Genomic DNA, 53,452 nt, shown 5'->3' with positions numbered 1-53,452 from the left:
CTCTTGCTAAAAAATGGAACTGGATGAATATTTTACTTTGATAATATTGTAAAGTATTAAAGTTTTAGTTTTTTTTTAAGAGGATAGTAGGGAAAGGAAGTAAAGACAACTTATGAAAAAAGTAATTGCAGGTTTAGCAGCAGCTTCTGTAGCTGGCGTTGCAGTTCCAGGAATGGATTCTGCTCATGCACAAGTTTCAAATGAAGCGCTAAAAGAAATTAATGGACAAACTCAAACTCAAACTCAAACTCAAACGACTGTAACTGAAACAAAAACTGTAGAAACAACTTCTGAATTAAAATACACAGTAACTGCTGATGTATTAAATGTTCGTTCAGGTGCTGGTACAGGACATAACGTTATTTCTAAAGTAAAATCAGGCCAAGTGCTACAAGTAGTTGGACAAGAAAATGGTTGGTTCAAAGTAAACGTAAATGGTCAAACAGGTTATGTAAGTGGTGACTTCGTAACGACTGGTGGCAAAACAGGAACGACTGTTCAACAAGGAACAGGTACTTACACAGTAAACGTTTCTTCACTTAACGTACGTACAGGCCCAAGTACATCTCATACAGTATTAGGTTCTGTAAACAAAGGTAAAACAGTACAAGTTGTAGGTGAAGTACAAGATTGGTTTAAAATCAACTTCAATGGTGGAACTGGATACGTAAGCAAAGACTTCGTAACAAAAGGTGGTTCTGCTGTATCTAACGAAACACAACAACCAACTACAAACAACAATACTACAACAGTTCAAACTGGTGGTTCTTATGTTGTTAACACTGGTGCTTTAAAAGTACGTACAGGCCCAGCTACATACAACGCTGTAATCGGTGGAGTAACAAATGGTAAAGTATTAAACGTTACTGGTGCTGAAAATGGTTGGTACAAAATTAACCATAACGGCCGCACAGGTTATGTAAGTGCAGACTTCGTTAAGTTTGTAAAAGGCGGAGTAAACAACGTTACAAATAACGTTCAACAACCAACAACAGGTGGAGATACATCTTCAATCGCTGGATTGGCTAGATCTTTAGATCGTTCGAAATATGTATTCGGTGGTGAAACTCCTAAAGGAGGTTTCGATTGCAGTGGATTCATTTACTACGTATTAAATCAAACTGGTCATAAAGGTAGCCGTTTAGATGTTGCTGGATACTGGAGTTCGAAAACAAAAACAAGCAATCCACAACCAGGTGATTTAGTATACTTCTCTAATACTTATAAAAAAGGTCTTTCTCACATGGGTATTTATTTAGGAAATGGTCAGTTCATTAGTGCGGAGAATGAAACAGTTGGTGTAAGAATTAGTTCAATTAATAACTCTTACTGGGCTAAACATCTAACTGGTTACACAAAAGCATACTAAGAAAAAGTAGTTTTATATACTTTTCGTATAGAGAAAAGGCTTTCCAAGGAAACTTGGGAAGCCTTTTTATAGTTGAATAAATTGGAAGTTTAATAGTTTTTATTTTAACTTTCCATTTAAAAATCGATCATATAAGTCATGGAAATAGTTAGGACGAAATAAGTTCGCTGCATGTCCCGCTAAAGGTATTTCCTTATATAGAACGTTAGGCAAAATAGATTTCAAATCAAATAGACAAGATTTATAGAGATGATCATGCTCTCCCATTACCCATAGTATAGGGTGAGGAAGTGATTTTAATTTAGATTTTAAATCGAATTCTAACCGATGACGTAATGACTGGGCAATTATGGATGAATGTAATTGTAATCCGAAACGGTAGTAAATATTTCTTGAAATGACTGCGAATGGATTTGCTTTTAGTATACCGCTTGGAAAAATAGTATTTGCGTATTGAGAGAGCCATTTAGAGTATTCATCTCCTCGCTTCTCCCAAAAATTTTGAAATACATTATATAAACGAGAAGGGTTATTGTAATGTCCTCCAATATGACAAATACTTAATACTTTTTCTGGATGCATTTGTGCAAAAATTGTAGAGATGTAACAGCCGTAACTTAGCGCACAAATATGTGCTTTTTTAATACCTTCTTGTTCATATAAGTTTAATAATTGATCTACGAGGCGCTGTAATGAAAAGTCGATTGCTTCTCCTTTATCATCACCGTGACCTAATAAGTCATAAGTTATAATGCTGTAGGAGGCAGAAAATCGTTTTTGCTCCTTTTTGAAGGCGCGACGATTGCCAACTAATCCATGAATAAAAATAATTGTTTCCTTTTCAGAATGTATATTTGTTTGCAAAAAGGATACTCCTTTCACTAACTGGAGATTTATATCGTGTTGTAAATTATTTATCTATAATTTACATAGAATAATATTAAGTACCAGGTAATAATATCAGATATTTATATCTGTTGTAAAGATGAGTTTTTATGTATATTTTGTAAAAATAGAAAAAGTGTGTTTACATTCAGTTTACATTTGTATCGTATTCTAATTTTAGAAAGAATAGTTTTGTTTAACACGAGGAGATGAACAGGAATGGAAGTTAGAAATGAAATGAAGAAAAAAGGGAGTTGGAGGCAGTTTTTACGCCTTATTCAAGATACAAATCCTCCGAAAGGAATTTTAGTTTTTGCGTTGTTAATGAGTTTGCTTTCTACGGGAGCGAGTTTATTTATTCCTATGCTGACAAAAGGATTAGTAGATAATTTTTCGCTTTCTTCAATTAGTGCAGGACAAATTGTTGGGTTAGTTGCTTTCTTTGTAATGCAGACTATTGCGGCAGGGTTGTCTATATATTTACTAAATTATATTGGGCAGAAGATTGTAGCGGGACTAAGAGAACGTTTGTGGAAAAAGGTACTTATCTTGCCGGTATCTTATTACGATCAAAATAGAACAGGTGATACGATTAGCCGTATGACGAATGATACAGGTGTTGTGAAAACGTTAATTTCTGAGCATTTGTCAAACTTATTAACAGGTGGTATTTCAATTGTTGGATCGTTAATTGTATTATTTGTTTTAGATTGGAAAATGACTGCGTTACTTTTAACGGTTATTCCGTTGTCTGTGTTAATTTTAGTTCCACTTGGACGAAAAATGTATAAGATTTCAAAAGCGCTTCAAGATGAAACTGCATCTTTTACAAGTGTGTTAACGCAAGTGTTATCAGAAATTCGTTTAGTGAAATCTTCAAATACAGAAAAGAGAGAATATGAAACGGGTAATACAGGTATACAAAAGTTATTACAATTTGGTTTGAAAGAAGGAAAAGTGCAAGCATTAATTTCGCCAGTTATGTCGTTTGTTTTAATGGCACTACTTGTTATTATCGTAGGGTATGGCGGGATGCGAGTTTCTAGCGGTGCATTAACAACCGGTGAACTTGTAGCGTTTATTTTGTATTTAGTTCAAATTGTAATGCCAATGAGTCAATTATCTATGTTCTTTACACAATTCCAAAAGGCAATTGGTGCAACGGAAAGAATTAGTACGATTTTAGAATATGAAGTAGAAGATCATGAAACTGGTGTGAAAGTGACAAATGCTAAGCAACCGATCGTTCTTGAAAATGTACATTTTGAGTATAACGAAGAAGAGCAAGTTTTGAAAAATATTGATTTCACAATTGAATCTGGAAAAGTGACAGCGATTGTAGGACCAAGTGGTAGTGGGAAAACAACGTTATTCTCATTACTGGAACGTTTTTATGAGCCAACTAGTGGCGCCATTAAATTAGGGGAAGAATCAATTACGAGTTATTCATTACAGTCATGGCGACGTCAAATCGGTTACGTATCACAAGATAGTCCGTTAATTGATGGAACAATTCGTGATAATATTTGTTATGGCGTCGAGGGCGAAGTAACGGATGAAGAAATTGAAAAAGTAGCAGCGATGGCATATGTTGATGCATTTATTCATGACTTACCAAACGGTTATGCAACAGAAGTTGGAGAACGCGGTGTGAAGCTTTCTGGGGGACAAAGACAGCGAATTGCCATTGCCCGAGCGTTACTTCGAAATCCGCAAATTCTTATGCTAGATGAGGCGACTTCAAGCTTAGATAGTAAATCTGAGTCTGTCGTTCAAAAAGCGTTAAATAACTTAATGAAAGGCAGAACAACGTTAGTGATTGCGCATAGACTTTCTACTGTTGTAGATGCAGATAAAATTGTCTTTATTGAAAAAGGGAATCTTACAGGTAGTGGTACGCATGATGAATTATTACAGACGCATGATATGTATCGTGAGTTTGCAACGCAACAATTGAAAATTAAAGAGGGTGCATTATAAAATGAATCATCAGCGGGAAGTTTACTCCACTGATGATTCATTTTTAAAAAATATATTAGATGCTAAGTAGAAAGGAAATGGTTCCTTTGATACCTAAAATTTTAATAGTAGATGACGATCCACACATTAGAGAACTCGTTTCGGTATTTTTAGAACGAGAAGGTTTTCAAACATATGAGGCAATTGATGGAGTAGATGCACTTCAGAAAATGGATGACGTAAAAGTCGATATGGTTATTCTTGATATCATGATGCCAAATATGGATGGATTTGATGTATGTTTTGAATTAAGAAAATACTATGATATCCCGGTTCTGATGCTAACTGCCAAAGGGGAAACATCACAAAAAGTAAAAGGATTTCACCTTGGGACAGATGATTATCTTGTAAAACCATTTGACCCTATAGAATTAGTAGTGAGAGTAAAGGCATTATTGAAACGTTACCAAATTACAGTTTCCCAATCGATTCAAGTTGGAAATGTATTATTAAATCGTAAAACATTCGAAGTTACATCTGGAGAACAAACGGTTACATTACCGTTAAAAGAATTTGAGCTGCTCTTTACTTTAGGGTCTAAATCGGGAAGAACTTGTTCGAGAGAGCAATTAATTGAAGAAATATGGGGATATGATTTTGAAGGGAATGAACGTACACTAGACGTTCATATTAATCGGTTACGTGAGAAGTTTCAAGAAGAGCAGTCGAAATTTAGTATTAAAACAATAAGAGGATTAGGGTATCGCTTAGAGGTAAGTAAATGAGAAAAAGAAAACGAATGAGTAAGTTGAAGATGCTGAAAGTATTTGGAGCGGTATTAGCGCTCTTTTCTTTTCTTACCATAATTTGGTCTATCGCATTTTATGTAGCAACTAGTATATTGAATGCTTTTGACGTAAACGTATCGCCGTTTGTTGCTTTTCTAATTAGTGATATGGTCGGTTTTGTCTTTATTATTCTTATTTGGACATTGATTGGAATATTAATGAGACCAAAACGAGAGGCGATGATTTGGACTATTATTGAACCGATACAAAAAATTGCAAAAGGAGACTTCTCCGTAAAAATAAAAAATGAAGAAAAATATGATGGTGAAATTGGCGTGCTCGTAAAAAGTATAAATGATATGACAGATGAACTGAATGCGATGGAGAAAATGAGACAAGAGTTTGTATCGAATGTTTCTCATGAAATACAGTCACCATTAACTTCTATAAAAGGATTTGCTAGAGCACTACAAGACGATAATCTTTCTGAGGAAAAAAGAAAGCATTATCTTACCATTATTGAAACTGAAACAACGAGATTATCTAAACTAAGTCAAAATTTACTAAAGCTAACTCTTTTAGAATCAGAAGAATATATACCAGAAAGAGTGAGCTATCGATTAGATCAACAATTAAAGCAAATTGTGTTAAATAGTGAACCACTCTGGGCTGAAAAAGAAATTGAGTTAGAACTAGATTTAGAAAAAGTACATGTTATTGCTGACCAAGAAAGTATGAGTCAAGTGTGGATTAATTTAATTCATAATAGTATTAAATTTACTCCAAGCGGTGGTACGATTACTATGCAGTTAAAGGAACATGAGACAGTAGTGGAAGTGCGTATCCGTGATTCAGGAATTGGTATATCAGAAGAACAGAAACAACATATTTTTGAGCGTTTTTATAAAGCGGATTCTTCACGAAATCGTGCCTATGGAGGAAGTGGCTTAGGTTTAGCTATTGTAAAGAAAGTACTCGACCTTCATCATGGGGAAATAAAAGTTGAGAGTGAAGAAGGGAATGGAACAGAATTTATTGTGCGTATTCCTAATTATGAAGAAAAATAGTGTAGTGATAAAGAACCATTTTTTATTTCATACGCAGACACTCTCTTATGAGGAGGGTGTCTTTATTTTGCATGAATAATGATAAATACGTGTAATGAATGCATAGTAATTTTCTATAGTTACCTACAAGTAACCTACGCACATGAAAGTGCATCATTGCCTTTTTACATAAACATAGATACAATTTTAATATAATACATAACTGAGATGATTAAGGAGTGTTATACTTGGCAGAATTATTACAAGGTAAAAATGCTTTAATTACAGGAGCAGGTAGAGGGATTGGTCGCGCTGTAGCAATCGCATTAGCGAAAGAAGGCGTAAATGTAGGCTTATTAGCTCGTTCAGAAGAAAACTTAAAAGCTGTAGCGAAAGAAGTAGAAGCAGAAGGTGTAAAAGCTGTTATTGCAACTGCTGATGTTTCTTCATATGAAGAAGTGACGACTGCGATTGAAACGTTAAAAAATGGTTTAGGATCTATCGATATTTTAATTAATAACGCTGGTATTTCTAAATTCGGTAAGTTTTTAGAACTAGACGTTGCTGATTGGGAAAAAATCATTCAAGTAAACTTAATGGGTGTATACTATGCAACTCGTGCAGCTTTACCGAGCATGATTGAACAACAATCTGGTGATATCATTAACATTTCATCTACAGCAGGACAAAAAGGTGCACCTGTAACAAGTGCATATAGTGCTTCTAAATTTGGTGTCCTTGGCTTAACAGAATCGTTAGCGATGGAAGTTCGCAAACATAACATTCGTGTAACAGCTTTAACTCCAAGTACAGTAGCAACTGATATGGCTGTAGATTTAGGATTAACTGATGGAAACCCTGATAAAGTAATGCAAGCAGAAGATATTGCAGAATTTATCGTAGCGCAGCTGAAATTAAATAAACGTACATTTATTAAATCTGCTGGGCTTTGGTCTACTAATCCATAGGAATTAAATTTAACTTTAAAAGAAGGGATATCTATTCTGTAAGGGGTAGATGTCCTTTCTTTATTTTTTGTATTCGAGACAGAATTTTCGGTATAATTAAAAGTGAATGGTAGAAAGCATTGGGAAATTGAAAGGGATGGTAGTTGTAAAAGAGTGATGTAAGGAGGAAAAAGGGATGAAAAAGAAGTTTCAAAAATTATAACATGTATCGTGTATAACGAGATTAGCTCGTGGACCTCCAATATACATAACACTATATTATATATTAAAAAATTGGAGGATATAAGTAGATGAGAACTGAAAAAGAAATGTTAGACGTAATTATAAATATAGCAAAAGAGGATGAAAGAATTCGAGCAGTTATCATGAATGGATCGCGTGTAAATCCAAATGTGAAAAGAGATTGTTTTCAAGACTATGATATTATGTATGTTGTAAATGATATACAATCTTTTACGTCTAATCATAATTGGGTTCATAGATTTGGAGAAATAATGATAGTACAAATGCCAGAAGAAATGTCGTTAGTTCAACCAGATGAAGATGGGAAGTTTCCATATTTAATGCAGTTCATGGATGGGAATCGGATTGATTTAACGCTAGTTCCAGTTGAGTTAATAAAAAAGTTCGTTGGACAAGATAGTTTAAGTAAACTGCTTCTTGATAAAGATAATTGTATGGAAGGATTCCCGCCAGCAAGCGATAAGGATTACTTAATAAAAAAGCCTACAGAAAAAGAGTTTTTGGATTGCTGTAATGAATTTTGGTGGTGTAGTACAAATGTGGCAAAAGGGTTATGGAGAGAGGAACTTTCTTATGCAAAAGGAATGCTTGAAGGACCAGTGCGAGATATGTTCATCGTAATGCTAGAATGGCATATTGGTATGAAAACAGACTTTACAGTTAATACAGGGAAGTTTGGAAAGCATTTCGAGCAATATATTGAAGAAGATATGTGGGAGCAATTTAAAAGGACATTTTCTAATGCTGAATATGAAAACATATGGGAGTCATTCTTTGTCATGAGTGATTTATTTAGGGAAGTGGCGAACGAAATCGCTAACACGTATGAATATCAATATCCGCAAGAAGATGATGATAAAGTGACGAACTATTTAAAACATGTGAAAACTTTGCCAAAAGATAGTACATCAATTTATTAATAATATAAAGCAGTAAGACTGTCCTAATTAAGGACAGTCTTATTTTTGTTTATGAATAACAATTTCTCTAACAAAGTGCAGATGAATCACATATGAAAATTTAGGGAGGTTTTTTATCATGTATTATTTTTATTCGCCACAAATGTTTACTCCATATCAATGGGGACTAGAACGAGATGTTTCGTATGCTTATATGCCATATAACTCACTTTATTATGGAGAATATATAAGCGCATTGCCATACGCATATATCCCTCAAAGCTATGAAGTACAAATGAAAGCAGATGATCGTGGATCGTGGACACCATTTTCATGGGTTGAAAAATATGCGTACGCATTTTCAGGACCGTATAATAAAGCGGAAGTAGCTCTTACATTTGATGATGGACCAGATTCAGAATTCACGCCAAAAATATTAGATAAGTTAAAACAACATAATGTAAAAGCTACTTTTTTCTTACTTGGTGAAAACGCAGAAAAATTTCCGAACGTAGTAAAGCGTATTGCAAATGAAGGGCATGTAATTGGTAATCATACGTATAGTCATCCGAACTTAGCGAAAGTAAATGAGGATGAGTACCGTAATCAAATTATAAAAACGGAAGAAATATTAAATCGTTTAGCTGGTTATGCACCGAAGTTTATACGTCCGCCATACGGTGAAATACTTGAAAATCAATTAAAATGGTCCACAGAGCAAAATTTTATGATTGTACAGTGGAGTGTTGATACGGTTGATTGGAAAGGTGTGAGTGCTGATACGATTACAAATAATGTGTTAGGGAATTCATTTCCTGGAAGTGTCATCCTCCAACATTCAACACCAGGTGGGCATTTACAAGGATCTGTAGATGCACTAGACAAAATCATTCCGCAGTTAAAAACGAAAAGGGCACGTTTTGTAACACTTCCAAGTATGTTCCAGACATCAAAAGAAAGAAAGTGAATGTGTTATGAATTGGGAAAATAAGGTTTATGTCGTATAATGAAAGTGTAAGTTAGGGGGGATATAATTGATTTATGCACTAGTAAACATAGGAATAAGCATATTGATTGGTATTATTTTTGTACTTGCGGCAATTATTCTTCAAAAGAATCCACCGACCGATATTAATGCGGCATATGGTTATCGTACGAAACGATCTATGAAAAATAAGGAATTATGGGGTGCGGGTAACAGGTATAGTGCAGAAGTGATGAAGCAAAATGGATTCATCATGATGTTAATTGGAAGTGTTATTAGTATACTGTTTAGATACTCCCATACAACGTTAGCTATAATGATCTTTATGCTAGTACTAATCATTCGCTTATTCATACGAGTAGAGAAAAGATTGAAGGCACTTGAGCAATAATGAAAAATAGGACTCCACGCAATATAATGCTAGGAGTCCTATTTTATTTATAAACTATTATTTTCTAGTAAGTCTTTTCCTTGTTCAACAACAAATTCATAGTATGCAAGATCATATGGATAAATATCATCAAAAGTTATCGTTATCGGTTTATTGCTCAAAACAGAAGTAGCTGTAAAAGATGAAATTTCACCATTTAATAGTTGTAGAAAAGAAGTTGCATGTACTTTCATCACATCGTCTACTTCTTCACCTGGTGCGAATGGAAGTGGATTGATGACATTGTGAAAATACATATGACAAAATTCACGATCAGTAAGATTTGAAATTTCATAATCTATTTTAAAGATTCCTTTGTATACTAAATCAGTAGTTTGAAAGGAAAGCCCCAATTCTTCTTCGATTTCACGAAGACCACCAATTTGTACATCTTCATCATGCATAATATGTCCAGCTGAAGTAATATCCCATATAAGTGGAGCTTCTTTTTTATTTTTAGAGCGTAATTGGAAATATAAGAATATATCTTTAGCATCTTTTTCTACAAACCAACAATGAAATGTTTCGTGCCAATCACCGTCACGATGCACTTCATCGCGTAATTTCTTCCCAAGTGTATTTCTTTCAGAATCAAATATTGTTAACCACTCTGTCATTTTAATTCCCCTTTCTGCAAATTTTATTATACAATATTCGTATTGAATTTTGGGAAAATAAAGAAAAAGGGGCGATTATAAGTGGAGATAGAGCGTATGGAAATAAAATCGATTATTTCAACAGAGGAAGAGTTACGGAAAATATTGGGGAAACCAAGTGAGCGAGCATTGAAAAAAGTTATTTCATCATTAGACCACCATTGTGTAGATTTCCTTTCTAAATCTCCTTTTCTAGTATTATCTACTGCAAATAAGTTGGGGGAGTGTGACGCCTCGCCGAGAGGAGACGCACCTGGATTTGTATACGTACTCAATAATAATAAAATTATCATTCCAGAAAGGCCAGGAAATCGTCGTATAGACTCCATTTTGAATATTATTTCAAATCCACGTGTAGGACTAATCTTTTTTATTCCAGGTCTTGGGGAGACACTTAGAATAAATGGCCGAGCGTATATTACAAACGATGAAGAAATTTTGAAAGAAATGCAGGCGAATGGACGTAATCCGTTGCTTGGAATTGTTGTTGAAATAGAAGAGTGTTACATTCATTGTGCAAAAGCGTTTATTCGTTCGAAGATATGGGATCCAGAATCTTGGTTAAATAAAAAAGAGTTACCTTCAGCAGCAAAAATGTTGTTAGAGCATGCGAAAGTGAATGCTTCAGAAGAAGATGTTGCACGTTCTTTAGAAGAAAGTTATACAAAAAGATTGTATTAAAAATTTTATTGATATAATTTTGTAAGGTGAGTATGTACGGGTTTTAGAATGGGGATTTATCCCGCATTAACGGGCAGTAACACCCCTACCTCAAAATTCAGCGAAAGCAAAGAAGTTAGGTGGGGATCAACTGCCCGTAAAAGCCCGATTGGTGAAGGCTAATAATCAGTGGGGATGAACAAAATCCTCACTGATTAAAGTTTCACTTTATATATGAACCGTTGATTTATAAACTGGAGAAATGACAAAATAGGTAAATTGAGTGGCAGTTGCATAATGCTATTGTGAAATATAATAAAAAATTATTTTGAAAATAGTTAGTAAAAATAGGCTTGCTTTTTAAAAATTTGATAACTATAATAAGTTAACAAATAGACATGAACGAAAAAGTAATGATAAGGACACGAAATCATTTTTACGGTTTACAGAGAGGGAAGCCAAGGGTGTGAGCTTCCTAACACGAGAAATGATTTTACCACCTTTGAACTTCAATAGTGAACGAGTAATCTAGTAATTATTGGCGGTATCAGCCGTTATCTGAACTTGAGCAATCTAGGAGGAAATACGTCTAGATTGGAACAAGGGTGGAACCACGAAAACACATTCGTCCCTTTCCTAGGGATGGGTGTGTTTTTTTACTTTGAAAGGAGGTGCGGTAATATGAAACGATTTATAAGTACGGAAATAACCACCACCTGCATGACAAAAAAGCAGAGTAAGGTGATTTATAGATGTAACAATTAAACTTTTAGGAGGAGATTAGAAGATGAATAACGTTATAAATGTTGGGGTATTAGGTTTAGGTACGGTCGGAAGTGGTGTTGTTCATATTTTGAAAGAACATTATAAAAAAATCGCACTTGATACAGGATACGAAGTGAAAGTGAAAACAGTCGTTGTACGTGATTTGGAAAAAGAACGCGATGTTTGTATTGATGGAATTGCAGTAACAAGTCATGCAGATGAAGTTCTAAATGATTCAAATATTGATATTGTAGTAGAGGTAATGGGCGGAATTGAAGAAGCAAAACAGCATATTGTTAAGGCTTTACGAAATAAAAAACATGTCGTAACAGCAAATAAAGATTTAATGGCTGTATATGGTGCAGAGCTTCTTCAACTGGCGAACGATAATGATTGTGATTTATGTTACGAAGCGAGTGTAGCGGGCGGTATTCCAGTGTTAAGAGGACTAACTGATGGGTTAGCATCAGATCAAATTGAAAAAATAATGGGAATTGTAAATGGTACAACAAATTATATGTTAACAAAAATGAGTCAAAATGGATGGTCTTATGAAGAGGCTTTACAGGAAGCACAAAAATTAGGCTTTGCAGAATCGGATCCGACAGCAGATGTAGATGGACTAGATGCGGCGAGAAAAGTAGCAATTCTTGCAAACTTAGGTTTTTCGATGAATGTTTCATTAGATGATGTGCAAGTAAGAGGGATTCGAAAGGTCGAAAAAGAAGATTTACAAATGGCTGAAAAGTTAGGATTTACTATGAAGTTAATTGGTAAAGCTGAAAAACAAGGACCAGCCATTCATTTAAGTGTAGAACCGACGCTTTTACCGAGCCAGCATCCATTATCAAATGTGAATAATGAATTTAATGCGGTGTATGTCCATGGCCAAGCGGTAGGAGAAGTGATGTTTTATGGACCCGGAGCTGGGAAGTTACCGACTGGTTCTGCTGTAGTAAGTGATATTATTTCAATCGTTAAAAATATGAATCAAGTTCCGAAAAATAAAAGTGCGTTAAAAGAACCAGTTCCTTATGAATTACAAGGTGATGAAGAAGTAGTTTCGAAATATTTCTTACGCATTTCATTACAAGATGAGCCTGGGATGTTACAAAAAATAACAGAATGTTTCGTTAATTATTCTGTAAGTTTAAAAGAGGTTATTCAATTACCTTTAAACCGTGAACTGGCAGAAGTCGTTGTTGTGACACATCGAACTTCCAAGTATCAATTTGAACGAGTTTTAGAAGCGATAGAAGCTGTCGCAAGTGAAATAAACAGTTACTACATTATTGAGGAGGAAAAACAATATGTATAAAGGACTATTAAAACAATATGCGTCTTATTTACCGGTGAATGAAAATACACCTGATGTCAGCTTAATGGAAGGAAACACACCACTTATTCCATTATTAAATATATCAAAACAATTAGGGATTCAGCTATATGGTAAGTACGAAGGAGCGAATCCGACAGGTTCTTTTAAAGATCGTGGTATGGTCATGGCAGTTGCTAAGGCGAAAGAAGAAGGTTCAGAAGCAATCATTTGTGCATCAACAGGTAATACATCAGCGTCAGCTGCAGCATATGCGGCACGTCTTGGGATGAAATGCATTATCGTAATACCAGAAGGAAAGATTGCACATGGAAAATTAGCGCAAGCGGTCGCTTATGGAGCTGAAATTATTTCAATAGAAGGGAATTTCGATGATGCGCTTAAGGCTGTAAGAAATATTGCTGCAGAAGAGCCGATTACGTTAGTAAACTCAGTAAATCCTTATCGAATTGAAGGGCAAAAAACAGCAGCGTTTGAAATTTGTGACCAATTGCAAAATGCACCAGATGTTCTAGCTATCCCTGTTGGGAATGCAGGGAATATTACAGCGTATTGGAAAGGCTTCTGTGAATATGAGAAAGAAAAAGGTTATAAAAAGCCAAGAATTCATGGCTTTGAAGCGGAAGGAGCAGCTGCAATTGTAAAAGGGCATGTAATTGAAGAGCCTGAAACAATTGCAACAGCGATTCGCATCGGTAACCCAGCAAGTTGGTCGTATGCAGTAGAGGCTGCCGAGCAGTCTCGTGGTGAAATAGATATGGTATCAGATGAAGAAATTTTACATGCGTATAGGTTATTAGCAAAAACTGAAGGAGTTTTCGCTGAACCAGGATCAAATGCTTCATTAGCCGGCGTAATTAAACATGTTCAATCTGGGAAAATCAAAAAGGGAGAAACAGTTGTTGCGGTATTAACTGGAAATGGTTTGAAGGATCCTGATATCGCTATTTCTTCAAATCAACTAGACATCGCAAGTGTGTCAAATGATATAGAACAAATTAAAGATCATATTAAAGGGGTGATTATGTCGTGATACCATTTAGCGTTCGTGTCCCTGCTAGTACGGCGAATGTTGGTCCTGGATTTGATTCAGTTGGAATAGCTTTGTCATTGTATTTAGGTGTGGTGGTTAAAGAAAAAGCTGATAAATGGCAAGTAATCCATTCCTTTGAAGAATCAATTCCGACAGACGATAAAAATTTAATCGTTAGCACGGCATGTAAAGTATGTCCTTCTATATCACCCCATATAATAGAAGTTACTAGTAATATCCCATTAACGAGAGGGCTAGGAAGTAGTGCATCAGCGATTGTAGCTGGGATAGAGCTTGCGAATCAACTAGGCAATTTGAACTTAACTGCTGATCAAAAAGTTCAAATTGCTACAAATTTTGAAGGACATCCTGATAATGTTGCTGCTTCTATATTAGGTGGAACTGTAATTGGAGCACTTGATGGAAAGGATGTTTCCGTCGTAAGAATTGAGAGCAAGGAATTGGGTGTAATTTCTCTCATTCCGAATGCAGAATTAAATACAGATGAAAGTCGATCTGTATTACCAAAGATGTTTCCGTTTCATGAGGCAGTTAAAGCTAGTGCGATAAGTAACGTATTAGTAGCTGCATTATGTCAAAAGCGGTGGGAAGTTGTAGGTGAAATGATGGAGAGAGACCATTTTCACGAACCATATCGTTTAGAACTCGTACCATTATTACCATCTATTCGTAAATGCGCAAAAGAATTTGGTGCGTACGGCACAGCACTTAGTGGTGCGGGGCCATCTATTTTTATATTAACGCCATATGAGAAGCGTCAAGAAATCGCTGAGCAATTAGCGAGAGTATTTACAGATATGAAAGTATGTGAGCTTGAAATCGACCATAAAGGTATTATTGTAAATAAGGAAGAGCATATTGGATCGTAAAGAAAGCTGGCATGGCTAGCTTTCTTTACGTTGCAAACCTATTTTAAATTAGGTTTTTTCGGAAAAATATAAAACAAATGTTGATTTTGAATAATGTAAGTAAAGAGTGCATTCATTTTGGAGGTGATTAAATGAATAAAGAGTCACCAGAAGAAAAAAGAGAGCGTATGAGACAAAGTGAATTAAAAAGTAATCCTACGGGTTCTTTACGTGACGGACTCAATAGAGCGGAAACGGGTAGTCCAGTTGATATAGCAGGCGGTATGAATTGGAAAGGTACAGGAATAATCATTTTAGTACTACTTTTAGGATACATTGTATACACTTATTTTTTCAGTTGAAGAATGCTTGTTAAAATTTTGATTTGTTTAGTTTCATAATTGTTGAGAAAAAATGTAGTTACTGTATTACATATCTTCTAAGCGAATTATAGTTGTTCATATCAACTTTTAATACTCCAAACAGAGCTAGCAAAATGCTAGCTCTATTATTTTTTGCCACATTCCTGTAACAAAGCATCTGTATATTCATTGGTGGAGGTGCAGAGGATGAAAAAAATGATAGCGATATGTCTTCTTACAACTATGTCGTTTTCGACTTTAGTCGGTTGTGACGTAAAAGGTAGTAATGCTGTACAAGAGTCTAAAATAAAGAAAGCGACGTATAAAGATTTTACTTATGATGTAAATCCAGAAACATTCACATTAACTGTAGAACATGAGGGGGCAAAGGAACAGGCATCACAACCCCTACCGAAAATGAAGGTATCGAATGTAAAAAAAGAAAAGGATCGTACATCGTGGGAATATCCAGATCAAAAAGTAAAAATAAAATTAGAAAAGAAAAAAGACCACTTAAACATTGAAGTGGAATCGACTGGTGCAGAAAGCTTTACATGGCCGAAAGTAGAAGCTGAAAATTATACACTTCCGTTATGGGAGGGTAAGCAAATTCCGAGCAATGATGAGAATTGGAAGAAGTTTTTAAAGGATGATGCATATTCATTTGCTGAATCATTTTCTATGAAGTTTTTCGCATTAAATGGTTCGAAATATTCAATTGTATATATTGCAACGAATATGTTTAATAATGAATTGAAATTTCATTCGGATCCGAAAATAGGATTTGATTTTACACATGAATTTCCGAGCATAAATAAAAATAAAACATATGGATTTCAATTATATGTGACAAATAATGATGCGGTAAGCATTGCTAAACTGTATAAGGATGATATTGTTCGAAAAGGTGAATTTAAAACATTACAAGAAAAGGCTAGAAAAAATAAAGAAATCGAAAAGTTATATGGAGCGGCGCATTTTTATTTTTGGAATCAAAATGGTTTATTAGAAAATAATATAAATTGGCCAAAACTAAGGGAGCAAATAAATAGCCCGCTGTTTAGTCATATAAAAGAACTTATTCAAAAGAATAGTTCCGAGCCTGGGGAACTGAATGTATTGGATCAAGTAAGTAAACAAGATTTCATTGATAAGTATCAAAAAAATGTTATTTTACGTTATATAAACGAAGTATTATCGATGAAGGAATTTTATAAAGAGGATATTTTTCAAAACGTTAATCAGGAAGCTAGTGTGCTATTAAAGAAAGGTGTAGGTCACTTAACGAATACAGAATTGTATAGCTTAAATAAGCATTTATTAAAGTCGCTACTTGGTGATGCGGTTGAAGAGGTAAGTAAATGGGGTAATGCAGATGGAACGGATATATTAAAGGAAATGAAAGAGGCAGGAATAGAAAAAGCGTGGATTGGTCTGCCGAACTGGGAACAAGGATTTATGCAACCTAATTTCGTGACAAAAGCTAAGGAAATGGGGTATTTAGTTGGTCCGTATGATTCGTATCATTCCATTCACGAAAAAAGTGATAAAAATTGGAACACAGCATCCTTTAATGACCCGTCATTATACGAAGAGGCTACTGTAACGAAGAAAAACGGAGAAAAGGTGCAAGGCTTTTTAGGAAGAGGTCGCAAGTTAAATCCGACTTTATCGCTGCCTAGTGTAAAGGAACGCATGAATGATATATTACAAAATGGTCCTAAATATAATTCATGGTTTATTGATTGTGATGCGACAGGTGAAATTTACGATGACTATTCAGCGAAACATATAACGACGCAAGAGCAAGATTTAAAAGCACGTTTAAAACGAATGGACTACATTGCGCAAGAAAAGGGTATGGTCGTTGGTTCTGAAGGCGGAAATGATTTTGCTAGTAGTACGATTGCATTTGCACACGGAATTGAAACACCTGTTATTAAATGGGACGATGAAGATATGCGGAAAAATAAAACAAGTCCGTATTATGTCGGTGGATATTGGTCACCAAATCAAAATGTGCCTGAAAAATATGCAAAACAAGTACCATTGAAAGAAGAATATAAACAAGTATATTTAAACCCAGTATATTCGGTACCATTATATAAATTAGTATACAATGATTCCGTTATTACAACGCATCATTGGGAATGGGGAAGTTTAAAGGTAAAAGATGAAGTTGGAAATCGAATGCTGTCTGAATTATTGTATAATGTTCCTCCGTTGTACCATTTAGATGAAGTAGAGTGGAATAAGCATAAAAAAGAAATTACAGAGCATCTAAAAGTTTGGAATGAAGTTCATGAAAAAGCAGTAAAAGAAGAGATGACGAATTTTGCGTATTTGTCAGAAGATAAGCTAGTACAATCTGTTTCTTATGGAAAAGATATTAAAATCATTGTGAACTTCTCAAATGAAGACATGGAAGTAGAAAAAACGAAAATAAAAGCAAAGTCGGCTTACATTGATAATCAGGGGAAGAAAAGTGTGTATACGCCGTTTGAGAAATAATAAAGTTAAATATACTGTATTCATAGAGATTTTATAATTAGCTGGATTCTTTATTCATATCGTTTGTTAGGAAAAAGACATTCTAATTTAAAATGAAAGAGTTAATAAATTTGTAAATCCGTATGTTGCGAAGTGTTAAATTTTTGAAATTGGTAAATAGTGACTTGCCAAAAATAAGTACGAGAGTATAATGTGAAATGGAATACGTATTGGGTTTAAGTAGTAACCTTACAAAATTGTAAGGTTAGTGAAAGGAAATTCAATATGAAGATAAATAGACTTACATTATACTTGGTAAAGAGAAAGAGAGGCGAATGGGTATGAGCTCTGAATTAGAACAAAATACGAGAAGTAATAAAAAGCGTTCTAAAAGAAAGTCAATAAAATGGTTCATATTAATTCCATTTTTCCTACTTATTTTTGGAGGAGTAGGATATGGTTCGTTTATATATAATAAAGCAAAAGCTGTTGTAAATGATGCGTATGCAAAAATTGATAAGTCATCAAAGCGTGATAAAGAAGTTGAACCTTTAAAGGATAATATTTCAATATTAATCATGGGTGTAGATGGAAGTGAAATGAGAAAAAGCCAATATGGCGAAGCAGTTCGAACAGATGCACTTTTATTAGCAACAATTAATAAAGATGATAAGTCTGTTAAGCTAGTAAGTATTCCACGTGATTCACGTGTTTACATTCCAACTAGAAAAAAATTAGATAAAATTACTCATGCTCACGTATTTGGTGGCGTAGAAAGCACACGTGATACGGTGGAAAGATTTTTAAATGTCCCTGTTGATTATTATGTGAAGTTTAACTTTGAATCATTCGTACAAATTGTCGATTCAATTGGTGGTATTGATATTGATGTACCAGTTACTTTCACTGAACAAGATAGTAAAGACCAAGCTGGTATGATCCATTTAGAAAAAGGTTACCAACATTTAAATGGAGAACAAGCACTTGCACTTGCAAGAACGCGTAAAATTGATAGTGACGCAATGCGTGGACAGAGACAGCAACTTGTAATAGAAGCAATTGCTAAAAAAGCGATGTCTGTTCAATCAATTAGCAAAATGGGCTCTTTACTGGATGCGGTTGATAAAAATATGAAAACGAACTTAACATTTGACGATATGCTGGCCATTACAAAAAATATGGCAGGATCTAATTTGGAAATGGAAAAAATGCAAATAGAAGGTACAGATAAACGTATCGGTGGTATTTATTATTACATTCCAAATGAAAAAAATGTAAAAGACATTTCCAAAAAATTAAATGATCATTTAGGTGTAACGCCAAAATCAGTCCGAAACGAATAATAAAAAAAGATTGGCTTTTGCCAATCTTTTTTTATGGGAATGTATTTGTAACTTTTCTGTAACGATTTTTTAGTTTAGAAAAATTATACTCATATGTATGAGTATAATGGATAGGTAAAAAAGTAAAAGGACATATTCAAAATTTGTGGTAAGGAAAGATATCATATGCAGAAATGGTTAAGCATGATGGGAATTATCTTTATATTGACTGGATGTAAAATGTCTGAGGCTCCAACAAGTCTAATGGAAGCTCCTACAAATGAAAAATGGATTAATGAATTAAAGGAACAAATTGATAAAGATTTACCTGTTAATTATCGCTTACTTACTCCAATGTCTAACAAAGATAAACAGATGATTTGGTCAATGAATTTTAAACAAGATAATAAGAAAGAAGCCATCTTATTTTATAAATTGCCGAATGAAGATCATAGCGTATATTTAGCCGTATATGAAGAAATCGGAAATGGCTGGAGAATAAAGTCCACACATAAATTTGATGGAGGAGATGTAGATATCGTTGAAGTCGGTGATTTTACAGGGAACGGGAAGAGAGAGTTGTTAATCGGAATCTCTGTAAATCGTGAATCGTTAGAACATGTTATGTATGTTTTTTCGGAAGAAAATGAAGAGATGAAGGAAATATATAATCGAAGTTATACGAAGTTATTCATAGAGGATCTAAATGAAAATGGACTGAAAGATATAAGCCTTGTTACATTTGAAAAAGATGAGAAGCTGACAGTTGAGTTCATGGAACAATTTAAGACTTTATCTGAAGTGTCATACGATCCATTTATAAATAGTATTCAAAGAATACAAATGGGTCGTATATCTAAATCACTAAAGGCGGTAGTAATTGATGCAGGAGTTGGCGCTCATTCAGGTATAACTTATGTAGCAAAATTTGATCAGGATCATTATGAAGTATTACCTATAGATGGGAAAGAAGATTTATTTAATGAATATGTTGTAGAAAGTAAAGATGTTAATGAAGACGGCATTATTGAATTTGTTCGTACTGTACGTCCAAAAGGTTGGGAGGATAAATCACATGGCGATAGTCCGCTTTTTGAACGTTACATACAGTGGAGTGAATCTGGAATTAAACCAATTGAAGAACGATATATAGATATAGAAAAAGGATATTATGTGAAAATTCCTAAAGAGTTAATAGGGAAAATTACAATACCAGATCAGCAAAAAGAATCAAATTCTCAAAAGTTTTTGGATACAAGAACAAATGAAATATGGCTTGAAGTTCATATTTTTAAGCGGAAAGAATGGTTCAATATAAAAGGCTACAGCGCAGCAATTAAAACAGCTTCTCACGTATATGCAGTACCGAAGCAATCGAAATTTGAAAAAGTGAAAGAATATATAAAACCGCTAGCGGATTATCAACAAGAGTAGGAGGTGGGAATTATGTCAACAATTTTAGTTTTAGAAGATGAATTAACAATCCGTAGCTTTATTGTTTTAAATTTAAAACGTGCTGGATTTTATGTAATAGAAGCTACTACTGGAGAAGAAGCGTTACAGATTTTGAGTGAACAAACTGTTGATATAGCACTGCTGGATGTTATGTTACCGGGAATTGATGGTTTAGAAGTTTGTAAGGCTATCAGGAAAGAAAATGAAAAAATGGGTATTATTATGTTAACCGCACGTGTACAAGATGAAGATAAGGTGCAAGGACTAGGAATAGGGGCAGATGATTATATTGCAAAACCGTTTAGTCCAGTAGTATTAACTGCACGTATACAGTCTTTATTAAGAAGAATAGAAGTACATGAAGAAAAAACGAATATTGTTACGTCAGGTCCATTTTCGTTAAATATTATAGAAGAAAGATTGTATAAAGATGGACAATTAGTCGATTTAACACCTACAGAGTATATGATATTACAGTATTTAATGAATCAGGCTTCAAAGCCAGTTTCGCGTGATGAAATTTTAAATATGATTTGGGGAACCAATTACGTAGGTGAAACGAAAGTAGTAGATGTAAATATGAGACGGTTACGTCAAAAAATAGAATGTAATCCATCAGAACCTGAATTTATTCTTACGGTGTGGGGAAAAGGATATGTGTGGAAGGAAAGTATAAGATGAAACGGAAAGTGACTCTATATTTTATGACGGTCATTACACTTATGCTTGTATTATTTGAAGTTGTATTTTCAGTTTCAATTTATCGATACTATTATAATGGTATTGTGCAATATATAGAGTCTCATGCGAAAACGAGTACACGTTTTTTTTCAGAATACAATTCACTATACTTTATTCGATTACAAGAATATAGTGGTGACATAATTAGTAGCTTTCAATTAGAAGGAACAGAATTACAGTTAATTGATCGTCACGGCTCGGTTATACAATCTTCAAGTGGTGAAAAGGTAGAAGGTAAAGTGAATATTCCACAATCATTATTAGAAGGTGAAATGTATAATCAAGTTACTACGAAAGGTAATAAAAAACAACTAGAGGTGCTAAGCCCACTTATACATCAAGGACAAACTATTGGTGTTTTAAAATACACGACTGTTTTAACAAATGTAAATAAAAAGATTATTGAAATTATTACGTTTACTATTTCTGTAGGTATTGTTATTTCAGGAGTTGCCTTCTTAATTAGTAGACGTTTGGCAAATTCATTTGTTGAGCCAATTGAATCCATTATTCAAGCCTCTTCACAAATTGCAGAAGGCACATTAAAGCAAAAAATTAAAGAAGATTATCCTGGAGAATTAGGTGACTTGGCACATAGTTTAAATTATATGGCCTATAAAATAGATAAGGCTGAGCAGATGAAAAATGAATTCATTGCTTCTATTTCGCACGAAATACGAACGCCTTTAACAGGAATTAAAGGTTGGAGTGAGACGTTAAAAACAGTAGATCATTTAACAGAAGAAGAAATAAAGCAAGGTATGGGCATTATTTCAGGTGAGACAGATAGGTTGATTCATTTAGTAGAAGAATTGCTAGATTTTTCAAGATTACAATCAAATCATTTTAATTTATATAAACAAAAGGTGCAATTGTACGATATACTAGAGGAGACGATTTGGCAATTAACTCCTAAATCGGAAGAGAAGGAAATTCAATTTATTACTACTATAGACCGAATTGAATTGATGGGAGATCGAAATAGGCTAAAGCAAGTTTTCTTGAATATTGTTCAAAATGCAATTAAGTATTCACATGAAAAAAGCACAATACACATTGAAGCGACTAAAATAGAAGGACAAGCAGTGATTAAGGTAAGAGACGAAGGGATTGGAATTGCTAAAGAACATTTACCATATATTGAGCAATCATTTTACCAAATTAATAATCATGCTGCAGGTGCAGGTATTGGTTTAGCTATCGTTAAAAAAATGGTAGAGCTTCATGGCGGTGCGCTTAGTGTTACAAGCAAAGAAGGAATAGGAACAACAATTTTGATAAAACTCCCATTATAATACAAATAAAATCTATTTATATGGTGAAATAAAAATAAATAGATGTATAATTATATTGGGCGATTTATATATAAGATTAATAGGGAGAGGAATTCGATAGAATGGAAAAAGCTTTAAAAATTAAACAAATAGTAGTCGTTTTAATAGCGATTGCCGCAGTAGCTATTGGGTATTACATGTTTCAATCAATTACTTCACCAGCAAAAGCTGTTGCGAAACAAGAAAATGTAGTGCAGCTTGCAAGTGAACAGCCGAAAGTTGAAATGAATAAAACGGCACCAAGTCGTTTTAATGGAAAAGAAAGAAAAGTTGCTTATCTTACATTTGACGATGGGCCAGGGAAATATACGGCTGAATTATTAAATACGCTAAAACAACATGATGCGAAGGCGACGTTCTTTTTAATTGGAGCGAATGTAAAAGAATTTCCTGATTTAGTGAAACGTGAAAATGCTGAGGGTCATTATGTAGGCATGCATAGTATGACACATAATTTCGCAAAGTTATATAAAAATGGCGAGTATGTAAATGAGATGAAAGAAGATCAAGGTTTAATCGCTAATATTATTGGGAAATCACCTAAATTAACACGTCCTCCATATGGTTCGATGCCTGGATTAAATGAAGGTCTTCGAAATAAAGTGGTAGAAGGCGGATTTAAAGTATGGGATTGGACAATTGATTCATTAGATTGGAAATACAATAAAATGCCAGTTGATGCAGCTGCAGCACAAATTGCTCAAAATGTATTAACAAACGCAACAAAACCACAAGAAGTAATTTTAATGCATGATATTCACCCGCAATCAGTTGCTGCTGTGCCAGCAATTTTAAAAGGGCTAAAAGAAAAAGGTTATGAGTTCGAAGCTTATCATGAAGAAAGTCACTTCCCAGTGAACTTCTGGCATGATAACCGTATGTAATGGAGGAATGAACGTTGAAGTATGGAAAAGTAGCAGTAGTTGGAGCATTATCAGTAGGACTTTTAACAGGTTGTTTCGGTGAAAAGCCAGAAGAAAATCTATATACAGCTTTTGAAACAGCAGCAACACAAGAAAAATCTTTAGTGGATGAAGCAAAAAAATTAGAGCAGTTAGAGAAACAAGGGCAAGAATTATATGCTCAAATTTTGCAAGAAGGTAAAGATCATAATGAAGCAGTTGTGAAGAAAATAGAGCAAGCTACTGCAAATGTAGATGATCGTGAAAAAGTATTGAAAAGTGAGAAAGAAATGCTAGAAAAAGCACAGAAGGAAACGAAATCTGTTCAAAGTAATATAGAGAAGATTGAAGATAAGAAGTTACAAAAACAAGCAAAAGCAGTAGAAGAGTCGTATAAGAATCGTTATGATGCATTCCAAAAGATGAATGAAAATTACACGAAAGTGTTAGCGACTGAAAAAGAACTGTATGAAAAATTAAAAGTAAAAGAAACGAAATTAAAAGAAATCGGTGAAAAAGTTAAAACTGTTAATGAATTAAATGTGGAAGCACAAAAGTCGAAAGAGCAGTTTAACAAATTTACAAAAGAGTATAATGACAGTAAATTAGCATTCTACAAAGATGCAGAAATTAAGATTAAAGATCAGAAATAAAGAAGAATCTAAAGTGTAATAAAAAGCCGGAGAAACATCGTTATAAATGTTTTTTCGGTTTTTTACGTTAAATGAATAGAAAAGACTGGAATTGATATCATAAAAGAGTTATAGTGAGTTATTCTAAGGGAAACATTGTAAAGTAAGGAGAATGGGAATATGTCATATGAATTTTTACTCAAATTAGGTTTAGCACTCTTTTTAGGATTATTCATCGGGATAGATAGGCAGCTAAAGAATAAACCACTGGGTGTGAAAACAAGTATGGTTATTTCTGTAGCAAGTTGTTTAATTACGATGGTTTCAATTGAATCTGTGCATGTATATTCTGTTCCAGGACATACAAATATGGATCCGATGCGACTGGCCGCTCAAATTGTTAGTGGAATTGGTTTTCTTGGCGCAGGTGTCATTTTACGAAGAAGTAATGACGTTATTTCTGGATTAACAACAGCTTCTATGGTGTGGGCTGCTTCAGCTTTAGGGATCGCAATTGGTGCAGGATTTTATTTACAAGCGACAGTTGCTATGGTTTTAATTATTTTAGCGATTAATGTACTTCCGCAACTTGTGAAAATTGCAGGACCGTATTCATTAAGACAAAAGGATTTATCTATAAAAATTACTGTTAAAGAGCATCATGAGTTAGATGGTATATTTAAGCAAATTAAAAATTTAGGCATGCATGTGAAACGCGTGAAAATTAAAGATATAGATAGTGGAGCATTTCAGCAACTGGAGATGGTTATTTTAGCTCCAGAAGATTTATATACAACAGAGTTATATAGTTCCCTGAAAGAGATTGATCGAGTAGTTTCAGTTGAAGTGGAAAGTAGATAATTGTGATAAAAAAGAGTGAAGTTCAAATTCACTCTTTTTTATTTGGATTTTTAAGGAATGAAATTGATATAATGATGAGTAATAAGGGGGGAGAAATGATGGGAATACATATTAGAAGAGCAATAAAGGATGATATACCAGGTATAGCAAAGGTGCATGTTGATAGTTGGAAGACAGCGTATAAAGGGATATTTGCTGACGAAATTCTAGATAATATAGCATATGAGAAACGAGAAAAACAATGGGAAGATATTTTTCAAAAAGAAGGTAATCATCAATTTAGATTTGTAGCAGAGAATTTAAATGGAGAAATAGTTGGATTCATCGATGGGGGAGTAGAAAGAACTGGTACATATAATTGTGATGGAGAATTATATGCAATCTACCTTTTACAACAGTATCAAGGAATGAAAATAGGACAAAAGTTATTTCAAGCTTTATTATCGGATTGTATAAACAATGATATGCAATCACTTTTAGTTTGGGTTGTTACGAATAATCCTTCTAAAAAGTTTTATGAAAAATTTACCCCTGAAAAAATTGATACGAAATTTTTAGAGAGAGTAAGGGTAGAAGAAACAGCGTATTGTTGGAGAGATTTAAATTTGTTACAAAAACAAACAGCTATATAGATTTATACATATAATAATATTATGTAAACATATCATAGGGAAAGGTATACCTCATTTGGTGTACCTTTTTATTAATCCATCAAAAAATGGATTAATAAAAAATAGTAGGTAATTAGTTTGAAAGCAAGAAATTTTCTAGTGTACTTTTAACTAGATTAAAGAAAAGGAAGAAAAAAATAAAAATTTAATTTGATAAAAAAATTCTGAAATATACTCTTGAATTGAATATCATTATCAATTAGAATCATAATTGATAACGATATTCAATTATCAATTATAATATGAAATTCCGATAGCGTTAATATAAAGAGGAGGAACTAACAGTAAGTTAAAACATAAGTAAACGTGGATATGCGTAATGAAAAATATAAGCTCGATGACTGCATGGAGAGAAATGTTTCAACCATCACCATCGCACACAAAGATAGGGTTTTCCGTTTTGATTATGATTGGTTTGATGGATTTCTTCATAAGTTGGGAGTCAAAGTTATCATTGTTACTAATGAAAGGTTGTCTCCACAAGAAGAGTTTGCTTAGTATTTGATATCTGTTATTCACATATTTAGTTGTAGGATATACAGATTGAGGAAATACAAAAAGAGAATGTCGGAGGATGAAGATCTATGAAAAAAGCATATCTAATAGAGATTAAGCCGACAAATGAACAAATAACCAAGATCCATCAAACGATTGGAGTGTGCAGGTATGTTTACAATCTATATCTTTCAAAAAACAAAGAGATATATGAATCCGAGGGGAAATTTCTTAGTGGCTATGAATTTTCTAAATGGCTAAACAACATTCATACAAAAGAATGTGACCAGTGGATAAAAGAAATATCAAGTAAAGCTGTAAAACAAGCGATTATGAACGGAGATAAAGCTTTTAAGCGATTTTTTAAAGGTTTATCTAAGTTTCCACGCTACAAGAAAAAGAAAAATGAAGATGTAAAATGTTATTTCCCTAAAAACAACAAAACAGATTGGATAGTTGAAAGACATAGAGTAAAAATCCCTACGATTGGATGAATGAGATTAAAAGAGTATGGATATATTTCAAAAGATGCGGTTGTAAAAAGCGGAACGATAGCTAAAAGAGCAGGAAAATATTTTGTATCTGTGCTTTGTGAATTGGAAGAAACAAAAGCGAAGCCAACACTCCATTCAACGGGTGTAGGCATTGATTTAGGCGTGAAAGATTTCGCTGTACGTAGCGATGGGAAAATTCACAAAAATATAAACAAAACAGGAAAAGTAAAAAAGATAGAAAAGCGGTTAAAACGTGAACAACGCTCTTTATCACGTAAATTTGAAAATCTAAAAAAGAGAGGTGAACACTCTGTTACTAATAAAAGAGCGAATATAGATAAAAACATTCTTAGGGTGCAAAAACTACATGCCAAGTTAGCAAACATTCGATTAGCGTATGTAAAGTCTGTTGTAAATGGTGTGGTGAAAACCAAGCCAACGTTTATTACAGTAGAAGATTTGAATGTGAAAGGTATGATGAAGAATAAACATCTATCTAAAGCAGTTGCTAAGCAGTGCTTTTATACATTTAAAACATGGTTATTGACGAAGTGTGAGGAATATGGAATTGAACTGCGTCAAGTAGACAGGTTCTATTCATCTTCAAAGCTATGTTCATGTTGTGGTCAAAAGAAAGTAGACTTAAAGCTATCCGACCGAGTATATGAATGTGACTGTGGAAATGTAATGGATAGAGATTTGAACGCGTCAATCAACCTTTTACAAGCAAAAGAATATATAATACTAACGTAAATAGATTGTATATATGTACGGTGGGCTACATCGGAATTTACGCCTGTGGAGTGTTACAGCAAACTGTAGTAGCGAGTGATTGGCGAGACAGGACACGTAGAAGCAGGAATACTCTAAGAATGTACATTTATCTATATTTTTAGTAGCAGGACCAACATGCAGCATGCGAAACAAATCGCAGAACATGCAACATTACAAAGCTTTTTAAACTGTTATTTAAGAGAAACAGGGAGTGGAGAATGGATTACAGAGGATGAAAGAATGAAAAGTATCTTCAGTAATACGTTGAATAGAGATACAGTCCCCACATATTTATGTTGTCGGCTATCGGCACAGAACGTTACTTTGTATGGAGAAGTTATATATAAATCATCAACAGATCGCCATTTGTTTGGAGAACAATTTTATTATCAAATTGGAGATAGTAATTCCGTTATTACAGCAGATTACGTTACAGTTATTCCGTTTTTAATAAAAGAGATGTCGATCAACTACGGAGAAGGAACGAATCCTGCGGAACTTATGCTTCGAGTTATCCGTAGTTGTCAAAATATTGAGGAATTTACAAAAGAGAGAATAGAAGATACATCCGCATTATACGGTTTCCATACAACTTTTATAGAAGCGGAGCAGTCTTTATTATTTGGGCATTTAACTCATCCTACACCAAAGAGTAGACAGGGGATATTGGATTGGAAAAGTGCAATGTATTCTCCAGAATTAAAAGGGGAATGTCAGCTTCATTATTTTAGGGCACATAAAAGTATAGTAAATGAAAAATCATTATTATCAGATTCTACAACAACGATTATAAAAGAAGAATTAAGTAATGATGAGATGGTTAGTAAGGAATTTATAGCGAAGTACTGTAAGGAAGATCAATATGCATTAATTCCAATTCATCCGCTTCAGGCAGAATGGCTCTTGCATCAAGCTTACGTACAAGATTGGATAATTCAAGAATTGCTTGAGTATATTGGTCCTGTAGGTAAGTATTATATGGCAACATCATCACTAAGGACGCTATATCATCCCAATTCGAAGTATATGCTTAAGTTTTCATTTCCGGTGAAAGTAACGAATTCAATGCGTATTAATAAACTGAAAGAACTTGAGAGTGGTCTTGAAGGGAAGGAAATGTTAAATACGGCTATTGGTGAAGTACGAGAAAGATTTCCAGGATTTGATTTTATTTGTGATCCAGCCTTTATTACATTAAATTATGGAACACAAGAATCTGGATTTGAAGTGATTATTCGTGAGAATCCTTTTTATAGTGAACATGCAAACGACGCAACATTAATTGCTGGGCTAGTTCAAGACGCTATACCTGGGGAGCGTACGCGGTTATCGAATATTATTCATCGCCTAGCAGATTTAGAAAGTAAAAGCTGTGAAGAAGTAAGCTTAGAGTGGTTTAGACGATATATGAATATTTCTTTAAAGCCAATGGTATGGATGTATTTACAGTATGGTGTTGCATTAGAAGCTCATCAGCAAAATAGCGTTGTTCAGCTAAAAGATGGTTATCCGGTCAAATATTATTTCCGTGATAATCAAGGATTTTATTTCTGTAATTCAATGAAAGAGATGCTTAATAATGAATTAGCTGGTATTGGAGAACGTACTGGAAATTTATATGACGACTATATTGTGGATGAGAGATTTCGTTACTACTTAATTTTCAATCATATGTTTGGCCTCATTAATGGTTTTGGCACAGCAGGATTAATTAAGGAGGAAATTCTTCTCTCGGAATTAAGGTCTGTACTTGAATCATTCCTTCCATATAACCGGGAACCTTCTACATTTTTAAGAGAATTATTGGACGAAGATAAGTTAGCGTGTAAAGCAAATTTACTAACGAGATTTTTCGATGTCGATGAGTTAAGTAATCCATTGGAGCAAGCTATTTATGTGCAAGTACATAATCCACTCGTTAGAGAAGTGGCTGTTCGTTCATAAATAACGTTAAAATTTCACGTAATACAAATAATGGTATTTTGTCATAAGGTGGAGGGTTTTATGAGAGTGGACATGTATCATACGAAAGTATTGAAGGCGCTCGAATCAGAAGATTACATTTCAGTACGAAGAAGAGTGCTACGTCAATTAGTAGAATCGTTAATTTATGAGGGGATTATTACACCGGTTCGCATAGAAAAAGAAGAACAACTTCTTTTTCTAATACAAGGACTTGATGAAGAAGGCAAAAGTGTCACGTACAAATGCTATGGCAGGGAACGGGTGACATTTGGACGTATTTCGTTAGACTCATTAATAGTAAGAGTTCAAGATGAACAGCAAGAAATACAATCTGTCTCGCAATTTCTAGAAGAAGTTTTTCGGGTTACTAGTGTAGAACAAGCTAAATTAGATTCTTTTATACACGAATTAGAACAAACAATATTTAAAGACACGATTGCACAATATGAAAGAAATAATAAGAGAGAATATACTCAAAAATCTTACGATGAGTTTGAAAGCCATTTAATAGACGGCCATCCATATCATCCTAGTTATAAAGCACGTGTTGGATTTCAATATCGTGACAATTTTCAATATGGATATGAATTTATACAACCAATAAAACTCATATGGATTGCAGCGCATAAGAATTATGCGGCTGTAGGTTATGAGAATGAAGTGATGTATAACAACCTTTTAAAAGAGGAGATTGGCGATCGTAAATTAGAAGAGTTTATGGAGCGAATTCGTAATAAGGGATGTAATCCAAAAAAGTACGTGTTTATACCTGTTCACCCATGGCAGTGGGAGAATTTCATCATTTCAAATTATGGGGATCATATACAGGGTAATTTTATTATTTATTTAGGAACATCAGAGGACGATTATTGCGCGCAACAGTCAATGAGAACGTTAAGAAATAGTACGAGTCCAAAGAAACCGTACGTTAAATTATCGATGAATTTACTCAACACTTCAACACTCCGTACACTGAAACCATACTCTGTTGTGAGTGCACCAGCAATATCAAATTGGTTAAATGATGTTGTAAGTAATGACGCCTATTTAATGGATGAAGCACGTTTAATCTTGTTAAGTGAGTTTTCAAGTGTAACGTATGACACGAATAAGAAAGCTATATATGGTTCATTAGGATGTATTTGGCGCGAAAGCATTCATAAGTATTTAGATGCAAAAGAGGATGCAATTCCTTTTAATGGTTTATACGCTAAAGAGAAAGATGGTACACCAATTATTGATGCGTGGTTGAACAAATATGGAATGAAGGATTGGCTACAATTACTTATTCAAAAAGCGATAATACCAGTTATACATCTTGTAGTAGAGCATGGTATCGCACTGGAATCACATGGACAAAATATGATTCTAGTCCATAAAGAAGGGGTGCCTGTTCGTATTGCGTTAAAGGATTTTCATGAAGGGCTTGAGTTTTATCGTCCATATTTGAGAGAAGTTGACAAATGTCCCGACTTTACTAAAATGCATAAAACATATGCGAATGGAAAAATGAATGATTTCTTTGAAATGGATCGCATCGAATGTTTGCAAGAGATGGTGTTAGATGCACTATTCCTGTTTAATTTAGGAGAATTAGCATTCGTACTTGCGGATGAATATGGATTGAAAGAAGAACATTTTTGGATGATGGTTGTTGAAGAAATTGAAGATCATTTAAGAATATATCCACATTTGAAAGGTAGATTTGAAAATATTCAATTATATGCACCTACATTCTATGCTGAACAATTAACGAAACGTCGATTATATATGGATCTGGAATCGCTTGTTCATGAAGTTCCAAATCCATTGTATAGAGTAAGAAAACTTATGAAACAAAAATCAGTTGTTACAGGGGGAAATTATGCTAATCGTTAATAAACAAGAGTATAGCAAAAGTGATTTTGAATTGAGATTACAAGTTTATGAGGAAATGGAACAATTTAAAGAAGCAGAAGGAAATAGATTTGCACTTTGTCTGAAAGATCCATTCGATATTATTACGATTGTGTTTTTCTTAAAAGAAAAGAAATCATCAGTATTACTTATACATGAAGATACACCAAAAGAAACAGCTATTGAAATGGCAAAGCGTGCAAATTGTGTAGGAATTTTATATGGAGAATATGGCGATTTTACAAAATTAGAAGTAGGGAACTTTTTACTAGAAGAGCCTTCTTTATTGCAATATAGTTCTGGAACTACAGGGGAACCGAAACTAATTCGTAGAGCATGGACGGAAGTTGATACGGAAATTACCGCTTATAATGAAGCTTTAAACTGTGAAGTAGATGAAGTGCCAATCGTTATGGCTCCTGTTTCACATTCATACGGACTAATATGTGGTACTTTATCAGCAATTAAGAGGGGGAGCCAGCCTGTAATCATTACGAATAAAAATCCTAAATTCGCATTAAATATAGTTCGCAATACAGAAAAACATATTATATATGCAGTACCACTTATGTTACACATTATGGGGAGTTTTCCATTAGGGACGTTCCAGTTTCATAAAATTATGACATCAGGATCGCCTTTGCCAGAAGCACTATTTTATAAACTAAAAGAAATGACAACATATATGATGCAGCAATACGGTTGTTCTGAAGCAGGTTGTATTAGTATATGTCATGATATGAAGAGCCATTTAGATTTAGGAAACTCTCTACCTCATGTGAGTATAAGCATAGGTTCAGATGAAAATGCACCGGAAGAAATCGTCGTGAAAATGAATGATAAGGAAATCTTCACGAAAGATTTAGGGTATAAATCTGAGCGTGGCATTCATTTTATGGGGCGTATGGACGATGTAATTAATGTTTCGGGATTAAAAGTCTTTCCTATAGAGGTAGAAGAAACGATGCTTCGATTGGAAGGTGTTCAAGAGGCAATTGCATATCGAGGGAAACATCCTGTCATGGGCGAAATAGTTAAAGCGAAAGTGATCTCTCATGTTGATCCAGTACAAATAAGAGAATGGTGTATTCAGCACTTACCTTCTTATAAAGTTCCCCATGAAATTGAAAGTGTAAATGAAATTCCTAAAAATAAAACTGGAAAAGTAAGTAGAAAGTTACTAGAGATGGGAGAGGTTACAACATGAGACGGGAAGCGTTAAAGAATGCCGTGTTAAAAATTATGATTGAAAAAATGGAACTGAAAAATGTAACGCATTTAGAAGAAACGATGCGCTTAAATCAAGATTTATATATAGATTCGGTAATGATGTTACAGCTTATTGTATACATAGAAATGGATGTAAAGCTATGCGTTCCAGAGGATGAGGTAGATCCAAAGGCATTTCTTACTGTAGGATCTTTGCTTGATTTTATGGAGGAGTTACAAGAAGTAAATGTGAATAACTAACCTTTAGGAAAGTGGATGAGAGTATGACTTCAATTAAAGTGCACTGTTTAGTGAGTTGTTTTTGTGAAATTATAAAAAGGCGTAGCGACATTGATTTTCGTCCATTTTATTTTGGACTATGGGATGGAGATTTTGATATAACAGAAGGCGGAATTATTTCATATCACTCTGAAAACATTAACCATGATCATTATTTACTTTGGTTTGAAAAATTGTACGGTATTAAAGTAAACGAATGGTATGATCATGCAAAAGATAAAGATAGCAATGTAGAAACGTTTTTAGAATTAGTAGAAAACAAGCCGGGAAATCGTTATGTCATTGTAATGGTTGATATGTCTCTATTACCAGAGAGGGAAAATAAATTTCATCAAAAACCGTTTCCACATTATTTAATGATATCAAAAACAGAGAAAGAAGAAGAGTGGTTCATGCTAGATCCTGATTTTCGTTGGGAAGGAAATATGGAAAGAGAAAAAGTACTTCACTCTATTCAAGATAACCCATTTGGTGGAGGGTATTTCATTGATATAGAAGGAATTGGGGAGCCAACGCAAGAAACAGTAGCTAGTTATTTCACAGAAACATTCAAAAAGAACGACAATGAACTGACTATGGAGCTGAAAAATTTAATTGTAAAAATGGCAAATGAAGAAGAAGGATATGCGCTTTCTGGACTTGTAGCAGCAGTAAAACAAATACCAGTACTTGCAATTCGTAAATATAGTTATGAGCATGCCTTTGCATACTTCCATGAAACGTTGCAATATTCGGAGCAAGAATTTGATTATTGGTGTGATCGGGTAGAGGATATTGTACAAGGATTTACAAATGTACAGTATCGTGCAATTAAAATGGCAATGACGAATAATAAAGGTATGCTAGTATCGATTATTGAAAAACTGGATGAAATGAATGCAATTGAACTGCAAATTAAGAAGGAATTAGAGAGACAGTTTCTATCATGGAAAGGTATGAAAACAAATCAGTCTGTCGCAACTTTTTAATAAGCTAACTGAATTTAAGATAGGGGAGTTTAATGCTATGAAATATTCGCTATGTACCATTTCATTTCGTCATCAATTAATTTCATTTACTGATATTGTTCAATTTGCATATGAAAACGGTTTTGAAGGAATTGAATTGTGGGGGACTCATGCACAAAATTTGTATATACAAGAACGCGAAACGACAGAACGAGAATTGACTTTTCTAAAGGATAAAAACTTAGAAATTACGATGATAAGTGATTACTTAGATATATCATTATCAGCAGATTTTGAAAAAACGATAGAGAAAAGTGAACAACTTGTAGTACTAGCTAATTGGTTTAATACGAATAAAATTCGCACGTTTGCTGGGCAAAAAGGGAGCAAGGACTTCTCGGAACAAGAGAGAAAAGAGTATGTGAAGCGAATACGTAAGATTTGTGATGTGTTTGCTCAGCACAATATGTATGTGCTGTTAGAAACACATCCCAATACACTAACGGACACATTGCCTTCTACTATAGAACTATTAGAAGAAGTAAATCATCCGAATTTAAAAATAAATCTTGATTTTCTTCATATATGGGAGTCTGGCGCAGATCCAATAGACAGTTTCCATCGATTAAAGCCGTGGACACTACATTACCATTTTAAGAATATATCTTCAGCGGATTATTTGCATGTGTTTGAACCTAACAATGTATATGCTGCAGCAGGAAGTCGTATTGGTATGGTTCCGTTATTTGAAGGTATTGTAAATTATGATGAGATTATTCAGGAAGTGAGAGGTACGGATCTTTTTGCTTCCTTAGAATGGTTTGGACATAATGCAAAAGAGATATTAAAAGAAGAAATGAAAGTATTAATAAATAGAAAATTAGAAGTAGTAACTTCGTAATGTGAAATGATGTGAGAGTCTCGTTTTAGAGGCTCTTTTTTTATGGTAAAAAATAACCAAAAATTTCCATGTATTTTAATTTGAATTTAACACAATTTATATATAAATAAGGAGGTGATTGGTAATGGCTAGAAATCGTAATTCTAATCAATTAGCATCACATGGAGCACAAGCAGCTTTAGATCAAATGAAATATGAAATTGCACAAGAGTTTGGTGTACAACTTGGCGCTGATACTTCTTCACGTGCAAACGGTTCTGTAGGCGGTGAAATTACAAAACGCCTTGTAGCGATGGCAGAACAACAACTTGGTGGCGGATATACTCGCTAATTGTAGAAGGTTATAGGAGAAAGGAAGGATTCTTCCTTTCTTTTTTTTTCAATTAATTGGTATGGATATATTGTGAACTGGATTCAAAGAATAGGAATAATACTATAATTTCCCCAATTTCTTTTGTTGTGAATGGGAAGTAGTAAAGATGTAATAGCCCTGGTGGAATGAAAAGTTACGTTCCAGCGGGGCTATTATATGGTAAGAAATATATGATGAAAGGTTTCGAAGCCAACATGTTAAAAAAAGAAAACTGTTGTTTAATTGCGCTTGCATCAGTTCCACTTGTTATGACATTAGGGAATTCAATGCTCATCCCAATTCTGCCGACTATTGAAAAGAAATTACATATTTCATCGTTTCAAGTATCCATGATTATTACAATTTACTCTATCGTAGCCATTCTACTTATACCGATTGCTGGTTATTTATCAGATAGATGGGGACGAAAGATGGTAATGGTTCCGAGTTTGCTGATTGCAGCTATAGGAGGAGCGATAACTGGTTGGGTATCTTGGAAAGTTGATAATCCCTACAATTGGATATTGATTGGTAGAGCGATTCAAGGTATTGGTGCTGCTGGTGCAATGCCAGTTGTTATACCGTGTGTTGGTGATTTATACAAAGACGAAAAACAAGTTAGTACAGGTTTAGGAATCATAGAAACATCCAATACATTTGGGAAAGTGCTGAGCCCTATTTTAGGGTCTGCTCTTGCTGCCGTTGTATGGTTCTTACCATTTTGGGCGATTCCAATTTTATGCGTAGTATCAATTGTTTTATTACTTGTTCTAGTAAAGGCAAAGAAACAAGAAGGAGAAGTACCACCACTTAAAGAGTTTATAAAATCTATTCTGTCTACGTTTCGAGAAAAAGGAAGATGGTTAATTGCCATTTTTGCATTAGGTGCAATTATTATGCTTATTTTATTCGGAATTCTCTTTTATTTGTCGACTATACTGGAATCAAAGTATGACATTCATGGTATATGGAAAGGGTGTGTGCTTGCTATCCCGTTACTTGTACTGTCACTTAGTTCATATATGGCCGGTAAAAAAATTGGAGATAATCAAAATGTTATGAAGAAGTGTATCTATATTGGTTTTTTAATGGCAGCTGCATCAGTCATCATTCCTTTATTTATAAAAGGGATTTATTTACTACTTCTTTGTCTCGTTATTATGGGGATAGGGATTGGTATGGCACTCCCATGTTTAGATGCCCTCATTACACAAGGAATTGAAAAGGAGCAAAGGGGAACAGTTACGTCATTTTACAGTTCAATGCGATTTATCGGTGTAGCAGCTGGACCACCTTTATATTCTTTTTTCATGAAAGGGGCGGACCATGAAGTGTTTTATTTGACTAGTATTTTCGCTGCCATTGGTGCTGTCATAGCAATCATTTGGATTAAACCAGCAAAGGATGCAAAGGCGGTAAAACAGAAACCGGAACCTACTTCATAATTTGTAAGAGAATTGCATGATGTTTTGAGTAACATGCAATTCTCTTTCGTTCATTAAGAATAAATAACTTGTTTTAACATATAAAGTGCGACACCCCATATGATGAGACCAGAAAATTTATTTAATAATAAAATTGTCTTTCCGGTTGAGTCTAGTCTTTTTAGAAATTTCCCCGCTAAAGCTAAGCTTATAAACCAAATCCAAGAAACGATAATAGTTGCAAGTGTGAAAGCCCATTTTTCACTTCCTATGTATTGAATAGAATTTGTTCCAATTACACCGATTGTGTCTAAAATAGCATGTGGATTTAATAACGAAACTGATGCTGCGAAAAGGATTTGCTTTTTTAAGGGCATACTTTTTTCTTGTGTTACATCGTTGGAAGGGCTACTTCTCCAAATAACAAAGCCCATGTATAGGAGAAAGAAAAATCCAATTATATATAATGAGTTAGTTAGCCAAGAAAAAGTAAGGAGTACAAGGGAGACACCTTGCACTGCAATCAATATGAGTAACGTATCACATATAGAGGCAGTTAATACTACAGGGGCTGCCCTCCAAATGTTTGGTTGGCTCGCACCTTGGTTAAAGACAAAAACATTTTGTACACCTAATGGAATGATAAGTCCAAATGCAAGAATGATACCATGAATAATTGCTTCACTCATCATATTACCTCCTATTTTAATTCATTATGATAGTGTATATTGTATAGAAGAAATGAAAATTTGTATCCATCCATATGGTTGGGGAGGTTACCAACCAAAAAGAATATAAGGTGATATGATGGAAAGATTCGTTTGGAAACCGGATATGTCTCTAGCGACGCCGCTGTATAAACAAATAGAAACGTATATAAAAGAAAGGATCGTTAATGGAGAATGGACCGTTGGAACGAAATTACCTTCACAAAGAGATTTGGCCCATACATTTGGTGTGAATCGAAGCACAATTGTAATGGCTTTCGATGAACTAGTTGCGAAGGGATATATTGAAGGGAATGGCAGGAAAGGAACAATTGTTGTAAATAATAATGAGAATGTTTCAACTTACGCACCCCCGCCTAATTGGCAGTCTTATGTAGAAACAGGACTTCATTATCCGAATCTCCCAGCTATTCAAGAGATTAATCAAGCTGAATTTTATCCACATGTAATTCGGTTAGGAACAGGTGAGCTCGCGCCGAGTCTCTTACCTGAGAAAAAGATGAAAGAAATTATGAATAAGCTTTTAAAGTCAAATGTGACGCTTGGGTATGAAGAGCCGAAAGGAAATCTTTATTTAAGGGAAAAGATTTCCGAATACTTAAAGGAGCATGGCGTATATGTATCTCCTGACTCTATATTAATTGTTTCAGGAGCAATTCAAGCGCTGCAACTTATTTCTATGGGGCTTCTTTCGAAAGGGGCATCAATCTTATTAGAGAAACCATCCTATTTATATTCGCTTAATGTTTTTCAATCAGCAGGAGTACGTTTAATTGGAATCCCAATGGATGAAAGCGGGTTACATACATCATATATTAAGAAATATAAGAAGCAATTCAATGCCTCTATTTTATATACAATCCCGTCTTTTCATAATCCGACGAATCTTAGTATGAATACTAAGAAGCGAAAAGAAATAATGGAAGTATGTAATGAAATTGGATTACCTATTATAGAGGACGCAGTGTATCAAGACTTATGGTTTGATGCACCTAGTTCGAAACCTTTAAAAGCCTATGATAAAAATGGAATTGTACTACATATTGGAAGCATGTCCAAAGTAATTAGTCCAGGTTTAAGAATTGGATGGATTGTTGGACCCGAGCCAGTAATTCAAAGATTGTCAGACATAAAAATGCAAACAGATTATGGTTCAAGCACTATATCCCAGCAAATTGCAGCAGAGTGGTTTACAAATGGTCTATATGATGAGCATTTGCGATTTGTAAGAAGTGAATTGAAAAAACGAAGAGATTTTATGTTACTAATGTTAGATAAATATCTTCGTGAAATAGCAACTTGGCATGAACCAACAGGCGGGTTTTATATATGGGTACATATAAAAGTACCCATTTCATATCGCAGTTTATTTGATAAAGCTCTGCAAGAAAAGGTTTTATTAAACCCAGGTACTTTATATGATAGAAGTGCAAATCAATTTTTGCGCCTATCGTATTCATACGCAACGTTAGAAGAAATTGAAATAGGTATAAAAAAACTTGCACAACTAATGAAAAAGTAAGAGGAGAAAGCAATGAAACAATATGTAATTTGCCAAATAATCAATGGAGAAAAATATTTAGCTACTTATGCGGAAACGAAGCAAGAGGCGATTGAAAAAGCAGAACTGTTAGGATTAAGAACGGGAAATCGTTACATAGTTATAACTGCAGAAGAAGCCGAAGGCTTAACGTATCCTTAAACAATGTATGAGATTATATAGGAAGTAAATAAGTCTAGTAATATAAGAAATTACTAGGCTTATTTACTATTAAGTTGCTAAACGTTCTCGTATTTATACGCAAAGTAATAATATTATGAGTCAAGTTGACGAAAAAATCGATTTGTCTTTCGGTCTTGATTTCCTTTTCTATATTCATCAATATATTGCCTAAAGTTCCAAGCTTGTAAAAATTTATTAGCAGAGTTATAACCAGAATTGTAAAGCCAGTCTTTTTCTTCCTTCGTCAGTTCAAAATTAGTACTTGTAATCGTTCCTGTTGGAATTGTAATCGTTCTTGCTTTTGACTCCTTATCTAAATGACGTAAATCATGAGCTTGCATCATTGTTTTAAATAGTCCTTTGAACATGGAAATAGGCTCGTTATAGTGAGCAGGGTCAGCTTGAATCTCATCTTTTACAAAATGAAATCCGAAAGTCGGCCAGCGAGGAGCGGTAAGTGAATCGAAGATCCAAATTGGATAATTACTTAGAATTCCTCCGTCAACCATATAACAAGGCTGCTTCCATTTTGGAGTTCTCCATTTTACGGGTTCAAAGAAGAAGGGGATTGTACTACTCATTCTTACCGCTTTAGCGATAGAGAAGCGATAATTTAAAAATCCGTAGTTTGGTAAGTCGTCAGGAAAGACAACCATTTTACCATTACTAATATCAGAAGCGATGATTTTGAGTTTGTTTAGATCCGGTAAATCAGTAAATAAATGAACACCTTTTTTTCGAAGTAATTCTTCAATCCATTCTTCTATAAATACATTAGAGTATATACCTAGAGTAGTCCATGCACTTAGTCCTTTTCCGATAAAGGGGATTTTGTCAATAAAGGTTTTCTTCGTAAATTTGTTATAATCGATATCAGTTATAATGGTTTTTAGCTCTGAACAAGAATATCCTGCAGCTAAAAGTGCCGCGATAATTGCACCAGCTGATGTTCCAGCTACACGTTCCCATTCATAACCTTTTTCGGCTAACGCGCAAATTGCCCCAACATGCGCAATACCGCGCACGCCGCCTCCTTCAAAAACACCATCAATCTTCATTAAACATACTTCCTTTCAAATAAAAGATTTGGAAATGAAAAAAAGCACGTATTGTACGTGCTTTTTTACAATGGTTTTTAAGTTTACTAGCAGCCTACAAAGCCGCCCCAACAGCTAGCTCCGATGATGATTAGAAGGATGAATAAAACGATTAATAAAGCGAAACCTCCGTAACCACAACCACCACAGCTACCGCCGTAACCGTAACCGCCGCAACTATATCCGTAACCCATGTGGAATTCCTCCTTATATTAAAAATAAAAATGAACGAGGGGAAAATGTACTGGAAGAACTAAAGAACTATCGTGTTTGTAGGAACAATGTATAGTATGCTTTTTTAAACTTGTTCGCGTACGAAGGATAAGCCCGTTTTTGAAGGCTTGTTGATTTTGTAAAGAATGAAGTATAATCTTTGTACTATGATATAAATAAGTATGTAAATGTAAGGAGAATTTATGAATAAAAAAATTGAAGTATTAATTGATAAATATGAACTAACACACTTGAAAGAGGAACTTATTAATACTGTATTTCCTTGTATAAAAGTTGTGCCAAAGCAGCAGGAAACTGTTGCGATAGGTAGTTCGAAAATGGGAGGAGTTCCTGATTTACCAGCTTTATTTGAATATCCAAAGCATAAAGGAAATCCACTACAATTTATCGCGCAATTTAACTTAAGTGATTTACAAAACGTTGGTATGGATCACAATCTTCCTAAGACGGGGATGCTGTATTTCTTTTGCATTGAAAATTATTTTGAAGAAAATGTGAAGCTAACAGAGGGTGGGCGTGTACTTTATTATGATGTTCCTGTAGAGCAATTACGAAGAGGAAATGAAGTACAAGCGAAATATAACCAGTGTGCAATTACTTTTGAACTGACATACAAATTACCAGAACTTTTCATTGAAGATGAGGCTGATTCAGATCGTTTCTTGCAATTACTTGAAGAGCTAATTCCGGATAACTACGATAACCATCAAATGTTTGGTGAGCCATTCTCTGTACAAGAAGAAGTGTTATATGAGACGGGAGAATATATGGGAGTAGACCCGCAGCAAATGACTCTTTTATTCCAAATTGATTCAGATCATAAAAATTGTAATATGGTTTGGGGAGAACTAGGGATGCTATATTTCTGTATTAGTAATGAAGATTTGAAAAATCAACGTTTTGAAAATACATGCTGCGTATTACAAACATGCTAATGAAAAAAGGTTGTTCTTTTTAAAAGAACAACCTTTTTATGTGAATTAGTTAATATGCATAATCTCATATGACCTATACGAAAAAGTATTGTATACTCTGAAACTATACGATACTTTTTCGTATAGTTATAGAATATAAGGAGTGACAAGATGGGAAAGACAAGTAAGTATGTGACAGCTGCCGCACTTTGTTCAACTATAGTAATGGGAGGCTTACAAGCGTCATCTGTATCTTATGCAGCTACAAATCCGACTACAGTGACAGCACAATCAGATGTAAAGTTATTAGATGATTTCAGAAAAGAATTAAAAAAACAGATTGATAATCGAGAAGAAAATATTACAATCACATATAAAACAAAAGATAGAAATGCTAGAAATATTATGGATCAATTGTATGGTGAGTTTAATAAAATTGTAGATGCTGATGAGTATGTAAAATATAATGTAGCGTCTACTAGATATTCCATTAAAGGAATGCCAGGGGACTATACGTTTACACTGCAAGTAAAATACCGTGAATCAAAAGAACAAACTCAATATGTAAAAGCTCAGGCGAAATCAATTGTTGGATCAATTGTAAAACCAGGGATGGATGAGCATGAGAAAGTAAAAGCTATTCACGATTACGTTGTTAAGCATGTGTCTTATGATACGTCTTATCAAGCGTATACAGCATATGAAGCATTAGCGAATCGTTCTGCCGTTTGCCAAGGATATACATTATTGACGTATGAGTTGTTAAAAGAGGCAGGTATTCAAAATCATATTGTAACAGGCACAGGAAACGGACAAGCTCACGCGTGGAATTTAGTGAACATTGAAAACAAATGGTATCACCTAGATACTACATTTGATGATCCAGTACCAGATAAAGCAGGGCGTGCAACTTACTCATATTTTAATATGTCTGACGAACAGTTAAGTAAAGATCATGAATGGGATCGTAGCAAATATCCAGCGGCAACTACAAGTTATTTTGGTGAATTAACAAATAAAATAAAAGCTGGTAGCTCAAAAACTGTCGTATATGAGCAGATGTTAAAAGAAACAAATTTACAATACTTATCTGCAGAATACGGAGCAGAAAATTATAATGAATTTAAGCAAAAGTTGCAGCAAAAGTTTGCAGCCAAACCAGAAAAAGTAGAAGTACGATATAAGCAGTCCATGGATGGGACGATGCAAGATATAAAGAAAGTATTAAATGAAATAAATTGGCCAAAAGGTGCAAAGCGTGTGTCTTATCAAGTAGCGCCTTATAGTGCATTGGCGGGTTATTCATTAGCGACAATTACATTTACGTATTAAGCAATGAGAAAGAGCATCTGTAAAAGATGCTCTTTTTATATTTATCGATCACTTTAAAATTTTGGGAATTATGTGATAAAATAAAAAGGAGAGGATGTGAATGCTGAATGAACTTGTTCGAAAGTAATATTTTTACATTGATATATACTTGTTTAGTAATCGGACTTATCGTTTTGTTTTTCATATCATTTACTTTGTTTATTAGAAGAGTATTACAAAGCAGTGCTACAAAGAAACACCACGTGATTAATATGAACCAGAAGCTAGATCGAATCATTGAATTGCTTGAAAAAGATAAGAAATAGCGATAGAAGAGGTATGAAAAGGGGAAAGAGAATGGCCAATTATATAAAAGAATTACGTGAAAAAGTAGGACATGATTATGTTTTCTTAAACTTTGCCGGTGGTTGTGTATTTAATAAAGAAGGAGAAGTATTACTGCAAAAAAGAGGAGACTTTAACGCTTGGGGATTTCCAGGTGGTGCAATGGAGATAGGAGAATCAGCTGCGGAAACTGCAATCCGAGAAATAAAAGAAGAAACCGGGTATGATGTAGAAATAAATGAGCTTATTGGAGTGTATACAAAATATTTTCAATCATATCCAAATGGAGACAAGGCTCAGTCAATTGTGATGTTCTTTTCATTCTCGATAGTTGGAGGTGACAAAAAAGTAGATGGTGATGAAACGCTGGATTTGAAGTTTTTCCCGTTAGACGACATGCCACCGTTATTTTGTAAACAACATGAAGATTGCCTGCAAGATTTATTGGAGAAAAGAGTAGGGGTATATCGTTAACATATAAAAAAGAAGCTAAATGAAGATTAGCTTCTTTTTTATGTTTAATTTATTTCCACCAATCATCAAACATTGACGCTGGTACTTGTCTTTTATGCTCACTCACTGTGTAACGTTTTTCAATTTTCTCTGCAACGTCAGCTGGAACTGCTTTACCTTCTAAATAATCATCTAATTGATCATAAGTAATACCTAACTCTGTTTCATCAGCTTGACCTGGTTTTTCATCTAATAAATCAGCTGTTGGCATTTTTAAGTAAAGTCGCTCGTCTGCACCTAACTCTTGTAATAATGCACGTCCTTGGCGCTTCGTTAATCCCGTTAATGGTAATAAATCTGCACCACCATCTCCGAATTTTGTAAAGAACCCTGTTACAGCTTCTGCAGCGTGATCTGTTCCGATAACAAGTAGCCCTTTTTGTCCACCAATTGCATATTGAGTAACCATACGGATACGTGCTTTCACGTTACCTTTATTGAAATCTGTTAATGATTCACCCAATAAGTTTTCATATTGATTTGAAAAAGCATCAACAGTTGAAGCAATATCAAATGCAACAGATTGATCTGCTTGAATGAATTGTAATGCTAATTGTGCATCATCTTCATCTTTTTGTACTTTATAAGGAAGACGCACGGCGATAAACGTTGCATTACCACCTTCGTTACGAATTTCTTCAACTGCAAGTTGTGCTAAGCGTCCTGCTAATGTAGAGTCTTGTCCGCCGCTAATACCAAGTACAAATCCTTTTGCACCTGTTTTTTTTACATAATCCTTTAAGAAATCAACTCGTTTACGAATTTCAACTTTTGGATCAATTACAGGCTGAACATGTAATGCTTTCATAATCTGTTCTTGTAATGTCATTATGTTTCCTCCTATTCATATTAAAGCGGTAATTAAGTTTATATGTATAATGGTACATACTTCTATCCTTTATTATTTCGCAAAATTAACGAATATACAATAGGATGTGTGTATGAATATGAATGTAGTCATTATAAATAAAGTACTACGTATAAGCAATTTTTTTAAACCTTTCAAAAATGTAAGGTTTTTGTCATTTGAATCGATGGAAGGTATTTCCGCACTTTACTAATATAAAAACATAGATAGTAGAAGGGCGGAGAAGTAATATGAACATTAGAGAACTAGCATATCGGAATGTAACCCGAAATAGACGGACATACTCAGCCTATTTTTTGAGTAGTGCATTTGCAATTATGGCCTTTTTTGTGTATTCATTTTTTGCGTTTCATCCGGCATTAAGTGCAGGAGAATTAGGTCAGTACGTATTCGTAAGTATGTCTTTTGCACAGTCTATTATTTACTTATTTACATTCTTCTTTATTTTATATTCGATGGGAATGTTTTTAAAAACGAGAAAGCGTGAACTAGGAATTTTAATGATGTTAGGTATGACGAAATATCAATTAAAGCGTCTAATCTTTTTTGAAAATATTATGATTGGAATAGGGGCAATTATTTTTGGTATTCTTTCAGGTATGTTATTTTCAGGGGGATTACTATTTGTCGCTCCGATGATATTGAAACTAGATATCTCCTTATCCTATTACATACCGATGAAAGCAATTGTTGTAACGAGTATTATGTTTTTTATTTTATTTATGATCATATCATTGTTTAGTGCAGGAATGATTCGTAAAAATAAGATTATGAAGTTGTTTAGAGGATCAGCAGAGGCGAAACCGGAACCGAAAGCATCAATCATTTCTTCCATATTAGCAGTAGTATTGCTTAGTGCTGGCTATGTAGGAGCTCTTCTATCACATGGAGCAATGGTATTTATTATGATGATTCCTGTTACAACGGTAGTTATTATTGGGACGTATTTGTTGTACAAGCAGCTGAGTGTCTTTATTATTCGATTATGTAAAAAAAGTAAACGTTTCTATTGGACACAGACTAATATTATTACGTTATCAGATTTAGCGTATCGCATGAGAGATAACGCAAGAATGTTCTTTATTGTAACCATTATTTCTACTGTAGCATTTTCCGCAATAGGGACATTAGTTGGCTTCGCATCCATGACGAAAGGGATAATGGAGAGACCGATTTCGTTTCATTACCATTCTAAGCAAGGGAATAGTAACGAATCACAGCATATACAAATGATTGACAAAGGATTAAAGAAACATAGTATAGCAGCTTCAAAAACTAATATTTCGACAAAGAAAACGGAGGAACAGTCGTTAAGAAGCGCCATTTTTATAAAAGAATCAGACTATAAGAAATATGCAAAGTTAACAGAAGAACCATTTAATACTGTAGCAAATAAAGAAGTTGTATTTTTGTCAGCTAATATACCAGGGCCAACGATGAAAGAAAGAAAAGAAATTACTTTACCTAATATGAATGAAAATTTAAAAGTGAAAAAAGTTACTTCATCTTCATTGGGGAAAATATTAAGAGGAAATGTTTATGTAATCTCTAATAGTCAATATGATTCATTACAAGATGGGTTTATAGAGACAAAAGATTATATGTATAAAACTGAAAGAACGAAAGATGAGATTGAAATTGGTAAAGAGCTTACGCATCAAATTAAACCGTATCAAGAATATTCAACGTTTAGTGCGGAAGAGTACGAGCAAAACCAAAGTTTACAAATTGCAGGACCGATTTTATTTGTAGGTTTCTTTATTGGTATAGTATTTTTCGTTTGCGCAGGAAGTTTCCTTTACTTCCGTTTATTCTCCGATTTGGAGGATGATGTTCGTTTGTTCGAAATGATTCGTAAAGTTGGATTGACAAGTAGGGAATTATCGAAGGTAGTTACAATTCGATTGGCGCTTTTATTCTTCGTTCCAATTGGTGTTGCAACATTACATGGAGCAGTAGCCTTAACGGCGTTAGGGCAAATGTTTGAGTACTCATTGTTTAAAGAAAATACAGTTGTATTAAGTATTTTCATAGTTATTCAAGTTGTATACTTCTTACTTATAAGATCCCGTTATGTAAAACAATTGAAAGAGAGATTACGTATGCATTAAATGTGTTTTTTTAACTCGAGTACAAAATTTTCTAAAAAGAGGCAAGTATTGTCAAAAAGTGATAAAATGGAAAAAGCGAGGTGAAAAAATTAATAGAGAGTAAGGGGGGAGAAATATGAAAGCAACAGGAGTTATTCGAAAAGTAGACGAATTAGGACGAATTGTTATCCCTAAAGAATTACGCGATGTATTGGGAATACAAATCAAATCACCGCTTGAAATTTTTGTAGAAGCAGATAAAATCATTTTACAAAAATATCAACCTTACAATGCTTGCCAAATCACAGGTGATGTTTCAGGGCAGAATATTACATTAGCAAATGGAAATATTACAGTTGGCATAGAGGGAGCGGAATATTTAGTAAAAGAAATAGAAAAGTTTTTAAACAAGAGTGAGGTTTAGTCTTAATTTATATTATTTTTCAAATACATATCATTCTTTTAAAAGACTGTAAGAGGACCATTAATTGGTCCTCTTATTTTGGTTATTAGTTGAACGACTCGGGTTGTTACTTCCTACAAATCATAGGGAAAATAAAGAAGTATTATAGAGGTAGTAAATGATGTTGAGAAATATTTGAAAAGAAGGAAAACAAAAAGAATAAAACGAATGTTACATTTACACGTATTCAAAAGTGGTCTGAAATGAAAATAATACATTTTCAGGAGGGATTACGATGAGTAGTACAGTGAATAAACAAAAAGGTATACAATTGATTCCGTTTACCGTAAATAAGGTGGTAGAACAAGTAAATGAAATTCCACCAGGTGTACAACTGATTCACGCTCCGCAAGTATGGGAAAAGAGTATGAAGGGGCAAGATGTAGTCGTTGCCGTATTAGATACAGGGTGTGATACTAATCATATAGATTTAAAAGATCGTATTATCGGCGGAAGAAATTTCACAAAAGATTATGAAGCTGATCCAAATGTGTATCTTGATAATAACGGACATGGTACTCATGTTGCGGGAACGATTGCCGCGACTGAAAATGGTGTCGGTGTATTAGGAGTTGCACCACTTGCTAAAATGTTAGTATTAAAAGTTTTAGCGGGAGATGGTTCTGGAAGTTATGAGCAAATTATTGAGGCAATTCATTATGCTGTAAATTGGAGAGGGCCGAATCAAGAGAAAGTGAGAATTATTTCAATGTCACTTGGTGGTCCGCAAGATGTTCCAGAATTACATGAAGCAATTCAAAATGCGGTAAAGCAGGATGTTCTCGTTGTATGTGCTGCTGGAAATAATGGAGATTGCGATGATGAAACAGAGGAACTAGACTTTCCGGGTGCGTACTCCGAGGTAATTGAAGTTGGTGCCGTTAATTTAGAGCGGAAGATTGCATGTTTTAGTAATTCAAATCAAGAAATTGATCTAGTAGCGCCAGGTGATGAAATATTATCTACGTATCCAGAAGGAAAATATGCTGTGCTAAGTGGAACTTCCATGGCGACGCCGCATGTTGCTGGAGCGCTCGCCTTGCTCATTAAACAGTGTGAGAAAGAATACGGTCGAAAGTTATCGGAGCCGGAAATATATGCACAACTCATTAAAAGAACTGTACCTTTAGGGTACGAACGTACATCTGAAGGGAATGGATTAATAGATTTATTAAAAGAAGAGCCATATTAAAAAAACATCTCATATGAATATGAGATGTTTTTTTAATATGGCTCTGTCGCATGTAATACAACTTGTAATAAACCTGGGAATCTAGCATTTAAATCTTCTTCACGAATTGAAATGAAACGTTGTGTTCCTTCAAGGCGCGTGTACATAACACCTGACTCACGTAAAACTTTGAAATGGTGAGATAAAGTTGATTTTGCAACAGGGATGTTTAAAGCACCACAAGATTGTTCATTTTTCTCTAGTAACATATTTACAATTTGTAAACGAATTTGATCGCTAAGTGCATATAAGACAGAAGAAAATTGAATTTCTTCTCGATTTGGATGATAGAGTGTACGCATATTTCACCTACTTGTATAAGTTAAGATATTTGCACTATAACATATAAAGTGGTATATTTCTATTGTTCGAATATATTCGAACAATAGAAATATAGGGGGAGAAAAAATGAAGTATATAAAATTGCAAAAGGCAGGATTAAATATTTCAAAGTTGGGTTTAGGTACAAATGCAGTAGGGGGACATAATTTATATGCTGATGTGAATGAAGAAGAAGGAAAGCGATTAGTAGAAGAAGCTATTCAGCAAGGGATTACATTTTTTGATACAGCAGATTCATATGGTTTCGGTAGATCGGAGGAATTAGTAGGAGAAGTATTAAAGGGAAAACGTCATGAGTTTATACTTGCTACAAAAGGTGGAATTCAACCGTTGTTAAATGGAGAAACTTATATTAACAATGAACCAAGTTATTTAAGGAATGCTGTGGAAAATAGCTTAAGAAGATTACAGACTGAATATATTGATTTATATTATTTACACTTTACAAATCCTGAAACAAGTTACATAGATTCAATCGGGGAGCTTACTCATTTAAAAGAAGAAGGGAAAATTCGTTCAATTGGAATATCGAACGTAAACATAGAACAATTAAAAGAGGCGAATCAACATGGTCATATAGATGTTGTACAATCTCCATACAATATGTTAGAACGTACAGCTGAGGAAGAACTGTTGCCGTATTGTATAGAAGCGGGTATTTCATTTATTCCATATGGGCCTCTTGCTTTTGGAATATTAGGCGGAAAATATACAGAATATTTTAAATTAAATGAAGTCGATTGGCGTCAAAATGTAAATCTATTTGAAGAAAATACATATAAGAGTAATTTTAAGAAAGTGAATAAGTTAAAAGGGCTAGCTAAAGAAAATGATATTGAAGTGTCTCATTTAGCGTTAGCATGGTTATTAAATAAAGAAGGGATTGATACTGTTATACCTGGTGGAAAGCGGGCAGAGCAGGTAAGAGAAAGTGTGAAAGCGGTAGATGTTGCATTGAATGAAAGAGTCATGAAAGAAATCCAATCTATTTTAGAAGATTAGTTAAACAGAGGGAGAGTACCCTCTGTTTATATAAGGAGAAGGTCTAAATGAACAGAGTACTAGCTGTATTTTTTATGATAATGTTTATGATCGGTACAGATACTTTCTTAATTTCACCACTGTTGCCGACATTACAACAGGTGTATCATGTTTCAACTGAGTTGTCAGGATGGATGGTGAGTTCGTATGCTTTAGGGTATGCTGGATTTGCGCTTGTGGCTGGTCCTATATCAGATGGATTAAACAGAAAAAAAGTGATGGTACTAGGTATGAGTTTTTTTGCAATAAGTACGTTTTTTTGTGGAATTGCACCGAGTTTTTTATGGATGCTAACATTTAGATTTTTAGCAGGTGTAAGTGCAGCTTTTGTATCTCCACAAGTGTGGGCATCTATTCCGCTCCTTATAGAGAAGAAGCAAATTGTGAAAGCAATTGGGGTTGCAACAGCAGGGTTATCAATCTCTCAAATTTTAGGGCTGCCACTGGGAGCTTATTTAGCAACGATACATTATACAATTCCATTCTATTTCATTGGTATATTATCAGCACTACTTGTCATTCTTATTTATGTTGTATTACCAGAAATACAGTCGGTTCATATAGGTGGAAATAAAAAAGCGATTTTACAGCGTTATAAACAATTACTTACAGATTCAAAGGTTTCACTTTCTTATTTTGCATACTTTGTTTTTCAAACCGGAAATTTTGCTGCATTTTCATTTTTTGGTGTATGGCTTTCCATTCAATTTGGCTTACAAGTTCATGAAGTAGGTACAGCTATGCTCGTATTAGGATTAGGAAATTTAATTGGTAATATTTTTGGTCCTAGAATCGTAAATAAAATTGGTTATAACCTTTCTTTCTATGGTGGAATTATATTTACAGCAGTGCTATATGTATTACTTCCTCATGTAAAGAACATTGTATTGGTGGAGTTATTGTTCTTTGCTTTATTTTTTGTGACAGGAATTTTGTTTGTATTAATGATGAGGCACTTACAAAACATGTCTAGTGTAGCAAGAGGAACAGGAGCCGCGCTTGCAAATGCTTCTATGTACATTGGTCAAATGATTGGTGCGGCAATAGCTGGAATGTTATTTGCAATATCTCACAATTTTATACTTATAGGTAGTTTTACTGCGTTACTATATATAGGAGCTTTATTTTTGTTTAGAAAAAGTGAAAAAATTACTGAAAATAGTGAAACAGGAATTGCATCATAAAGCTTGTATAAATATTTCGCAAATCAGAATTAATAAGAGTGTGAATACATGAATGTGCTTTTAATTAAAGTGGTTACTAAAAGTATAGAAATAGTAGAAGAAATGTATTGTAACAAAGTTATGAGGAATCAAAAAATAAAAATCCCTATAAAGATAGGGATTTATATATCGGCATATAGTTCCTTGGAAAAGGATATACTTAGTTTAACATATAGGAGTACTTATAATTGTGAAATAGATGTGAAAGTAATGTGAAAAGTATTGTAATAAAAAGCACTGTTTTAGCTAATGTAGCTAAAACAGTGCTTTTCTCTTTGATTGAACAGTTGCAGCATTTTCATCATGTATACCTGCATCTTTTATAATTCGTTGTTTTGCTTTATTTAATAGATGGTTTACTGCTTCGCCAAAATAGTTAGCTTCGCTTTTTGTGCGGGCTTCTCGTAAACATTTATAGTTTTCTAGCAGTTCCTCTTTTTCGGAGTTTGTTAAGAAATCTTCTATTTTCTTTTTTGTCATACGAAACACCCTTTCTCCTGACAAACGACGCAATAGAAAATATTTATTTCTCATTATAACAATAATTTTAAAAGAAAGTATACACTAACGTCGCAATAATTTGTCAATTTCTTGAATCTTCTCATCAGCTTTCCCAATTTGCGTATTTTTAGCCTGTTCGCCACCAAGAGCTTGATGTAGTAAAAAAGTTTGACCGGAAATAGCAGTTACAATGGATACTTTTATAATTTCTTTTATTGCGGTGACATCGAATAAAACGAGCCCAAGAAGTGCGGCTAGGCTACCAGTAAAAATATCAGTTAAAAATCCAAAATGAAAAAATGTTTTCAAACGGCGTGGAAGCAATAACTTACCTTGGTTATTGATTAGATGGGAAACGAAGCCGGTAATGCCACCAACGAGAACAGCGGTTAGCCATTGATACATCTCCATCGAATCCACTCCTTTTAGTGAATAAGATTCGATTATTTTATATTGATTCCTTTTAATATTTCATATAAGCATATTGAGAAAGTTTGTTTGGGTATAATTTGTATTCAAATTAATTGTAACAGAAAATTTAGATATATTTCAGTCTATTATATGAATCATTTTTACAATAATATGAATGCAGAAAGGGGTGCGTGATATGAATATAGATTATCGAATAAGAAGTGTAGATGGTTATACAAAAAAAATAGGGGAATTAGTAAGCCTGCTTGAGCATACGAGAGCTGTAACATTAGGCGAAGTAAAAAATTTATCAGTTGAGCAATTAGATTTAATTATGCAAAGCAGCGGAAATTCAATTGGCGCCTTATTAAAGCATAAAGCAGCTATTGAAAAAGTTCATCAGCTTATTTCATTTCAAGATCATGACTTTACAAAAGAAGAATTAGAAATATGGGAAGATGCACTGTATTTAGGGGAAGCGGGTAGAGCAATCCGTGGTCATGAAATACAATATTATGTACAACTTCTACAAAGTGTTCGAGAAGAATCTCTGAAGTATTTAAGTGAACAAGGTGATGAGTGGCTCATGTTAGAAAGAAAGTGGCCTAACTATGGTTTCATGTGCTAGAAGATGAAATTAGTCATCGAGGACAAATTAGAATGCTCAAAAACAAGTTATTTGAAAATTACGTAAAATAATGTAGCTTTTTATAGGAGAATTCCATATAATGAGAATAATTAAAATAAGAACGGGGTGATGTATTATGGCGAAAATAACTTATATGAATAATCAACCAAATACAAAGGTGGATGGAAAGGGCGATATTATATAAGGTAATTCGCAATCCTTCCACTTAGTACAAACTAGGGAGGATATTTATTTGAATCAAAATATTTTAGAATCTTTCGGCTGGGATTCATTTTTTGAAGAACAAGTTACAGAGAAAAATTATGAAGTAGGTCGTATTTTACTTGAGCATAAGCATATATATCGCATTATTTGTAATGATGGTGAATATATGGCAGAACTGTCTGGGAAGTTTCGGCATGAAGCGATTACGAAAGGCGATTATCCAGCAGTTGGTGATTGGGTGTATATAAAGAAAATAGAAGATGAAAAGAAAGCGATTATTCATCGTATTTTCCAGCGAAGAAGCTCTTTCTCAAGACAAGAGGCTGGAACAAGAACAGAAGAACAGATTATAGCAGCAAATGTAGATTATTTATTTTTAGTGAATGCACTTAATCATGATTTTAATGTTAGAAGGATGGAACGTTATTTATTATTAGCGTATGAAAGCGGCGCTATGCCAGTTATTGTTTTAACAAAGAGTAGTATATGTAATGATGTGGAAGAGAAAATTGTAGAAACGGAAGCTATAGCAATTGGTGTTCCTATTTTCGTTGTTGATAGTTTAGAGCATACAGGTATAGATTCGTTGAAACAATTCGTTTCTTCAGGGAAAACAATTGCTTTAGTTGGATCATCAGGGGTAGGAAAGTCAACTTTGTTAAATGCTCTAATAGGAATTGATGTAGCAAAAACGGGAGATATACGTGAAGAGGATAGTAGGGGGAGGCATACGACAACGCATCGAGAATTATTCCAATTGCCTAGTGGCGCTCTCGTGATTGATACGCCTGGCATGAGGGAATTGCAACTTTGGGAAGGCAGCGAAGCGATTCAAACAGCATTCTCTGATATTGAAGAACTTGCGACAACATGTCGTTTCCGTGATTGTAAGCATGAGAATGAACCAGGATGCGCGGTGTATAGTGCAATTGAAAACGGACTTATTACGATAGATCGTTTGAAAAGCTATAAAAAATTACAAAGAGAACTGGCGTATTTTATGAGGAAACAAGATGCAATCCTTGCCAGAGCAGAGCGTGATAAATGGAAGAAAATTTCTAAACAACATAAAAAAATGTAAAAACCAAAGGGGCCCCTTTGGTTTTTTCTATTTGTAAATTTTATAATAATATTATTCATATATAT

At 34.1% G+C, this 53,452-nt stretch carries 52 protein-coding genes, 2 pseudogenes and 1 other annotated feature; of the genes and pseudogenes, 45 read left to right on the top strand and 9 right to left on the bottom strand.

The genetic code is table 11. The annotated features are described in order from the left end of the window. Nucleotides 1–112 precede the first annotated feature (112 nt). Nucleotides 113–1,369, top strand: a complete 1,257-nt coding sequence (entFM, locus tag ACQGSG_RS07605) for an enterotoxin EntFM (RefSeq protein WP_325842690.1) — start codon at nucleotides 113–115, stop codon at nucleotides 1,367–1,369. Between the two features lie 99 nt (nucleotides 1,370–1,468). Here entFM and ACQGSG_RS07600 read toward each other — a convergent pair whose 3' ends face one another. After that, nucleotides 1,469–2,233 (bottom strand): alpha/beta fold hydrolase, encoded by a 765-nt coding sequence (locus ACQGSG_RS07600; protein ID WP_087968019.1) that lies wholly within the window; start codon nucleotides 2,231–2,233, stop codon nucleotides 1,469–1,471. A gap of 240 nt (nucleotides 2,234–2,473) precedes the next feature. Here ACQGSG_RS07600 and ACQGSG_RS07595 point away from each other — a divergent pair, with 240 nt between their 5' ends. The 7 genes from ACQGSG_RS07595 to ACQGSG_RS07565 all read left to right on the top strand — a co-directional run bounded on the left by ACQGSG_RS07595 (nucleotide 2,474) and on the right by ACQGSG_RS07565 (nucleotide 9,533). Beyond that, on the top strand, nucleotides 2,474–4,234 hold the full coding sequence (locus tag ACQGSG_RS07595; protein ID WP_061654531.1) for an ABC transporter ATP-binding protein: 1,761 nt from the start codon (nucleotides 2,474–2,476) through the stop codon (nucleotides 4,232–4,234). 86 nt (nucleotides 4,235–4,320) lie between these two features. Further along, nucleotides 4,321–4,998 carry an envelope stress response regulator transcription factor HitR gene (gene hitR / locus ACQGSG_RS07590; RefSeq protein WP_000612414.1) on the top strand — a complete coding sequence of 226 codons (678 nt, stop codon included), beginning with the start codon at nucleotides 4,321–4,323 and terminating at the stop codon, nucleotides 4,996–4,998. Beyond that, nucleotides 4,995–6,068 carry an envelope stress sensor histidine kinase HitS gene (hitS, locus tag ACQGSG_RS07585; protein WP_141527144.1) on the top strand — a complete coding sequence of 358 codons (1,074 nt, stop codon included), beginning with the start codon at nucleotides 4,995–4,997 and terminating at the stop codon, nucleotides 6,066–6,068. The genes hitR and hitS overlap by 4 nt, the downstream gene beginning before the upstream one ends. Before the next feature lie 227 nt (nucleotides 6,069–6,295). Continuing rightward, the gene (locus ACQGSG_RS07580; protein ID WP_000818985.1) at nucleotides 6,296–7,015 is read left to right on the top strand and encodes a 3-ketoacyl-ACP reductase; all 720 of its coding nucleotides are present in this window, start codon (nucleotides 6,296–6,298) and stop codon (nucleotides 7,013–7,015) included. A 290-nt stretch (nucleotides 7,016–7,305) separates the two neighbouring features. After that, nucleotides 7,306–8,178, top strand: a complete 873-nt coding sequence (locus ACQGSG_RS07575; RefSeq protein WP_001258541.1) for an aminoglycoside 6-adenylyltransferase — start codon at nucleotides 7,306–7,308, stop codon at nucleotides 8,176–8,178. 118 nt (nucleotides 8,179–8,296) lie between these two features. Next, nucleotides 8,297–9,124 (top strand): peptidoglycan-N-acetylglucosamine deacetylase, encoded by an 828-nt coding sequence (locus tag ACQGSG_RS07570; RefSeq protein WP_325842689.1) that lies wholly within the window; start codon nucleotides 8,297–8,299, stop codon nucleotides 9,122–9,124. A gap of 70 nt (nucleotides 9,125–9,194) precedes the next feature. Then, nucleotides 9,195–9,533, top strand: coding sequence for an SdpI family protein (locus ACQGSG_RS07565; protein WP_033667343.1), 339 nt, complete (start codon nucleotides 9,195–9,197; stop codon nucleotides 9,531–9,533). Between the two features lie 47 nt (nucleotides 9,534–9,580). Here ACQGSG_RS07565 and ACQGSG_RS07560 read toward each other — a convergent pair whose 3' ends face one another. Continuing rightward, the gene (locus ACQGSG_RS07560; RefSeq protein ID WP_000141384.1) at nucleotides 9,581–10,189 is read right to left on the bottom strand and encodes an NUDIX hydrolase; all 609 of its coding nucleotides are present in this window, start codon (nucleotides 10,187–10,189) and stop codon (nucleotides 9,581–9,583) included. An 81-nt stretch (nucleotides 10,190–10,270) separates the two neighbouring features. On the opposite strand from ACQGSG_RS07560, the gene ACQGSG_RS07555 reads away from it, so the two are divergent. The 23 genes and pseudogenes from ACQGSG_RS07555 to ACQGSG_RS07445 all read left to right on the top strand — a co-directional run bounded on the left by ACQGSG_RS07555 (nucleotide 10,271) and on the right by ACQGSG_RS07445 (nucleotide 36,439). Continuing rightward, nucleotides 10,271–10,909: a pyridoxamine 5'-phosphate oxidase family protein gene (locus tag ACQGSG_RS07555; RefSeq protein WP_061457078.1), complete on the top strand. Its 639-nt coding sequence runs from the start codon at nucleotides 10,271–10,273 to the stop codon at nucleotides 10,907–10,909. 383 nt (nucleotides 10,910–11,292) lie between these two features. After that, nucleotides 11,293–11,524, top strand: a binding site (T-box leader). Nucleotides 11,525–11,675: 151 nt separating this feature from the next. Beyond that, nucleotides 11,676–12,971 (top strand): homoserine dehydrogenase, encoded by a 1,296-nt coding sequence (locus ACQGSG_RS07550; RefSeq protein WP_001066899.1) that lies wholly within the window; start codon nucleotides 11,676–11,678, stop codon nucleotides 12,969–12,971. Further along, nucleotides 12,964–14,022 carry a threonine synthase gene (gene thrC, locus ACQGSG_RS07545; RefSeq protein ID WP_000276439.1) on the top strand — a complete coding sequence of 353 codons (1,059 nt, stop codon included), beginning with the start codon at nucleotides 12,964–12,966 and terminating at the stop codon, nucleotides 14,020–14,022. Before ACQGSG_RS07550 ends, thrC begins: the two co-directional genes overlap by 8 nt. After that, nucleotides 14,019–14,912 carry a homoserine kinase gene (gene thrB, locus ACQGSG_RS07540; protein ID WP_000612105.1) on the top strand — a complete coding sequence of 298 codons (894 nt, stop codon included), beginning with the start codon at nucleotides 14,019–14,021 and terminating at the stop codon, nucleotides 14,910–14,912. The genes thrC and thrB overlap by 4 nt, the downstream gene beginning before the upstream one ends. A gap of 131 nt (nucleotides 14,913–15,043) precedes the next feature. Continuing rightward, entirely contained in the window at nucleotides 15,044–15,253 is a 210-nt protein-coding gene (locus ACQGSG_RS07535; protein WP_001031483.1) for a DUF6366 family protein, read from the top strand. Nucleotides 15,254–15,460: 207 nt separating this feature from the next. Continuing rightward, nucleotides 15,461–17,764, top strand: a complete 2,304-nt coding sequence (locus tag ACQGSG_RS07530; protein ID WP_000738150.1) for a glycoside hydrolase — start codon at nucleotides 15,461–15,463, stop codon at nucleotides 17,762–17,764. Between the two features lie 320 nt (nucleotides 17,765–18,084). Beyond that, a complete protein-coding gene (locus ACQGSG_RS07525; RefSeq protein ID WP_001987131.1) occupies nucleotides 18,085–19,086 on the top strand; it encodes an LCP family protein in 1,002 nt (333 codons plus the stop codon). Nucleotides 19,087–19,251: 165 nt separating this feature from the next. Next, nucleotides 19,252–20,499 (top strand): hypothetical protein, encoded by a 1,248-nt coding sequence (locus tag ACQGSG_RS07520; RefSeq protein ID WP_001174863.1) that lies wholly within the window; start codon nucleotides 19,252–19,254, stop codon nucleotides 20,497–20,499. A 12-nt stretch (nucleotides 20,500–20,511) separates the two neighbouring features. Further along, nucleotides 20,512–21,201, top strand: coding sequence for a response regulator transcription factor (locus ACQGSG_RS07515; protein WP_325842656.1), 690 nt, complete (start codon nucleotides 20,512–20,514; stop codon nucleotides 21,199–21,201). Beyond that, nucleotides 21,198–22,556: a sensor histidine kinase gene (locus ACQGSG_RS07510; RefSeq protein ID WP_000824531.1), complete on the top strand. Its 1,359-nt coding sequence runs from the start codon at nucleotides 21,198–21,200 to the stop codon at nucleotides 22,554–22,556. Before ACQGSG_RS07515 ends, ACQGSG_RS07510 begins: the two co-directional genes overlap by 4 nt. A gap of 101 nt (nucleotides 22,557–22,657) precedes the next feature. Continuing rightward, entirely contained in the window at nucleotides 22,658–23,479 is an 822-nt protein-coding gene (locus ACQGSG_RS07505) for a peptidoglycan-N-acetylglucosamine deacetylase (RefSeq protein ID WP_000409482.1), read from the top strand. A 14-nt stretch (nucleotides 23,480–23,493) separates the two neighbouring features. Continuing rightward, nucleotides 23,494–24,150, top strand: coding sequence for a YkyA family protein (locus ACQGSG_RS07500; RefSeq protein WP_000873565.1), 657 nt, complete (start codon nucleotides 23,494–23,496; stop codon nucleotides 24,148–24,150). A 159-nt stretch (nucleotides 24,151–24,309) separates the two neighbouring features. Beyond that, entirely contained in the window at nucleotides 24,310–24,990 is a 681-nt protein-coding gene (locus ACQGSG_RS07495; protein WP_000119510.1) for an MgtC/SapB family protein, read from the top strand. Between the two features lie 95 nt (nucleotides 24,991–25,085). Beyond that, the gene (locus tag ACQGSG_RS07490; protein WP_002100922.1) at nucleotides 25,086–25,622 is read left to right on the top strand and encodes a GNAT family N-acetyltransferase; all 537 of its coding nucleotides are present in this window, start codon (nucleotides 25,086–25,088) and stop codon (nucleotides 25,620–25,622) included. A 623-nt stretch (nucleotides 25,623–26,245) separates the two neighbouring features. After that, nucleotides 26,246–27,403 (top strand): annotated as a pseudogene (locus ACQGSG_RS07485) (RNA-guided endonuclease InsQ/TnpB family protein). A 156-nt stretch (nucleotides 27,404–27,559) separates the two neighbouring features. Next, the gene (locus ACQGSG_RS07480) at nucleotides 27,560–29,368 is read left to right on the top strand and encodes an IucA/IucC family protein (RefSeq protein ID WP_097995051.1); all 1,809 of its coding nucleotides are present in this window, start codon (nucleotides 27,560–27,562) and stop codon (nucleotides 29,366–29,368) included. Between the two features lie 60 nt (nucleotides 29,369–29,428). Continuing rightward, a complete protein-coding gene (locus ACQGSG_RS07475; RefSeq protein WP_325842654.1) occupies nucleotides 29,429–31,267 on the top strand; it encodes an IucA/IucC family protein in 1,839 nt (612 codons plus the stop codon). Further along, a complete protein-coding gene (locus ACQGSG_RS07470) occupies nucleotides 31,254–32,492 on the top strand; it encodes an AMP-binding protein (protein ID WP_325842653.1) in 1,239 nt (412 codons plus the stop codon). Before ACQGSG_RS07475 ends, ACQGSG_RS07470 begins: the two co-directional genes overlap by 14 nt. Beyond that, on the top strand, nucleotides 32,489–32,755 hold the full coding sequence (gene asbD / locus ACQGSG_RS07465) for a petrobactin biosynthesis protein AsbD (protein WP_086409199.1): 267 nt from the start codon (nucleotides 32,489–32,491) through the stop codon (nucleotides 32,753–32,755). The genes ACQGSG_RS07470 and asbD overlap by 4 nt, the downstream gene beginning before the upstream one ends. 23 nt (nucleotides 32,756–32,778) lie before the next feature. After that, nucleotides 32,779–33,762 (top strand): DUF6005 family protein, encoded by a 984-nt coding sequence (locus ACQGSG_RS07460; RefSeq protein ID WP_141527173.1) that lies wholly within the window; start codon nucleotides 32,779–32,781, stop codon nucleotides 33,760–33,762. A gap of 37 nt (nucleotides 33,763–33,799) precedes the next feature. After that, entirely contained in the window at nucleotides 33,800–34,642 is an 843-nt protein-coding gene (locus ACQGSG_RS07455; protein WP_000877670.1) for a sugar phosphate isomerase/epimerase family protein, read from the top strand. Nucleotides 34,643–34,766: 124 nt separating this feature from the next. Continuing rightward, entirely contained in the window at nucleotides 34,767–34,973 is a 207-nt protein-coding gene (locus ACQGSG_RS07450; protein WP_000113545.1) for an alpha/beta-type small acid-soluble spore protein, read from the top strand. Between the two features lie 236 nt (nucleotides 34,974–35,209). Beyond that, nucleotides 35,210–36,439, top strand: a complete 1,230-nt coding sequence (locus ACQGSG_RS07445; protein ID WP_033667350.1) for an MFS transporter — start codon at nucleotides 35,210–35,212, stop codon at nucleotides 36,437–36,439. Between the two features lie 53 nt (nucleotides 36,440–36,492). On the opposite strand, the gene ACQGSG_RS07440 is transcribed toward ACQGSG_RS07445, so the two are convergent. Beyond that, on the bottom strand, nucleotides 36,493–37,107 hold the full coding sequence (locus ACQGSG_RS07440; RefSeq protein ID WP_001287305.1) for a LysE/ArgO family amino acid transporter: 615 nt from the start codon (nucleotides 37,105–37,107) through the stop codon (nucleotides 36,493–36,495). Nucleotides 37,108–37,225: 118 nt separating this feature from the next. Here ACQGSG_RS07440 and ACQGSG_RS07435 point away from each other — a divergent pair, with 118 nt between their 5' ends. Both ACQGSG_RS07435 and ACQGSG_RS07430 read left to right on the top strand, forming a co-directional pair. Next, entirely contained in the window at nucleotides 37,226–38,668 is a 1,443-nt protein-coding gene (locus ACQGSG_RS07435) for a PLP-dependent aminotransferase family protein (RefSeq protein ID WP_000439398.1), read from the top strand. Between the two features lie 12 nt (nucleotides 38,669–38,680). Further along, a complete protein-coding gene (locus tag ACQGSG_RS07430) occupies nucleotides 38,681–38,848 on the top strand; it encodes a DUF3933 family protein (RefSeq protein ID WP_000816384.1) in 168 nt (55 codons plus the stop codon). Between the two features lie 113 nt (nucleotides 38,849–38,961). On the opposite strand, the gene ACQGSG_RS07425 is transcribed toward ACQGSG_RS07430, so the two are convergent. Both ACQGSG_RS07425 and ACQGSG_RS07420 read right to left on the bottom strand, forming a co-directional pair. Beyond that, nucleotides 38,962–39,927, bottom strand: a complete 966-nt coding sequence (locus ACQGSG_RS07425) for a patatin-like phospholipase family protein (protein ID WP_098395611.1) — start codon at nucleotides 39,925–39,927, stop codon at nucleotides 38,962–38,964. 86 nt (nucleotides 39,928–40,013) lie between these two features. Further along, entirely contained in the window at nucleotides 40,014–40,160 is a 147-nt protein-coding gene (locus tag ACQGSG_RS07420) for a YjcZ family sporulation protein (RefSeq protein WP_000540425.1), read from the bottom strand. A gap of 222 nt (nucleotides 40,161–40,382) precedes the next feature. Between ACQGSG_RS07420 and ACQGSG_RS07415 the strand changes: the two genes are divergently transcribed. The 4 genes from ACQGSG_RS07415 to ACQGSG_RS07400 all read left to right on the top strand — a co-directional run bounded on the left by ACQGSG_RS07415 (nucleotide 40,383) and on the right by ACQGSG_RS07400 (nucleotide 43,244). Beyond that, nucleotides 40,383–41,135, top strand: a complete 753-nt coding sequence (locus tag ACQGSG_RS07415) for a YwqG family protein (RefSeq protein WP_001034837.1) — start codon at nucleotides 40,383–40,385, stop codon at nucleotides 41,133–41,135. A 150-nt stretch (nucleotides 41,136–41,285) separates the two neighbouring features. After that, complete coding sequence (locus ACQGSG_RS07410) at nucleotides 41,286–42,446, top strand: transglutaminase domain-containing protein (protein ID WP_000520857.1); 1,161 nt, start codon at nucleotides 41,286–41,288, stop codon at nucleotides 42,444–42,446. A 107-nt stretch (nucleotides 42,447–42,553) separates the two neighbouring features. After that, complete coding sequence (locus ACQGSG_RS07405) at nucleotides 42,554–42,751, top strand: DUF4083 domain-containing protein (RefSeq protein WP_098327471.1); 198 nt, start codon at nucleotides 42,554–42,556, stop codon at nucleotides 42,749–42,751. A 31-nt stretch (nucleotides 42,752–42,782) separates the two neighbouring features. Next, nucleotides 42,783–43,244, top strand: a complete 462-nt coding sequence (locus ACQGSG_RS07400) for an NUDIX hydrolase (RefSeq protein WP_000024999.1) — start codon at nucleotides 42,783–42,785, stop codon at nucleotides 43,242–43,244. Between the two features lie 49 nt (nucleotides 43,245–43,293). Here the strand turns inward: ACQGSG_RS07400 and nadE are convergent, their stop codons facing one another. Then, nucleotides 43,294–44,112, bottom strand: coding sequence for an ammonia-dependent NAD(+) synthetase (gene nadE, locus ACQGSG_RS07395; RefSeq protein ID WP_000174901.1), 819 nt, complete (start codon nucleotides 44,110–44,112; stop codon nucleotides 43,294–43,296). A gap of 269 nt (nucleotides 44,113–44,381) precedes the next feature. On the opposite strand from nadE, the gene ACQGSG_RS07390 reads away from it, so the two are divergent. From ACQGSG_RS07390 to ACQGSG_RS07380, 3 genes are all read left to right on the top strand, one after another. Next, the gene (locus tag ACQGSG_RS07390; RefSeq protein WP_001025977.1) at nucleotides 44,382–46,262 is read left to right on the top strand and encodes an FtsX-like permease family protein; all 1,881 of its coding nucleotides are present in this window, start codon (nucleotides 44,382–44,384) and stop codon (nucleotides 46,260–46,262) included. Between the two features lie 115 nt (nucleotides 46,263–46,377). Beyond that, nucleotides 46,378–46,665: an AbrB/MazE/SpoVT family DNA-binding domain-containing protein gene (locus ACQGSG_RS07385; RefSeq protein ID WP_000648325.1), complete on the top strand. Its 288-nt coding sequence runs from the start codon at nucleotides 46,378–46,380 to the stop codon at nucleotides 46,663–46,665. Nucleotides 46,666–46,939: 274 nt separating this feature from the next. Beyond that, the gene (locus ACQGSG_RS07380; RefSeq protein WP_325832660.1) at nucleotides 46,940–47,896 is read left to right on the top strand and encodes a serine protease; all 957 of its coding nucleotides are present in this window, start codon (nucleotides 46,940–46,942) and stop codon (nucleotides 47,894–47,896) included. A 32-nt stretch (nucleotides 47,897–47,928) separates the two neighbouring features. On the opposite strand, the gene ACQGSG_RS07375 is transcribed toward ACQGSG_RS07380, so the two are convergent. Next, on the bottom strand, nucleotides 47,929–48,237 hold the full coding sequence (locus ACQGSG_RS07375; RefSeq protein WP_001259906.1) for an ArsR/SmtB family transcription factor: 309 nt from the start codon (nucleotides 48,235–48,237) through the stop codon (nucleotides 47,929–47,931). 106 nt (nucleotides 48,238–48,343) lie between these two features. Here ACQGSG_RS07375 and ACQGSG_RS07370 point away from each other — a divergent pair, with 106 nt between their 5' ends. Genes ACQGSG_RS07370 through ACQGSG_RS07360 form a run of 3 tightly spaced genes read left to right on the top strand, consistent with a single transcriptional unit; the run spans nucleotide 48,344 to nucleotide 50,757 of the window. After that, the gene (locus tag ACQGSG_RS07370; RefSeq protein ID WP_065704325.1) at nucleotides 48,344–49,279 is read left to right on the top strand and encodes an aldo/keto reductase; all 936 of its coding nucleotides are present in this window, start codon (nucleotides 48,344–48,346) and stop codon (nucleotides 49,277–49,279) included. Nucleotides 49,280–49,326: 47 nt separating this feature from the next. Further along, nucleotides 49,327–50,502: an MFS transporter gene (locus tag ACQGSG_RS07365; RefSeq protein ID WP_001082497.1), complete on the top strand. Its 1,176-nt coding sequence runs from the start codon at nucleotides 49,327–49,329 to the stop codon at nucleotides 50,500–50,502. A 48-nt stretch (nucleotides 50,503–50,550) separates the two neighbouring features. After that, a complete protein-coding gene (locus ACQGSG_RS07360) occupies nucleotides 50,551–50,757 on the top strand; it encodes a hypothetical protein (RefSeq protein ID WP_001101742.1) in 207 nt (68 codons plus the stop codon). A gap of 39 nt (nucleotides 50,758–50,796) precedes the next feature. Here the strand turns inward: ACQGSG_RS07360 and ACQGSG_RS07355 are convergent, their stop codons facing one another. Further along, entirely contained in the window at nucleotides 50,797–51,021 is a 225-nt protein-coding gene (locus ACQGSG_RS07355) for a hypothetical protein (protein WP_000162602.1), read from the bottom strand. 84 nt (nucleotides 51,022–51,105) lie between these two features. Then, nucleotides 51,106–51,453 carry a DUF4257 domain-containing protein gene (locus ACQGSG_RS07350; RefSeq protein ID WP_000426317.1) on the bottom strand — a complete coding sequence of 116 codons (348 nt, stop codon included), beginning with the start codon at nucleotides 51,451–51,453 and terminating at the stop codon, nucleotides 51,106–51,108. Nucleotides 51,454–51,649: 196 nt separating this feature from the next. Here ACQGSG_RS07350 and ACQGSG_RS07345 point away from each other — a divergent pair. Next, a pseudogene (locus tag ACQGSG_RS07345) lies at nucleotides 51,650–52,152 on the top strand (DinB family protein). 182 nt (nucleotides 52,153–52,334) lie between these two features. Next, nucleotides 52,335–53,387, top strand: coding sequence for a ribosome small subunit-dependent GTPase A (gene rsgA / locus ACQGSG_RS07340; protein ID WP_001073075.1), 1,053 nt, complete (start codon nucleotides 52,335–52,337; stop codon nucleotides 53,385–53,387). Nucleotides 53,388–53,452: the final 65 nt, after the last annotated feature.

Origin of the sequence: Bacillus sp. GMa5/1 (assembly GCF_050172015.1) — a bacterium.
GTDB lineage: Bacteria > Bacillota > Bacilli > Bacillales > Bacillaceae_G > Bacillus_A > Bacillus_A cereus.
Note: the sequence above shows the minus strand (reverse complement) of the source record. Positions and strands in the feature narration are given on the sequence as shown.

Excerpts from the sequence above, each read along its gene's own strand:
- ACQGSG_RS07480 (WP_097995051.1), top strand. The coding sequence starts at position 27,560 with ATGCAGCATGCGAAACAAATCGCAGAACATGCAACATTACAAAGCTTT.
- ACQGSG_RS07550 (WP_001066899.1), top strand. The coding sequence starts at position 11,676 with ATGAATAACGTTATAAATGTTGGGGTATTAGGTTTAGGTACGGTCGGA.
- ACQGSG_RS07475 (WP_325842654.1), top strand. The coding sequence starts at position 29,429 with ATGAGAGTGGACATGTATCATACGAAAGTATTGAAGGCGCTCGAATCA.
- ACQGSG_RS07445 (WP_033667350.1), top strand. The coding sequence starts at position 35,210 with ATGTTAAAAAAAGAAAACTGTTGTTTAATTGCGCTTGCATCAGTTCCA.
- ACQGSG_RS07400 (WP_000024999.1), top strand. The coding sequence starts at position 42,783 with ATGGCCAATTATATAAAAGAATTACGTGAAAAAGTAGGACATGATTAT.
- ACQGSG_RS07470 (WP_325842653.1), top strand. The coding sequence starts at position 31,254 with ATGCTAATCGTTAATAAACAAGAGTATAGCAAAAGTGATTTTGAATTG.
- nadE (WP_000174901.1), bottom strand. The coding sequence starts at position 44,112 with ATGACATTACAAGAACAGATTATGAAAGCATTACATGTTCAGCCTGTA.
- ACQGSG_RS07490 (WP_002100922.1), top strand. The coding sequence starts at position 25,086 with ATGATGGGAATACATATTAGAAGAGCAATAAAGGATGATATACCAGGT.
- ACQGSG_RS07440 (WP_001287305.1), bottom strand. The coding sequence starts at position 37,107 with ATGAGTGAAGCAATTATTCATGGTATCATTCTTGCATTTGGACTTATC.
- ACQGSG_RS07455 (WP_000877670.1), top strand. The coding sequence starts at position 33,800 with ATGAAATATTCGCTATGTACCATTTCATTTCGTCATCAATTAATTTCA.
- ACQGSG_RS07390 (WP_001025977.1), top strand. The coding sequence starts at position 44,382 with ATGAACATTAGAGAACTAGCATATCGGAATGTAACCCGAAATAGACGG.
- ACQGSG_RS07405 (WP_098327471.1), top strand. The coding sequence starts at position 42,554 with ATGAACTTGTTCGAAAGTAATATTTTTACATTGATATATACTTGTTTA.
- ACQGSG_RS07355 (WP_000162602.1), bottom strand. The coding sequence starts at position 51,021 with ATGACAAAAAAGAAAATAGAAGATTTCTTAACAAACTCCGAAAAAGAG.
- ACQGSG_RS07535 (WP_001031483.1), top strand. The coding sequence starts at position 15,044 with ATGAATAAAGAGTCACCAGAAGAAAAAAGAGAGCGTATGAGACAAAGT.
- hitS (WP_141527144.1), top strand. The coding sequence starts at position 4,995 with ATGAGAAAAAGAAAACGAATGAGTAAGTTGAAGATGCTGAAAGTATTT.
- ACQGSG_RS07410 (WP_000520857.1), top strand. The coding sequence starts at position 41,286 with ATGGGAAAGACAAGTAAGTATGTGACAGCTGCCGCACTTTGTTCAACT.
- ACQGSG_RS07570 (WP_325842689.1), top strand. The coding sequence starts at position 8,297 with ATGTATTATTTTTATTCGCCACAAATGTTTACTCCATATCAATGGGGA.
- ACQGSG_RS07505 (WP_000409482.1), top strand. The coding sequence starts at position 22,658 with ATGGAAAAAGCTTTAAAAATTAAACAAATAGTAGTCGTTTTAATAGCG.
- ACQGSG_RS07365 (WP_001082497.1), top strand. The coding sequence starts at position 49,327 with ATGAACAGAGTACTAGCTGTATTTTTTATGATAATGTTTATGATCGGT.
- ACQGSG_RS07415 (WP_001034837.1), top strand. The coding sequence starts at position 40,383 with ATGAATAAAAAAATTGAAGTATTAATTGATAAATATGAACTAACACAC.
- ACQGSG_RS07515 (WP_325842656.1), top strand. The coding sequence starts at position 20,512 with ATGTCAACAATTTTAGTTTTAGAAGATGAATTAACAATCCGTAGCTTT.
- ACQGSG_RS07425 (WP_098395611.1), bottom strand. The coding sequence starts at position 39,927 with ATGAAGATTGATGGTGTTTTTGAAGGAGGCGGCGTGCGCGGTATTGCG.
- ACQGSG_RS07495 (WP_000119510.1), top strand. The coding sequence starts at position 24,310 with ATGTCATATGAATTTTTACTCAAATTAGGTTTAGCACTCTTTTTAGGA.
- ACQGSG_RS07450 (WP_000113545.1), top strand. The coding sequence starts at position 34,767 with ATGGCTAGAAATCGTAATTCTAATCAATTAGCATCACATGGAGCACAA.
- ACQGSG_RS07575 (WP_001258541.1), top strand. The coding sequence starts at position 7,306 with ATGAGAACTGAAAAAGAAATGTTAGACGTAATTATAAATATAGCAAAA.
- ACQGSG_RS07435 (WP_000439398.1), top strand. The coding sequence starts at position 37,226 with ATGGAAAGATTCGTTTGGAAACCGGATATGTCTCTAGCGACGCCGCTG.
- ACQGSG_RS07460 (WP_141527173.1), top strand. The coding sequence starts at position 32,779 with ATGACTTCAATTAAAGTGCACTGTTTAGTGAGTTGTTTTTGTGAAATT.
- entFM (WP_325842690.1), top strand. The coding sequence starts at position 113 with ATGAAAAAAGTAATTGCAGGTTTAGCAGCAGCTTCTGTAGCTGGCGTT.
- thrC (WP_000276439.1), top strand. The coding sequence starts at position 12,964 with ATGTATAAAGGACTATTAAAACAATATGCGTCTTATTTACCGGTGAAT.
- ACQGSG_RS07510 (WP_000824531.1), top strand. The coding sequence starts at position 21,198 with ATGAAACGGAAAGTGACTCTATATTTTATGACGGTCATTACACTTATG.
- ACQGSG_RS07560 (WP_000141384.1), bottom strand. The coding sequence starts at position 10,189 with ATGACAGAGTGGTTAACAATATTTGATTCTGAAAGAAATACACTTGGG.
- ACQGSG_RS07350 (WP_000426317.1), bottom strand. The coding sequence starts at position 51,453 with ATGGAGATGTATCAATGGCTAACCGCTGTTCTCGTTGGTGGCATTACC.
- ACQGSG_RS07385 (WP_000648325.1), top strand. The coding sequence starts at position 46,378 with ATGAAAGCAACAGGAGTTATTCGAAAAGTAGACGAATTAGGACGAATT.
- ACQGSG_RS07420 (WP_000540425.1), bottom strand. The coding sequence starts at position 40,160 with ATGGGTTACGGATATAGTTGCGGCGGTTACGGTTACGGCGGTAGCTGT.
- ACQGSG_RS07360 (WP_001101742.1), top strand. The coding sequence starts at position 50,551 with ATGAATGTGCTTTTAATTAAAGTGGTTACTAAAAGTATAGAAATAGTA.
- asbD (WP_086409199.1), top strand. The coding sequence starts at position 32,489 with ATGAGACGGGAAGCGTTAAAGAATGCCGTGTTAAAAATTATGATTGAA.
- ACQGSG_RS07525 (WP_001987131.1), top strand. The coding sequence starts at position 18,085 with ATGAGCTCTGAATTAGAACAAAATACGAGAAGTAATAAAAAGCGTTCT.
- ACQGSG_RS07380 (WP_325832660.1), top strand. The coding sequence starts at position 46,940 with ATGAGTAGTACAGTGAATAAACAAAAAGGTATACAATTGATTCCGTTT.
- ACQGSG_RS07430 (WP_000816384.1), top strand. The coding sequence starts at position 38,681 with ATGAAACAATATGTAATTTGCCAAATAATCAATGGAGAAAAATATTTA.
- ACQGSG_RS07530 (WP_000738150.1), top strand. The coding sequence starts at position 15,461 with ATGAAAAAAATGATAGCGATATGTCTTCTTACAACTATGTCGTTTTCG.
- ACQGSG_RS07370 (WP_065704325.1), top strand. The coding sequence starts at position 48,344 with ATGAAGTATATAAAATTGCAAAAGGCAGGATTAAATATTTCAAAGTTG.
- ACQGSG_RS07520 (WP_001174863.1), top strand. The coding sequence starts at position 19,252 with ATGCAGAAATGGTTAAGCATGATGGGAATTATCTTTATATTGACTGGA.
- ACQGSG_RS07375 (WP_001259906.1), bottom strand. The coding sequence starts at position 48,237 with ATGCGTACACTCTATCATCCAAATCGAGAAGAAATTCAATTTTCTTCT.
- ACQGSG_RS07595 (WP_061654531.1), top strand. The coding sequence starts at position 2,474 with ATGGAAGTTAGAAATGAAATGAAGAAAAAAGGGAGTTGGAGGCAGTTT.